Annotated in this window: 53 protein-coding genes (2 of these 53 cut by a window edge); 8 read left to right on the top strand and 45 right to left on the bottom strand. The window is 41.8% G+C overall.

Features of this window, described 5'->3' with window-relative positions; genetic code table 11:
- The 4 genes from ACQCT8_RS02375 to ACQCT8_RS02360 form a co-directional block, all read right to left on the bottom strand.
- Positions 1-1,035, bottom strand: the 5' portion of a protein-coding gene (locus ACQCT8_RS02375) for an extracellular solute-binding protein (RefSeq protein WP_426868096.1). Its footprint begins 273 nt before the window's first position; 1,035 of the gene's 1,308 nt are visible here — the first part of the coding sequence; the start codon lies at positions 1,033-1,035; the stop codon falls past the left edge of the window.
- A 115-nt stretch (positions 1,036-1,150) separates the two neighbouring features.
- Positions 1,151-1,927: a response regulator transcription factor gene (locus ACQCT8_RS02370; protein WP_426868094.1), complete on the bottom strand. Its 777-nt coding sequence runs from the start codon at positions 1,925-1,927 to the stop codon at positions 1,151-1,153.
- An 11-nt stretch (positions 1,928-1,938) separates the two neighbouring features.
- On the bottom strand, positions 1,939-3,672 hold the full coding sequence (locus tag ACQCT8_RS02365) for a cache domain-containing sensor histidine kinase (RefSeq protein ID WP_426868092.1): 1,734 nt from the start codon (positions 3,670-3,672) through the stop codon (positions 1,939-1,941).
- A 296-nt stretch (positions 3,673-3,968) separates the two neighbouring features.
- Entirely contained in the window at positions 3,969-4,442 is a 474-nt protein-coding gene (locus ACQCT8_RS02360) for a hypothetical protein (RefSeq protein WP_426868090.1), read from the bottom strand.
- A 125-nt stretch (positions 4,443-4,567) separates the two neighbouring features.
- On the opposite strand from ACQCT8_RS02360, the gene ACQCT8_RS02355 reads away from it, so the two are divergent.
- Positions 4,568-4,873 carry a hypothetical protein gene (locus ACQCT8_RS02355; protein WP_426868088.1) on the top strand — a complete coding sequence of 102 codons (306 nt, stop codon included), beginning with the start codon at positions 4,568-4,570 and terminating at the stop codon, positions 4,871-4,873.
- Between the two features lie 207 nt (positions 4,874-5,080).
- On the opposite strand, the gene ACQCT8_RS02350 is transcribed toward ACQCT8_RS02355, so the two are convergent.
- The 6 genes from ACQCT8_RS02350 to flaG form a co-directional block, all read right to left on the bottom strand.
- Positions 5,081-5,980 (bottom strand): ABC transporter permease subunit, encoded by a 900-nt coding sequence (locus ACQCT8_RS02350; RefSeq protein ID WP_426868086.1) that lies wholly within the window; start codon positions 5,978-5,980, stop codon positions 5,081-5,083.
- Positions 5,970-6,872: an ABC transporter permease subunit gene (locus ACQCT8_RS02345; RefSeq protein WP_426868085.1), complete on the bottom strand. Its 903-nt coding sequence runs from the start codon at positions 6,870-6,872 to the stop codon at positions 5,970-5,972. Before ACQCT8_RS02345 ends, ACQCT8_RS02350 begins: the two co-directional genes overlap by 11 nt.
- A 264-nt stretch (positions 6,873-7,136) precedes the next feature.
- Positions 7,137-7,484 carry a hypothetical protein gene (locus ACQCT8_RS02340; protein WP_426868083.1) on the bottom strand — a complete coding sequence of 116 codons (348 nt, stop codon included), beginning with the start codon at positions 7,482-7,484 and terminating at the stop codon, positions 7,137-7,139.
- Positions 7,481-7,882 (bottom strand): flagellar export chaperone FliS, encoded by a 402-nt coding sequence (gene fliS / locus ACQCT8_RS02335; RefSeq protein ID WP_426868081.1) that lies wholly within the window; start codon positions 7,880-7,882, stop codon positions 7,481-7,483. Before fliS (ACQCT8_RS02335) ends, ACQCT8_RS02340 begins: the two co-directional genes overlap by 4 nt.
- A gap of 32 nt (positions 7,883-7,914) precedes the next feature.
- Complete coding sequence (locus ACQCT8_RS02330; RefSeq protein ID WP_426868079.1) at positions 7,915-9,390, bottom strand: flagellar hook-associated protein 2; 1,476 nt, start codon at positions 9,388-9,390, stop codon at positions 7,915-7,917.
- A gap of 15 nt (positions 9,391-9,405) precedes the next feature.
- On the bottom strand, positions 9,406-9,783 hold the full coding sequence (gene flaG / locus ACQCT8_RS02325) for a flagellar protein FlaG (RefSeq protein WP_426868077.1): 378 nt from the start codon (positions 9,781-9,783) through the stop codon (positions 9,406-9,408).
- A 228-nt stretch (positions 9,784-10,011) separates the two neighbouring features.
- Between flaG and ACQCT8_RS02320 the strand changes: the two genes are divergently transcribed.
- Positions 10,012-11,799 (top strand): DNA/RNA non-specific endonuclease, encoded by a 1,788-nt coding sequence (locus ACQCT8_RS02320; RefSeq protein WP_426868075.1) that lies wholly within the window; start codon positions 10,012-10,014, stop codon positions 11,797-11,799.
- 2 nt (positions 11,800-11,801) lie between these two features.
- On the top strand, positions 11,802-12,287 hold the full coding sequence (locus ACQCT8_RS02315; protein ID WP_426868074.1) for an antitoxin YezG family protein: 486 nt from the start codon (positions 11,802-11,804) through the stop codon (positions 12,285-12,287).
- Positions 12,288-12,402: 115 nt separating this feature from the next.
- On the opposite strand, the gene ACQCT8_RS02310 is transcribed toward ACQCT8_RS02315, so the two are convergent.
- The 19 genes from ACQCT8_RS02310 to ACQCT8_RS02220 form a co-directional block, all read right to left on the bottom strand.
- Positions 12,403-12,699, bottom strand: a complete 297-nt coding sequence (locus ACQCT8_RS02310) for an RNA polymerase alpha subunit C-terminal domain-containing protein (RefSeq protein ID WP_426868073.1) — start codon at positions 12,697-12,699, stop codon at positions 12,403-12,405.
- A 502-nt stretch (positions 12,700-13,201) separates the two neighbouring features.
- A complete protein-coding gene (locus ACQCT8_RS02305) occupies positions 13,202-14,026 on the bottom strand; it encodes a flagellin (protein WP_426868072.1) in 825 nt (274 codons plus the stop codon).
- 207 nt (positions 14,027-14,233) lie between these two features.
- Entirely contained in the window at positions 14,234-14,452 is a 219-nt protein-coding gene (gene csrA, locus ACQCT8_RS02300; protein ID WP_426868071.1) for a carbon storage regulator CsrA, read from the bottom strand.
- A gap of 6 nt (positions 14,453-14,458) precedes the next feature.
- Positions 14,459-14,902 (bottom strand): flagellar assembly protein FliW, encoded by a 444-nt coding sequence (gene fliW / locus ACQCT8_RS02295; RefSeq protein ID WP_426868070.1) that lies wholly within the window; start codon positions 14,900-14,902, stop codon positions 14,459-14,461.
- Positions 14,903-14,920: 18 nt separating this feature from the next.
- Entirely contained in the window at positions 14,921-15,484 is a 564-nt protein-coding gene (locus ACQCT8_RS02290; protein ID WP_426868069.1) for a DUF6470 family protein, read from the bottom strand.
- 30 nt (positions 15,485-15,514) lie between these two features.
- Complete coding sequence (flgL, locus tag ACQCT8_RS02285; protein ID WP_426868068.1) at positions 15,515-16,399, bottom strand: flagellar hook-associated protein FlgL; 885 nt, start codon at positions 16,397-16,399, stop codon at positions 15,515-15,517.
- Between the two features lie 15 nt (positions 16,400-16,414).
- On the bottom strand, positions 16,415-18,046 hold the full coding sequence (gene flgK / locus ACQCT8_RS02280) for a flagellar hook-associated protein FlgK (protein WP_426868067.1): 1,632 nt from the start codon (positions 18,044-18,046) through the stop codon (positions 16,415-16,417).
- Positions 18,047-18,078: 32 nt separating this feature from the next.
- The gene (locus ACQCT8_RS02275) at positions 18,079-18,552 is read right to left on the bottom strand and encodes a flagellar protein FlgN (RefSeq protein ID WP_426868066.1); all 474 of its coding nucleotides are present in this window, start codon (positions 18,550-18,552) and stop codon (positions 18,079-18,081) included.
- A 96-nt stretch (positions 18,553-18,648) separates the two neighbouring features.
- Entirely contained in the window at positions 18,649-19,086 is a 438-nt protein-coding gene (locus tag ACQCT8_RS02270; protein ID WP_426868065.1) for a YaaR family protein, read from the bottom strand.
- 97 nt (positions 19,087-19,183) lie between these two features.
- On the bottom strand, positions 19,184-20,974 hold the full coding sequence (locus ACQCT8_RS02265) for a flagellin (protein ID WP_426868064.1): 1,791 nt from the start codon (positions 20,972-20,974) through the stop codon (positions 19,184-19,186).
- 4 nt (positions 20,975-20,978) lie between these two features.
- Entirely contained in the window at positions 20,979-21,431 is a 453-nt protein-coding gene (gene fliS, locus ACQCT8_RS02260; RefSeq protein ID WP_426868063.1) for a flagellar export chaperone FliS, read from the bottom strand.
- Between the two features lie 47 nt (positions 21,432-21,478).
- Positions 21,479-21,772: an EscU/YscU/HrcU family type III secretion system export apparatus switch protein gene (locus ACQCT8_RS02255; protein WP_426868062.1), complete on the bottom strand. Its 294-nt coding sequence runs from the start codon at positions 21,770-21,772 to the stop codon at positions 21,479-21,481.
- Positions 21,769-24,093, bottom strand: coding sequence for a hypothetical protein (locus tag ACQCT8_RS02250; RefSeq protein ID WP_426868061.1), 2,325 nt, complete (start codon positions 24,091-24,093; stop codon positions 21,769-21,771). Before ACQCT8_RS02250 ends, ACQCT8_RS02255 begins: the two co-directional genes overlap by 4 nt.
- A gap of 97 nt (positions 24,094-24,190) precedes the next feature.
- Positions 24,191-24,454 (bottom strand): flagellar biosynthesis anti-sigma factor FlgM, encoded by a 264-nt coding sequence (flgM, locus tag ACQCT8_RS02245; RefSeq protein ID WP_426868060.1) that lies wholly within the window; start codon positions 24,452-24,454, stop codon positions 24,191-24,193.
- A 123-nt stretch (positions 24,455-24,577) separates the two neighbouring features.
- The gene (locus tag ACQCT8_RS02240; RefSeq protein WP_426868059.1) at positions 24,578-24,994 is read right to left on the bottom strand and encodes a TIGR03826 family flagellar region protein; all 417 of its coding nucleotides are present in this window, start codon (positions 24,992-24,994) and stop codon (positions 24,578-24,580) included.
- An 85-nt stretch (positions 24,995-25,079) separates the two neighbouring features.
- A complete protein-coding gene (locus ACQCT8_RS02235; RefSeq protein ID WP_426868058.1) occupies positions 25,080-25,769 on the bottom strand; it encodes a phosphoribosyltransferase family protein in 690 nt (229 codons plus the stop codon).
- Complete coding sequence (locus ACQCT8_RS02230) at positions 25,744-26,910, bottom strand: DEAD/DEAH box helicase (protein WP_426868057.1); 1,167 nt, start codon at positions 26,908-26,910, stop codon at positions 25,744-25,746. Before ACQCT8_RS02230 ends, ACQCT8_RS02235 begins: the two co-directional genes overlap by 26 nt.
- A gap of 321 nt (positions 26,911-27,231) precedes the next feature.
- On the bottom strand, positions 27,232-28,077 hold the full coding sequence (locus tag ACQCT8_RS02225; RefSeq protein WP_426868056.1) for a DegV family protein: 846 nt from the start codon (positions 28,075-28,077) through the stop codon (positions 27,232-27,234).
- A 155-nt stretch (positions 28,078-28,232) separates the two neighbouring features.
- A complete protein-coding gene (locus tag ACQCT8_RS02220; protein WP_426868305.1) occupies positions 28,233-28,772 on the bottom strand; it encodes an REP-associated tyrosine transposase in 540 nt (179 codons plus the stop codon).
- Between the two features lie 374 nt (positions 28,773-29,146).
- Here ACQCT8_RS02220 and treP point away from each other — a divergent pair, with 374 nt between their 5' ends.
- Together treP and treC are read left to right on the top strand one after the other, a co-directional pair.
- Positions 29,147-30,589 (top strand): PTS system trehalose-specific EIIBC component, encoded by a 1,443-nt coding sequence (gene treP, locus ACQCT8_RS02215; protein ID WP_426868055.1) that lies wholly within the window; start codon positions 29,147-29,149, stop codon positions 30,587-30,589.
- 154 nt (positions 30,590-30,743) lie between these two features.
- Positions 30,744-32,423, top strand: coding sequence for an alpha,alpha-phosphotrehalase (treC, locus tag ACQCT8_RS02210; RefSeq protein WP_426868054.1), 1,680 nt, complete (start codon positions 30,744-30,746; stop codon positions 32,421-32,423).
- A gap of 396 nt (positions 32,424-32,819) precedes the next feature.
- On the opposite strand, the gene ACQCT8_RS02205 is transcribed toward treC, so the two are convergent.
- Positions 32,820-33,416, bottom strand: coding sequence for a hypothetical protein (locus tag ACQCT8_RS02205; RefSeq protein WP_426868053.1), 597 nt, complete (start codon positions 33,414-33,416; stop codon positions 32,820-32,822).
- A gap of 98 nt (positions 33,417-33,514) precedes the next feature.
- Between ACQCT8_RS02205 and treR the strand changes: the two genes are divergently transcribed.
- Positions 33,515-34,234 (top strand): trehalose operon repressor, encoded by a 720-nt coding sequence (treR, locus tag ACQCT8_RS02200; RefSeq protein ID WP_426868052.1) that lies wholly within the window; start codon positions 33,515-33,517, stop codon positions 34,232-34,234.
- A gap of 178 nt (positions 34,235-34,412) precedes the next feature.
- On the opposite strand, the gene ACQCT8_RS02195 is transcribed toward treR, so the two are convergent.
- Both ACQCT8_RS02195 and ACQCT8_RS02190 read right to left on the bottom strand, forming a co-directional pair.
- Positions 34,413-35,087, bottom strand: coding sequence for a response regulator transcription factor (locus ACQCT8_RS02195; protein ID WP_278240273.1), 675 nt, complete (start codon positions 35,085-35,087; stop codon positions 34,413-34,415).
- Between the two features lie 32 nt (positions 35,088-35,119).
- Entirely contained in the window at positions 35,120-36,256 is a 1,137-nt protein-coding gene (locus ACQCT8_RS02190; RefSeq protein WP_426868051.1) for a sensor histidine kinase, read from the bottom strand.
- Positions 36,257-36,596: 340 nt separating this feature from the next.
- Between ACQCT8_RS02190 and ACQCT8_RS02185 the strand changes: the two genes are divergently transcribed.
- Positions 36,597-37,232 (top strand): YigZ family protein, encoded by a 636-nt coding sequence (locus ACQCT8_RS02185; protein ID WP_426868050.1) that lies wholly within the window; start codon positions 36,597-36,599, stop codon positions 37,230-37,232.
- A gap of 186 nt (positions 37,233-37,418) precedes the next feature.
- Complete coding sequence (locus tag ACQCT8_RS02180; protein ID WP_426868049.1) at positions 37,419-38,489, top strand: LCP family protein; 1,071 nt, start codon at positions 37,419-37,421, stop codon at positions 38,487-38,489.
- 266 nt (positions 38,490-38,755) lie between these two features.
- On the opposite strand, the gene ACQCT8_RS02175 is transcribed toward ACQCT8_RS02180, so the two are convergent.
- The 13 genes from ACQCT8_RS02175 to ACQCT8_RS02115 form a co-directional block, all read right to left on the bottom strand.
- Complete coding sequence (locus tag ACQCT8_RS02175) at positions 38,756-40,147, bottom strand: cell wall-binding repeat-containing protein (protein ID WP_426868048.1); 1,392 nt, start codon at positions 40,145-40,147, stop codon at positions 38,756-38,758.
- Between the two features lie 202 nt (positions 40,148-40,349).
- Complete coding sequence (locus tag ACQCT8_RS02170; protein WP_426868047.1) at positions 40,350-41,393, bottom strand: glycosyltransferase family 4 protein; 1,044 nt, start codon at positions 41,391-41,393, stop codon at positions 40,350-40,352.
- A gap of 166 nt (positions 41,394-41,559) precedes the next feature.
- Complete coding sequence (locus ACQCT8_RS02165; RefSeq protein WP_426868046.1) at positions 41,560-42,660, bottom strand: glycosyltransferase; 1,101 nt, start codon at positions 42,658-42,660, stop codon at positions 41,560-41,562.
- Between the two features lies 1 nt (position 42,661).
- Positions 42,662-43,396, bottom strand: coding sequence for a WecB/TagA/CpsF family glycosyltransferase (locus ACQCT8_RS02160; protein WP_426868045.1), 735 nt, complete (start codon positions 43,394-43,396; stop codon positions 42,662-42,664).
- A 57-nt stretch (positions 43,397-43,453) separates the two neighbouring features.
- Positions 43,454-44,731 carry a nucleotide sugar dehydrogenase gene (locus tag ACQCT8_RS02155; RefSeq protein ID WP_426868044.1) on the bottom strand — a complete coding sequence of 426 codons (1,278 nt, stop codon included), beginning with the start codon at positions 44,729-44,731 and terminating at the stop codon, positions 43,454-43,456.
- Positions 44,732-44,800: 69 nt separating this feature from the next.
- Positions 44,801-45,841 (bottom strand): GNAT family N-acetyltransferase, encoded by a 1,041-nt coding sequence (locus tag ACQCT8_RS02150; protein ID WP_426868043.1) that lies wholly within the window; start codon positions 45,839-45,841, stop codon positions 44,801-44,803.
- 128 nt (positions 45,842-45,969) lie between these two features.
- Entirely contained in the window at positions 45,970-48,405 is a 2,436-nt protein-coding gene (locus ACQCT8_RS02145) for a cell wall-binding repeat-containing protein (RefSeq protein WP_426868042.1), read from the bottom strand.
- 139 nt (positions 48,406-48,544) lie between these two features.
- Positions 48,545-49,999, bottom strand: a complete 1,455-nt coding sequence (locus ACQCT8_RS02140; protein WP_426868041.1) for an O-antigen ligase family protein — start codon at positions 49,997-49,999, stop codon at positions 48,545-48,547.
- Positions 50,000-50,030: 31 nt separating this feature from the next.
- A complete protein-coding gene (locus ACQCT8_RS02135) occupies positions 50,031-50,921 on the bottom strand; it encodes a PIG-L deacetylase family protein (protein ID WP_426868040.1) in 891 nt (296 codons plus the stop codon).
- 2 nt (positions 50,922-50,923) lie between these two features.
- On the bottom strand, positions 50,924-52,444 hold the full coding sequence (gene murJ / locus ACQCT8_RS02130; protein ID WP_426868039.1) for a murein biosynthesis integral membrane protein MurJ: 1,521 nt from the start codon (positions 52,442-52,444) through the stop codon (positions 50,924-50,926).
- Between the two features lie 423 nt (positions 52,445-52,867).
- Positions 52,868-53,563, bottom strand: coding sequence for a hypothetical protein (locus ACQCT8_RS02125; protein WP_426868038.1), 696 nt, complete (start codon positions 53,561-53,563; stop codon positions 52,868-52,870).
- A 21-nt stretch (positions 53,564-53,584) separates the two neighbouring features.
- Positions 53,585-55,819, bottom strand: coding sequence for a cell wall-binding repeat-containing protein (locus ACQCT8_RS02120; protein WP_426868037.1), 2,235 nt, complete (start codon positions 55,817-55,819; stop codon positions 53,585-53,587).
- Positions 55,820-56,085: 266 nt separating this feature from the next.
- Positions 56,086-57,671, bottom strand: partial view of an LTA synthase family protein gene (locus ACQCT8_RS02115; protein ID WP_426868036.1) — the 3' portion only. Its footprint extends 298 nt past the window's final position; 1,586 of the gene's 1,884 nt are visible here — the last part of the coding sequence; its start codon lies beyond the right edge, outside the window — the gene reads right to left on this strand; it ends in the stop codon at positions 56,086-56,088.

Genomic DNA, 57,671 nt, shown 5'->3' with positions numbered 1-57,671 from the left:
TTTCACAAATTCTTTTGCTTCTTCCTGGACCTCTGAGTTCTCAGAAACGAATAACCCAACGCCCGGTCCGCCGACCCAGCTGTTCAAGTCTCCGTTGCCGCCTTCTACTTCAGGGAATTTAAAGAAGCCGATGCTGTCGCGGAATTCCTGCGGTACATCTTCATTCGTTGTGTAGTTTGGCAGCTCCCATGTACCCATCATGTACATCGCAGCATTGCCATTCATAAATTCAGATTTTCCTTCGTCATTTGATAGGCCGTTGAAGCCTCTGTTAAATGCATTGCTGTCGACAAGTGTCTGAATTTCTTCAGCAGCCTGTGTCAAAGCAGGATCTTCAAACGTTCCTTCACGGTTAATCGCCTGCGTCAGTACTTCAGGTCCGCCAATGCGATCCGCCAGATACATATACCATAGAGAACCTGTCCAGCGGTCTTTATTTCCAAGAGCGATCGGTGCTACGCCGTTTTCCTCAAGCGTTTTTACGATTTCCTGGAACTCTTCATACGTTTCAGGCACTTCCAGTCCATATTCTTCAAAAATCGCTTTATTGTAATAAATAGGTGCAATGTTCAACTCTAAAGGAAGACCGTATGTTTCATCATTCATGGCATACGCTTCTGTAGTGCCGGCCACAAATGAATCCTTCAGTCCATCGTTCAGCACATCATCAAGTGGAGCAAAGAGCTCTCCTTCGACAAAAGGTTCAAGATAACCCGCTGCCCAGGTAACACCTACATCCGGCAGATCATTGGATGAAGACAGCACTTTTATTTTATTTTTATATTGTTCATTCTCAAGCACTTCGGTTTCAATTGTGATGCCCGGATTTTCTTTTTCAAACTCCTCAATAATATCCGCGGTAATCATATTGTGCTGCTTCGAGCTTCCGGAAGGCCATAAATGCATAAATTTAATCGTTTTTTCGCCGTCTCCTCCAGCATCCCCACTGGCTTCATTAGACGATGAGCAACCTGCTGTAACAAGCATTAAAGCGGCAAGTCCTGCAGCTGCTAATGTATGCGCTTTCTTTTTCATCTTACGTTTTCCCCCTTTGTTTGTAAGAACTGCTTTCAGTTTAGCACCCTGGCCCTATGCGGGTAAGGGAACGATGATTGGGGAAAATTCCACTATCATTAGATTGAATCTTCTGTTATTTTTTTGATTTCCTGTAGGCACCCGGCGTCATCCCTTCATACTCCTTAAAAAGACGGTTAAAATACTTTGCCGTCTGATAGCCGGATTGCTCTGCAATTTCCGCAATGGGCATGGAAGTCGTCATTAAAAGCTGCTTAGCGTGCTGCAGGCGGGTTCTCGTAATATACTCACTGAAGGTCAACCCTGTCTGCTCTTTAAACAGCACACTGAAATAACTGGAATTTAAATGCACCAGATCGGCCACTTCTTTTAACGAAATCTGCCGGTGAATATGCTCCTCGATAAACTGATAGGCTGTTTTTACAGGATGCTTGACCCCTTCCTGCTCCCTCGAAAGATGAACCAGGGTCGGATCGGCTGATTTCTCTAAAATTCCCGCTCTTTCCTGTGAGGCTTCTTTTTCAAAGGCCGCTTCCACCGCTTCGATTAATTTTGTTTTGGAAACCGGCTTTACTAAATAATTCAAAACGCCGAGAGAAATCGCCTCCTGCGCAAAATGAAATTCAGAGTGTCCGGAAATAATTAAGGTTACTGGCCGCTGATTCAGACTGTGAATTTTTTTAACAAGCTCAAGACCTGTTAAATCCGGCATACAAATATCCGTCACCAGAATATGAATCTTCTTCTTTTCCACGATCGCAAGTGCTTCCTTCGCTGTAGAAGCGGCGATTACTTCATGCTTGCCGTTCGACCAGATCTCAAGTGTTTTGGTCAATCCTTTTCGGGTCGTTTCCTCATCATCAACGATCAAAATGACTTTCATATGATTCATTTTTTTCACTCCTATGGATGTGGCAGTTCGAAGGACACTTTTGTCCCTCTTCCGACTTCACTTTGAATTTCAAGCCCTTTCATGTCATGCCCTTCAAAATGAAGCTTTAGCCGTTTATGAACATTCGCCACCGCAACCCCATTTCCCTTCACTGAAGATATTCCTTCTGTTTCCATCGAGGCACGAATTGCCTGCACTGCGGTTTCCGGCATACCCGGCCCGTCATCTTCGACAGTAAGAATTAGAAAGTCTGAATCAGGTGCCGGTAGGACAGTAATTCTTACATGACCTTTCCCCGCCTTGCTTTCAATGCCATGTAAAATAGCATTTTCAACGATCGGCTGCACGATCAGTTTCGGTATTTTCACATTTTCATAACGAGGTTCAAGCAAGATGCTCCAATCAAGCTTTTCTCCAAACCGCATTTTCATAAGCTGAATATACCGCTCAACATGATCCAGCTCGGTTTTCAGTGTGACCCATTCGTCTTTCTTCGGTCCGCTGATGGTATAGCGGAACAGCTCGGACATCGCCACCACGTGATCGGCCAGTTCTTCTTCCTCTTTTTCCTCCAGCAGCCAGTAAAGCGCATTTAATGTATTAAATAAAAAATGCGGATTAATTTGCGCCTGAAGCGCTTTCAATTCGGCCTGATTTCGAATAAGCTCTTTTTCATACACCATGCGAATCAAATAATTCGTGTGCTCCACCATCTGGTTGTAGGAAAGATTCAACTCATTAATTTCACTTGTGGAAGAACTTGGAGTGATCGTATGGAATTCTCCTTCTCTCGCTTTTTTCATGGTTTTCGTCAGCTTTTGAATCGGGTTGGTAATCATAGTTGAAAAAAAGTACGAGGACACAAAGAAAATCAGAAATCCAAGTGCAGCTGATCCAAAGATGATCGTCCGCAGAACCGATGTACCAGAGGTTAAAGCCTGAACCGGTGTTGCGATCAGGACCGTCCATCCCGTTACATTGGACTGTTCCTGTACGAGAATGTACTCCTCCCCGTTCATTTCGACTGTTTGATCGTGCTGTTCAAGCAGCGGCAGGACATTGAGGCGGTAATTGGACGTAATGACCTGCCTATCATTGCCGAGCAAAATCTTATAATCCTCCGATTCTGCCGATTCCCCATTTTCAGAGAATTGAAAGTAGGAAGGATCAATCCTGATGACAAGATATCCTCCGCTTTGAAAATTCCGGTCGATCAAGCTGATTCTTCTGATCGCAAGGAGAGAGCCCGGAAATTCAGGATCCTGACCGATCCAAACCTGCCTGCCCTTTTCTTCCTCTGCTTTTTCCACCCACTTCCGGTCCACCCGATCAAATAAATTGAGGTCATCTAAGGGGAAAAGCCGCTGATTTTGCGAAGAATAAAGCTCAAAGGATTGAATGCCGTCTGAATACGCCTGGAACGTATTGCCGATGGAAAGCAGGGACTGGCGCTGCTGAAACGTGGCAGTTTCTCCATTTGCAAGCCGGTTTAATAGCTGCTGAATGGATGGATTGGTCGCCACCTGTGTGGTCAGCAAATCGATCTGCTCATATAGCGTATCCATTCTCCCGGATGCCTGAACAGCCGTCTGCTGAAGCTGTCTTTCTGCATTATCTTTAATAACCGTTCCGCCAAAGTGATAGGTCATAATGCCGACAAAGGAGAGCACGATCGTCATGACGACTAAAAAAACAATTAAGATTTGATTTCGCAGTGTGTTGTACTTGTTTAAACGGTCCCGCATCTTCCTCATCCTTATTCAACCATTTTTTTTAACTCTATCAGATCGGTGAAGGTTCGGATAGAGTGAAAAAGCCTGGCACAAATTTGTGTCCCAGGCTCCTAGACCGGCTCACTTCGCTTTAGGAGGACGCTTTCCGCAGGGAGGGAGCTGAGCCTTTTCAGGGCCATGCCCTTCAAAGGCTCAGCTTGCCGTCATTTCCTGCAGGGAGTCGCCACCTTCCGCTCCGCTCTCCTCATACAACAGCACATAGTGTATCGATTTTTCTAAACTTTTTTGTTTATATCGCAACCACAATATTATTCGCTAATCAAAACCATTCTCGTTAATTCGACTGTTTGTTCCGGTGCCTTGGCACCTTTGTGGAAATCAGCCTCGGCAGTAAATTCATACAATCCCGGCTCAAGATCATCCAGGAAGGTAAAGCCGCTTTGGAAGGTAAGCACCTCATCTTTTCGCAGCCGCGTAACGACTTCGTCCTCCCCTGCCTTTTTCGTATCAATTACATCTCCATTTTCTGTTTTTACCGTAAAATCAAACAGGCCGTTATTATGAATGATCATGGATCCCGCTTCCTCGCCTGTATACATAATGTCAGCTGATAGCGTTCTTCCTTCTGAGCTTTCAACAACTTTAACGGCTAAAGAAAAATCATCTACCTTCTTGCTTTTGGCTTTTGTCTCCACCCCATTTTCGCACGAATGCATCATGGAAAATGCGGCAATGACGGCAAATAAAAATGGCTTAATAAGCGTTCCTCCTCTCCAATTCATTAACTGAAATTATCGTACTTACACTATATCAAATGAAACTTGACGGTTTAGCCCTCATACACCTTGCATGAAATTCAACTCACTTTTCGCTATACTGAAGAGACTAATAACAAAGGAGCACAACGATGGGAAATGAAATGGAAGACTTTATTATTCAAAACTATCAAAAAGAAGAGCGAATGATGATCCTCGTTTTTGCGCAGTGGTGTGTGAATCACGACCTTGATCCAAAAGCACTTTACCTTGAAGCGTATCCGGATCAGGCCGAAAACCCTGAGCTTAACGGCGCAATCGATCTGACTGTTTCAAAGGACGAAGCCGGTGAAGTGCCGGATGACACAGTGCTCGGAGTGCTTTCGATGTTTGGAAACGATGACCTTGCTTTTGTCGTGTCGCAGGAAATGGAGAAGCTGAAAAAGAAGAAAAAATAAAGCGATGTTCATAGCAGACCAAAAAATGAGGCTGGCAAATTGTCCAGGCCTCATTTTTTCTTGCGGTACGATCAATAAGAAAGACCATTCAGACGTGTGCGTTTCTGCCAAATGGATAGGAGGATAATAGATCTCAGAGAGAATATTCCACCTCTCTCCGATTCATTTCCTTGCCAGTTCCCCTTTCCTATCTTCAACATTATCCTTCTAAACGATTTTAGCATCTACTTGTCTAATCATGATATTCAGCAATAAGATCAGTAGGACAAAGGCTAGGCTTGGCGCTAGGACAACCCAAGGTGCAGTGACTAAATCCGATATACTTTGCCCTACCATTCCTGCCCATTCACCAGCTTTTGAAAGAGATAGATCCTCATCTGCCCCAATAATGCCTCCTTCTAATTCACCGCCGATAAAAATTTGAAAGACGCCCAGATGTAGCAGCAAGATCAGGGCTGATATCATTTGCTGCAAAAGAACAATCATCAATCGGGGTCTAAGAACGGGAATGATATGCTTTAATACAATATGACTCTTTGAAGCACCTAGCTGAAACGAGGCATGTATATATTCCATTTTTAATATTTCTCCAAATTCCTTTGAAAGAACCATCATCAAAGGCGGAATACCGACCAGCGTTAAAACGAGGAACTGAAAGGACATCAGCGGTACCATTCCATGTGTTTCATTTATCAAGATAAAAGCGAATGACAAAAAGTACACCAAAATAAATGCAGGTATATTGATATACGGCTGCAAAAAGGTTTCAATGAGTTTTCTGACCGGTTTCAACGTAAACGTCAACAGTGCTCCAAGCACAATGCTGAATACGACTCGCAGCAGGCCTACTCCAAACACAAAAATCAACGTATATTTTGCTCCATTTAAAATTCTCAAGCTTAAATCATTGCCATTTCGATCCGTTCCAAGCGGATGATCGAGCGAAGGCGGATACGGAGGCGAGACCATCTCTCCAGCAGCATCCGGTTTCATGTTAACCGGTTCCACCCCCTCTTCAAATCCCCATTCATAGACAAAGCTGGCAGCTAACAAAAGCAGCAGCAGGCCTAAAACCGAATAAAAAAGAGTGTTTGAGTTAGTTTTCATCATTCACTCTCCTTTTATCAATCTGGGAAAAGATCCACTGCAAGAGTGCATAGGGAATTAAAAATAGCATAATCGCAATAGCCAGTATGGAGCTGTCATTTGCGCGGTAAAGAATCATCGTAAAACCTTGGATAACAAATAAATACTCAATCACGATCAGCCCCGAAAGCATCATCCAGTAAATTAAGCCCACATGATTGGTGATCGAAAAAAAGATGTTTCTTAACACATGAATCAAAAAAACGTATTGCCGTGAAAGCCCTTTAGATAGGGCAAAATCTATGTATTCCTTGCTTTGTTCATCATCATGAATCCGTAAAGAAATCTTCAACAAAAGCACAGTCGGCGTAATGCTTAAACATATCACTGGAAGCAAGTAAACATCATTTCCGATCCCGTAAAGCTGAAGCAGCTTAAAACCGGTTTCTTTATATAACAGGATGACGCTTAATTGGAAAATCAAAATCAAGATCACATCAGGGATGCAGTCTAAAAATACCAAAATCCACTTTGCGAGCTTTTTCATGCGATAGGTTAGCAAATGATACAAACACGTGAAAATCAGTACGACCACAAAAGCAATGCCTAATGACATGAGTAAAAGAGACATGGAGTATTGATAGGCTTCCAGCATATAGCCTATATCAATATGAACACCGCGAACGGTCGTTTCTTCCCGATCATAGAAACTGAATAGGCCGATCAGTGCTGCGGCTATTTCCTGCATATAATTAACAGGGAAAAACCCAACAGCAGCTTCTCCCACTTTGCTTGATGTAAGCAGATAAGGCAGCGAGGCAATACTGCAGATGCTGATCACAATCACGATCAATTTTACCAATGAGCTAAATACTATTTTTGCAATGTGCATGGGGTAATTTTTTTCAATCATAAAGAACTCCTTTTGCCTTAAACAGATCAGTCATAGGATTATCGTACGACGAATAAATCTGAAGTCTGCCAGGAATATAGATAATGAGTTAAAATGGTTTCCATTTATTATCATATCAGACTTATAGTTGGAAAAGGATTTCTTTTAATTTTTTTAATAAATCCAGGTTATAAATAAATCGTTAAACAAAAAAAATCGCCTTTGAAAGCACCAAATCTACTCTTTAAAACAGAGTATGATTCAGTGCTCCCAAAGGCAGCTTGATTAATTTCGCTTATCGTAAAAAGTGCCGTCGCGATTAACCTGATCGTATGGATTAATGTATTTTTTCATATTAGTCTTTTTTGATCGCAGATTCGACATTTCATCTTGTAAATCAATATGATTGGTTGCTAACAGCTCCTGTATGCGGCTGTTTAAGCTGACAATCTGGTTGCCCATTTCACGCTCCTCAGGGGAAAAAGGCTCATTGATTTGCGGGAAAAGCTCTTCTCTTTCATCAAAAAGAGCATTCACCTGATCGATCCACTCTTCACGGTTTTCCTTCTTTCCGTTAAGCAGAATGGAATAAATCGCTTTGGTTAAACGAAGGCATTGTTCGACTGCACTCATGCCTGATTTCCTGCACCAAATTGCTTTTGACGCTGCGTCTGGATGACCGTTTTCCATGTATCGCGAAGCTCTGTCACCATGCCTTCCACTTCTTCAAGAATGGCAAGGTCATTGTTGATATTCGCTTCCATCAGGCGGCGGTTCATGTAGTCATACATCACCATCATATTTTGTGACACCGCAATATCCATATTCAGGGTCACCATAAACTCCTGAATGATTTTCTGCGCCTTTTGAATCGATTCATTTCTTTTTTCTATATTCTGATCCTCAATCGCAAGCTTGGCCTGTTGAATAAATTTAATGCAGCCATTGTAGAGCATAAGAGTCAGCTCGCCTGGACTTTTTGTCGTGACAGAATTCTGCTGATAGGCAGCATAGGGGTTATGAATAGCCATTTTGACACTCCTTTTTCCTTTTAACGCTTAACTTACATGCCTCCGCTGAATGACTGCATCAGATAGGAGGATTGCTGGTTGGCTTTTTGAATCGCCACTTCCATCGCTGAAAACTGTTTGTAATAGCGGCTCTCAAGCATCGCCAGTCTGGATTCAAACCGGTCGATCCGGTCATCCATATTCTCAAGATTTCGGCCAATGGCATAGGTATTCCCTACACTCGTATCCCGGCCTGCTTTGGCTATAATATCGTCTCTAGTGGCAGAAATCGTTTCTCTTAATCTTCTCGCTAAACCTTGTTCTTCCTTGACAGTGCTGTCATTTGCAAACACATCATAAATGGCTGTCGGGTTATCAGAAATTGCGGCTCTCAGCTTTGTTTCGTCAATGATGAGCTTGCCGCCTTCGCGATAGTCTGTTGAAGTCGTAATGCCGAATTCAGAAAGGCGGTTTGCCCCGCTGAGTCCTTCAACAGTACTGTATAAATCCTGACGCATTTTGTTTAGAGCGCCATTAAGGGAAGCATCCGCCCTCAGCGTTCCGCTCATCGCTTTTTCATCCCACAGCTCAGCTTCTTTTTCGGTCAATTCAGAGCGTTGTTCATCTGTTAAAGGTGGGAAATCCCGGTACTTAGTTTCAGACGTTTTCGTGCTGATTTCGTCAATAAGTTTATTGTACTCATCAGCAAATTTTACGATTGATTCAAAGATTTTTTCTGTATCAGGCGACGAGTTGAATTGAATGTCCTTGCTGCTGGCTTCATTGATGGTAAATTCAAAGCCATTTAACGTGAACTTATTGGAAAATCGTTCTGTTTCAAGCCCGTTGTAAGTAAACTTGGCATTTTGGCCGGGAACAATATTGGCTTCATCAAGCTTCAGGGTACTCGCAAAAAAGTCTCCTGTCAGCTTAATTTCATCGCCGCCCTTTACTTTTCCGGTTTGTTTGGACGACATAGAAACGGTATCTGTAAATGAATCGTAGAACATATTGACGTTCGCGTTTTTATTAATTTTTTCAATTAACGAATTCATCGATTCTTCAGCTGGATTAAACGTTAAGGTATAGCCTTCAGGATCAAGCTCTCCCTGATCGTTGATTGTTTGAATCGTGATCGTTTGTTCAGGATCTCCTGCAGCGCCAAGCTTGGCAGCAGGATCAAGTCCAATTTCCGGTTCACTTCGAAGAGTCGCCGCACGCGCCACCTGGCTGACATTGATCGTCCCGCCCATATCGCTTGTTGCAGAAAGACTTCTGATGGAAACGTCAGGCGAAGAGCTCGTAACGGTTTTTTGTGAAAAGGTTGAAGGCCGCAGCACCGTATCAAAAATAAGATTGCTGAAATCATTCATTTTCCGGTTCATATCACGGTAATCATCCCGCTGCCATTCTGTGTACTGCTTTTGCTGTGTCAGTTTATCGAGCGGCACCCGATTAGCGTTCATCATCTCTTTCACAATCGAATCAATATCCATGCCGCTTGCAAGTCCGTTAATCCTCATACTCATTTGGTTTCACTTCCCTCAGATCTTTTTATCTACCAGCAATCCTAAAAATTCTGTCATCGATGCGTGCATATCAAGCATTCGCTTTGCCGGGATTTCCCGCACAATTTCTTTTGTCACTTCATCCACCACGGTGACGTAATATTCCTTCAAGCCTTCATGAAATTCAAATTTTATATGTGTAGGCGTTGGAGAGGCCGCTAAAAACTCATTCATGCTTTTCACAATTTTATCTACCTTTGTGGTATCAATGCGTGAAGCAAAACCTGGTCCATGATCTAGCTCCACTATTTCTTTTGCAGAACTTTCTTTTCCTTCGTTTACCTTTGCGGCATTTTGAGGCAATGACTGTGAAGCAATTTCCCTGGTCGTTAAAGATGACATAACCTTCTCCATACTCGGCACCCGCCTTTTAGGGTTCTTTTTGTTTATATCGGCCTATTTGGCAGATCATTAACGATTTTTAGAGAAAAGTAGAGGTTCTTTTTAAAAAAGACGAACGAAGAAGGCCTTCTGTTTGTGACTAATAGCCTATTTTCAAGTCTTTTCCTATTTAAAGTTGAAGCGGATGGATGTTGTTCATTACAATAAAGGAAAATAGTAGAAACTAAAGGAAGTGAAGCGATGACGCAAACAGTCAGATATGACGCAGCCGCTTTAAAAGAAACGATGGAAGAGCGTGTACATCAGTACGTCACCTACCGCGAAAGTCTGGACGTCTTACGGGAAAAAATGAGAGCCGTAACGGATCTTGGCGAAGCGTTTGAAGGAAAAGCAGCCGAAGCCATTAAAGGGTTTTTCACCGCCCAAATCGACGTCGTGGACATGTGGCTGCAGCTGGTGGAGCAGCAAATTGCGTTTATGGAAGATGTCGGAGCAATGGCAGAAGACCGTAAGCTCGGCGGCAGTACGAAGATGGACGTTCCTTTCCTGGAAGACGACCTGAATGCGGCTCACAAACGAACAGCGGACATGATTCAGCAGCAGCACGAGGATCTATCCGCAATCCTCTCGCGCATCCGGGATCTCGTGTCACTGGAAGCCTACTCCCCTGCCCAAATTGAATTGTCGATGCAGGACGCTAAAAACAAGCGGGATGACACAGTTGAGCAAATGGAAGAGCTTGACCAGGTTCTGGTAGACGAGTACGGACTGTCGGTGGAATCTGAAACACTGATTCTTGCTCTTATTGAAGGGTTGCTTCAAGCCACCACGCAAAACGGGACATTCTCGCCCATGTCCTTTAATGTGCACGCGTATGAAAACAGTGAAGCGCATGCTGCCATTGAAGGATCCCAGCAGCGCAGCACCGAATACATTCAGCACAAACAACAGCTGCACGAAGCACGCGAAGCTCAGGCACGGCAAGCCGAACTTGATGCCCGCTCCGGCCTCCAAAAATTTCTGGACGGCACCAAAAATTTCGTTGGCGAGTTTTCCGGCTATTACGATACAGTGAGAGCATCAACCGGCGTCGACCCTGTCACCGGCCGGGAGCTCAGCGCATCTGAACGAACCGCCGCAGCTGCCTGGGCCGCAGCAGGCATTGTCCCGATTCTGGGACCCGCCTCCAAAGTAGCCAAGGGCGGAAAAGCCGTATTCGCAGTCTCCAAAGGATCAAAAGCAGCCACCGCGCCACTGACCGCCTTTAAATCCAACACCCAAGCCTTCACCCGCGTCTCCCACGCAGAAAAAGGCATCTACGGCCTCGTCAGCGCCAACGGCTTATCCGGCTACTTCTTCGGCCAGGACCTCCTTGGCAACGAAGTCACCGCAGAACAAAGAACCGAAACGCTCATGATGGGCTCCATGCTTCCATTTAGCGCTGGGATGAAAATGGTTAAGGGTAATGGGGCAGATGTGTTGGGGGTTGGGGTTAGGGGTAACGGTAAAGATAGTAAATTAACTGAAATAGCAGGCGAGAATTTTGGTACTCATATTGTAAAAGGTAAAAATGGTAGGAAAGAATTGACTCCTAATGTACGCTATGTAACTAAGGAAAATTATAAATATACAACAGATGAACTCGGCAGAATAGCAGATGTAAAAGCTGATAAACTAATATTAGGAAAAGGAAAGAGAAATCCAGCAATGCAGTTAGTAGCAGGGCATGAGCATCGGAAGTTAAATGATGATGGTGGACACTTGATAGGAACTCAATTTCGTGGTTCGGGAGATATTGATAATTTGCTCGCTCAGAATAAGCACATAAATCGCTCAGGTGGAGAGTGGTTTAAGATGGAAACTGAGTGGGCAAATGCTCTTAAAGAGGTTCCACCAAAAAAAGTATCTGTGAAAATTAAACCAGTATTCATCGGAAGTTCACTAAGACCAGATTCATTTAAAGTAACATATGAAATTGAAGGAAAAGGAATATTTAAAAAAACAATTGAAAATAGAATAGGAGATTGAATATGGAAAAAGAGATGGATAGATTATACAAAGAAATTGCTGAAACCGTAAATGAAATGATTCCGGAAGATTGGAAGAAGTTTTATCTTTATGCTCAAATATCAGAAAATGGAGGAGGTACTTACTTTTTTTATAATACACGTGAAAACGACAAGTATATGTATAGTCTAGAAATCCCATCAAAATTTCAAATTGATGAAGATGAATTTGAAAGAAAAGAAGATCTATTGTATAAACTAAGTAAGGATCTTAGACAAGTTTTTAAAGATAATCAACAAGAACTTTGGTATTCTTACACGATGACCCTTGAGAGTAGCGGAGCTTTTAAATTACATTATGATTATACAGATTGGTTTGAAACGGAATATAGTTTTAGCGATCAAATGATTATTTGGAAATATAAATATTTAGATGAAAAACCGAACGATAAAAAAGATAAAGCAATGCTTGATACGTATCTTGCTGATTTCCCTAAAAACACCATTTAACAAATGAATACGAAGTAAAGCACCTGTTTGCCTTTTGTGAGCGACAGGTGCTTTTAGTATTAGTGCCACTTTTTAAGACATTTACCTCAGAACTCCAACCAAAAAATTTGATGATCTACTCACTCCTAAAAGATAACCCCACCCCCTCCAAAGCCAATTTAAGTTTCGGCAGGGATGCGGGACCCATTCCATAAAACTTCAACACTTCTTTTTCACTGTAGGTGGATAAAATCTTTAAAGAAGTCACTCCGTTGTTTTCCAATGCTCTTCTGGCTGGTCCTGCCAGGAGTGAAAGAAAGCAACTTTCCGGTTTTCGATCTCTCTCACAGATTGGACAAGTCGGACAATCGCTGCTTTTATAAAATTGATGTCCATTGTCGCAAATTTTTAATTGACCTTCCTGGGTCATCATAATGCACCGCCCTTTCGTATTTTAAAGCACTACTAAACACGATTGATTACTTCAAATAATGGGACCGCAAGCGAATATTTGAATTGAGTAGCCTATCCAATACATTCTGCATTTTCCCTCAAACTCCTCCATTAAAAAACTCCATAAAGGGTTCAACACCTCCATGGAGTTTCTCTTATAACAGCTAGGCTGCTTTCTGTTTTAGTTCATTTAATTGAAGGTCCAGTTTGAAAAAGTCAGGATGATCGCACTGCACAGGCTGACACCGAAAAATAGTCCGCGTACAGGAATGGCGCTCAACACTTAAAATGCGACTGTTAATGCAAAGACGCATAAAAAAACTAGAAAAGGATGAAACACGTTAATCAAACAAAGAAATGATTAGGCAGTTCCATCATTCCTTCTATCTCTGTCTCCTTTACTTTCTGTAACCTTGAAAGTTGCCCGGCACACATAAAAAAAGACCCCAGCTGAGCTGAAGTCTTTTGGAAAAAACCTAAAATTAACGAAGAAGTTGAAGAACACCTTGTGGCTGCTGGTTAGCTTGAGCAAGCATTGCTTGAGAAGCTTGAGAAAGAATTGAATTCTTTGTCTGCTCCATCATTTCTTTAGCCATGTCAACGTCACGGATACGAGATTCTGCAGCTGTGAGGTTTTCAGAAGAAGTGTTTAAGTTATTAATAGAATGCTCTAAACGATTTTGATACGCACCCATTTGAGAACGTGATGCAGAAACTGATGCAATTGCATCATCTAAAGTATCCATAGCAGTTTGTGCATCAGCTTTAGTTCCTACACTTAATGCACTGATGTCAACAGCATCTTCTCCTAAAGCTGTACTAATTTGAGATTTCCATTCTACTGTTAAAGATTGGCCTGAATTCGAACCAATATTAATATCTAGACTCTGGTCAGTAGCTAAAATATCCTTAGTGTTAAATTGTGTGTTTGTTCCAATTCTATCAATCTCTTCAACTAGTTGAGCAGCCTCTTTTTGCAATTCAGCACGGTCCTCATCGGTATTAGTATCGTTTGAGGATTGAACAGCCAATTCACGCATACGTTGGAGAATATCGTGCGTTTCGTTAAGAGCACCTTCAGCCGTTTGAATTAAAGAAATACCATCTTGAGCATTTTTAGAAGCCTGCTCTAAGCCTCGTACTTGTCCACGCATTTTCTCAGAGATTGCAAGTCCAGCAGCATCGTCACCAGCACGATTAATACGAAGACCTGAAGCCAATTTCTCCATTGAGTTAGACTGCGCATTAGTAGCACTTGAAAGCTGACGGTGAGTGTTAAGAGCTGTGATATTGTGATTGATAATCATTTGTAATTTCCTCCCTGAATGTGTCGCAAACGTCCTTGTTCGCGAGTTGGTTTTTTCGAGCAATCCGATAGCGGCGCCGCTGTCTTTTTGCTTACACTACTTATATCGGACCTTGGTGGGAGTTGTTAATAGTTTTTTTAAAAGTTTTTTTGTTTTTCCGGGACTTTTTTCATCTATAAAAAAAGCTGCACCGGGTTAGGGGGCAGCTTACGGTTTTCGTATGAGGTTGAAGACATCGGCGACGCCTACGGAGGCAGATTGGTTTTCTTCCTGGATGTTCAGGTAGACTTCCTTGCGGTGGATGTCGACGTGCTTGGGGGCGTGAATGCCGAGTTTTACCTGGTCGCCGCTAGAGCTGATGACGGTGATTTCGATGTCGTCGCCAATTTTGATGGCTTCGCCGGTTTTTCTTGTCAATACGAGCATGCGCGGTCACTCCTTTTCTTCAGCGGGGGTCAGAATTCGCTGACGTGTTTGGTAGCCGCTGTCGTTTAAAATGACTTGCTTTGCTTTGCGGTTGGCTGTGTTGAAGATCAGCGGTGCCTGCAGATTAGCGGTCGTCTTTTCAAACGGTTCCTGTACATTTAAAATGACGAGGGCTAGAGCGTCTTCCGGATTTTCAAGACTCAGGGCACTCACTGTTGAGTCATCAAGTTTAAATTGATAATCAGTGGCAAAGGCAAACGGATTGGTGACGACAAATCCGAGCTCCGGCGTTGAAGTGGATTGCAGCACGTGAAACACATCGTTTTCAGGAAACGCAATCAGGGCAAATTCTTTTTCGTCCACAAATCCGGGGATGCCGCTTTCAAAAAACCAGAATTCCTCCTGGTTGGCTTCGATCTGACCATGGTATTTTGTTTCAAGTGTTGTCATGCATCCCATTCCTTTTTGTTAAATTTCCGTATTGACGACACGTATGTGGAGTGATTCACGCTGTCTCATGGAGATCGACACATCTCCTGCCTGATGGTCGATAATAGGCTTTTGAGCGCGTGTCCGGTTGATGACTTTTTGAGGAGAAGCGTCAATATGAGTGCTTCCCTGTTGATACCTTACCTTAACACTAAAAGGCGGCGGGATAAACCCGATATTGAAGGACTGCTCAGGGCCGCTGCTGTTGCGTGCGGCGATGGATTGAATGACGCGGCCGCCTTTTTCAATTTCCATGAGCTGATTGCCTTCACTTGTTCTTCGGCTCATCCCGGCCTGAACTTCCTGCATGCCGTTGTTTGCCGCTTCCCGGATCAGCTGCGTAGTGCGCTTCAGTCCCATCGCCGCCCATGCCTGTGACTGATCAATCGTTAATCTGCCGGGTGTCGTGCGGATCGTCATTTGCGCCTTCGGTGATTCCAGATCAAGCTGGGCGGAAGGCTGCTGAATCGACTGGCTCGCTTTGGTAGAGCTTATACCAATCTTGGCAGTTGTGGTTTGCATTTGTAGCTGCGGAATTTGCATCGCATTCACCTCATGGCGCAGAATCTTATCTTAACGAAGGAAATCCATTAAAGAAGGCTGAACGATTCGTGAACCGATCGACAGTGCAGCCCGGTGAACACTTTCCTGTACTTTAAGGTCTGTGATCACCTTTTCAAAATCAATGTCTTCGTTCTCAGACATGATTTTTGTTGCGGTCACTTCCTGTTCTCCAACACGAATTTCCATTAATTCCACCCGGTTATGGCGGGCTCCTAAGTTTGCTCTTGTATCAGTGACATTTGAAATATGTCCGTCCATTTGATTTAAAAAGCCGCTGATATCCTTGCCCTCTGTATCAGGATCATTCAGTCCGGCAATAAGAGAATCCAAGTCATCAAAAAGGTCAGATGAAAAAACAGCGGTTGGGTCTACATTGACGGAAATATATACGCCTTTTGACAGCTCCAGGTCGACCGATTCAGCGTTTGCAGATACCTTGGCAGGGTCCTGGGACAGATCAATCGGCTTTTCGAGTGTATTGGTTCCATTAAACAAATACTTGTCTCCAAACTTCGTGTTGCCAAGCTCGCCCAAATGTTCTTTCAGCTGGTCGATTTCTTCGCTGATTGATTTTCTTTGTGCAGCGTCATACGTATCATTTCCTGCCTGCACGATTAACTCACGGACACGCTGAAGCGCGGAGCCTGTTTTATCGAGTGCGGCATCTGAATTTTCGGTCCAGTTATACGCTTCAGAATAATTTCGTTTAAACTGCTCCGTTTCGATCATATTGCGACGGTAGGTAATGCCTTTCATCGCGACAACCGGATCGTCTGACGGGCGGTTAATTTTTTTCTGTGTGGCAATCTGATCCTGGAATTTCCCCATTTTTTCAAAACTGGAGGATAAATTCCGCATCATATTCCCTGACAGCATGGATTGAGTCACACGCATGGTTGATCACTCTCCTTATCTTCCGACTAAGCCCATTCCGTTTATAATCTTATCAAGCATTTCATCCACCATCGTGATGCTTCGTGCAGCGGCATTGTAGGCATGCTGGAACTGAATCATATTGCTCATTTCTTCATCAAGTGAAACCGAGGATACGGATAGACGTTTTTCTTCCACCGACTCAGTGAGCACGAGGCTGTTTTGTCCCATCCGATTTGCCTGCATCGCATTCACGCCTAAACGTCCGACCATTCCTTCATAAAAGGCATTTAGGGATCCATTTTCGATCGCGCTTAAACCCGGAAGATCAATCGTTTCGTCTGTTCCTTCAAGCTTCAGGGCGCCGTCTGACAAGATCATGCTTTGAATATTGGCAAGATTAATGGCGTTTTGCCCGTTCCCTGCGTTTACTTCTCCGTCTTCAGATACGGACATGGAAGCTGCGATATCCTGTGGATTGAGGTCAGCCAGCTGGATCCCTTTTGCTGCTCCTTGATAAGAAGCGGGATTTGCGAGTTCGAAAAATGGCTTACCTGGCTCTCCCTGAAGATCAGTTCCTTTTTCATGAACGGCATTAAAGGCGTTCGCGAAGGTAAAAGCGAGCTTATCGAGGTCGCTGAGCATATCCGGATAAAGTCCCTTTTCAACGGTTTCGCCATTGGCGTTTGTATGACTGTAGCTGTAGGATTCGATCATGCCGCGGAGCTTGCCTTGAGCAAATTGAATCGTGCCATTTTCATTGGCAAACGGCAAAGATGTGTTCAGTGCTGTTCCTTCACTTGTGAAAAGCTGAAGATTTGTAACGGTTTCCGGCGTTTGATCCGCCATTCTGCCGTTTGCATCCGCAAATCCAAGCTGGTTGAACCGGTTTCCTGTGACAAGCGGCTGTTCTTTGCCGTTTTCGCTCACAAGCGTGATATTATAAACGCCTTCAGCGATTTTCAGGTCATTTCCGCCTGAAGGTGTTTTCTGTACATTGATTTTTACCATTTGTGAAAGCTCGTCCACTAGTGCGTCCCGCTTGTCGTACAAATCATTGGGCAGGTAGCCGTGCGGTTCAACACCTGCAATCTGGCTGTTTAATCCGCTGATTTGCTCTAGGAGTGAATTGACGCTTTTTAAGCCAATGCCGATTTCACTGCCGATGTCTTTCTGGATGGTTTTAAGTGAATCGCTGGCGTAATGAAACGTGTCCACCACTGCCTGGCCGCGTTCAAGCACGACTCCTCTGGCGCCTGTGTTTTCCGGATTGACGGATAAATCCTGAAGCGACTGCCAAAATTCTCCCATAACGGCTGACAATCCGTTTGTGGTCGGCTCATTCATCACGTCCTCCATTTTACTGAGGGAGGTTGCACGCGCGTCCCAATAGCCCAGTTTATTGGATTCATTACGAAACTGATCGTCGAGAAAGCTCTCGCGGACTCGCTGAATGGAGCCTGCTTCTACGCCCGTTCCCAATTGTCCGGGAATTTGCGGGCGGTTCATGGCAGCCGTCGGGAAGGCCTCAGTCGGCGTAAAATTCACACGCTGTCTTGAGTAGCCGGGTGTATTGGCATTGGCAATATTATGACCTGTTGTGTGCAGAGCGCTTTGCTGAGTATTCAAGGCGCGTCTTGCAACTTCGAGTCCGTGAAAAGTAGACATTCTTCAACCTCCAGTGTAGTCAGATAATCGGGTCAGGCTTGTGAGTCAAAAAGCGGCTTGATCGTTTCATTTGATTGATCGTCGCCTCGATTGCCGTAGGTTTGCCCATCGGCGCTCGGCATCAGCAGGTCCATATTCAGCGAAACAAACTGCATCGACTGCTCCAGCAAAAGCTGATTCAGTGTGTTGGTTTCTTTTAGCGCTGTCAGCACGGCAAGCATTTCTTCCTGCATGCGCAAAAGAGGTTCGTGCTCTTTTTCTTCTATGTGGGGTAGTGCTTCCTGAAGACCTGCACTTTTTTTGCCGGTCAGCTCTGTCATCAGTCCGATGCGTTTTTGCTCGAGTGTGTTAATGGCATGGATATGCTTTTGTTCTTCCTGCATCAAGGCTGTTAAGGAAGTCAGATTTCCTTCCTTAATGACAGCCGTTTTATTTAAGGAAATCTGCTGCAAACTTTTATGCAGCTTCAGCATTTTTTCAAGTAAGTCAATTAGTGATGATCCCATCATTGGGTTCTCCTTTGGTCAAAAAGTGATCATGCTTCTCTTTTGTATATCGGTTCTTTGGAGGATTAGTTAATGCTTTTAAGGCAATTGCCCCAATTACGTGTACACATTAATCAGCATGCCTTGAATCTGGCCGATTTTGCTTAAAATATCAATGCCTTTTTGCTCTTTTTGGAGCACGGAATTGGTCAGGTCAACCAGGCCCTTGTCCACTTCCTTGACGATTTTATATACCTTCGTTCGACCTCTGCGGTTAAAGCCGCGCTGGTCTTCAAGCTGAAGCGCGTTGCCGACGGCCTCTTCCATAAACTGCTTCACGAGTTTTTTATATTTTTTTAAGTCTTCCACGGAACGGGATTCTGCGAGTACTTTTCCCTGATCTTCAATTTCCTTGGACATGGCGGTCATTTTATCAATGAGCGTGCTGCCTCTTTTTTTTGCCATCACTTCTGAAAACGAGGTGGATTCTTTGGCTGTTTCGGCTTTTGCGGAAGCTTTAGCCGGTCCTGTTTTTGAAATGCGCTGAATTTCCATTTTTATCACTCCACTTGTAATCGTTCCCTCTATCATAAGGGCTTACATGAAAAAGGGGAAGAAGCCTATACTCCCATGGCTCTTCCCTCTCAAAGCTTTATTGAAGCAATTGCAAAATCCCCTGCGGAAGCTGATTGGCTTGTGCAAGCATCGCCTGTCCGGCCTGGTTTAAGATGTTATTTTTCGTGAACGTCGACATTTCTTTCGCCATATCTAGGTCACGGATTCGTGATTCAGCAGCCGTCAGGTTTTCATTGGCTGACTGCAGATTCGTAATTGTGTGATCAAGACGGTTCTGCACCGCACCGAGCTTGCTGCGTTCTTCAGAAACGGATTGAATCGCCTGATCAAATAAGGTAATGGCTCTTGAAGCATCCTCCGTTGTCATGACGCTGACGCCCTGAGAAGCATTCACACCTGAAGCAGTTAGGAAGGTGCCGTCCGCTGTGCGTCCAATGCCAAGCTTCGCTGCATCCATTGGATTGACAGTAAGCGTCAGCATTTCAAGCTCATTGGCGCCAATTTGGAAGTCAACGCTCAGCGCTTTTCCTTGATTGGCGACAAAATCGCTGTCTTTAAATTCAATTTCAAGACCATTCGCTGCCCCGTCATCTGTTTTAATCGTTCCGACTGTTAATGTGTTGCCAACAACAGAGAACGTTTCATCAAGTGCCGGTGCTTTTGTCGCAGGATCTGCTATGGCTGAACCAACAACCCCGTCAATTTCCTCTAATACTGAAGCCAGATCCTTGCCTTCAGGGTCAATCGTGACGGATGCTGTTCCGCCTGTATACGGAACGGCCGGCTTGCCAAAATTGATTGTTAAGCCGTCAAGCTTCAGCGAGTCGCCTTCTTTTGGTGTTTCACTGAACGTTAAGCTCACCCGTTCTGAAGAAGCGGCTTCCGGATCCGCTTGAAATGTAGTTGCCGGTCCACCGGTAAATGGATTTGTCCACTCCGCTCCTGTCAGTGCAGGATCTACCTCAACCGAAAGCTCGGCTGCTTCTTTTGGCGACATTGGGTTTAGTGTGGAGAAGGTTAATGCAGCCGGGTTGATATCTCCATCGTCCTCCGCTGCTAAATTAGAAGCAGGACTCTTTGAAACAGTGAAGCTTGGGTCAGCTGTCTGTACAGCTGTTTCTAAAGCGTCTGCCAGATTATTTATATTGGCAGCCTTCTCACTATCCGTGCCTGCTGCTTCATTCCAACCATCAACATTTACAGCAATATTGCCCGAAGCAGTTAAGCCAGCTGTCGCAGATTCTTCATTATCAATTTCATATACTTTTCCATTAATCGTAAAGGTTTTGCCTTCAATTTCTTCATCTGTTAATTCACCCACAGACAAAGGAAAATCAAGCGTTACACTTGCCGGCTCACTTGGTGCTGCTGTTACCGTTCCGCCAAATTCACCAAGACCGTTGTAATCAATTTGTGCGTTTGTCGTTTCAAGAAAAGCTCTTCCTGTATCAGAGCCGTTTAGCAGCTTTTTCTGGTTAAACTGCGTTGTGTCTGCGATACGATCAATCTCTGACGTTAATTCATTGATTTCAGACTGAATTGCTTCACGGTCTGTTTCTTCAAGTGTGCCATTTGCCGCCTGTATCGACAGCTCTCTCATACGCTGAAGAATATCATGAGTGGAAGAAAGGGCGCCTTCTGCAGTTTGCACAAGAGAAATCGCATCAAGGGAATTACGCTCTGCCATATCAAGGCCGCGGATTTGAGAACGCATTTTTTCAGAAATAGCAAGTCCTGCAGCGTCATCTGCTGCTTTGTTGATCCGAAGACCGGAAGAAAGCTTTTCAAGACTTTTCGATGTTGCACCCATGGTCTGATTTAAATTACGGTAGGCATTTAACGCTTGTATATTATGATTAATTCTCATTCTGTTAGTTCCCCGCTTCCATTGGATTCAGATTGCGCTCCTGCACCATGATGTGTTTTTCGTATTGAGAGGTTCCTATTTTACCGGTCGACTTTACGGCTGCTGGCTTTGTTTTTAAAATTTCAGTCCACGCTGCAGAAAGCTCTTCAAGAATAGCGAGCATGTCTTTTGCCCCCTGCGCATCCTTTTTTATGTTTGCTTCAATGGTTTTTTGCGCTATGTAGTTATACACCGCATCCAGCTGATCGGCTATGATGCCGGAGTCATAATTTAGTCCTGCTCCGAGACGGCGCATAATGTCATTTACTTTTTGCATTCGTTTATTGGCTTCCAGAAACTGCTTGCGCTCAATTAACTGGATCGCATCCTTTAATTGAGTGATCGCTGCTTCATAAAGATACGAAGTCAGTTCCTGTGAAGATTTTTGGTAAAGTAATTCTTTTGTTAGAAAGTTCATCTCTTCTCCTCCTGCCTATCTTGTATATCGGCTGGAGAATCGGTTGTTTAATAGTTTTTTTCCATTTCCTCGATTAAAATCAGCATCTCTGCAATAACAGAATACAGCTGAGGAGGAATGCTGTCGCCAAGATCAATATCGAGCAAATTGGCGAGCAAACTTTCATCTTCCTCTAAATGAACATCGTGCTGCTGAGCAAGCTCGATAATCCGCTGCGCAAGTGCACCGCTCCCCTGCGCCACAACACTTGGTGCTCCGCTATTTTCATCATAGCGAATCACAGCAGCAGAAGGACCGCTCGCTTTTTTTCTGGCAATCTGATTAAAATAATGCGGCATCATATACTGAAATCAAACCCTTTCTCGGTCATAGCCGGAATAGCAGATCGCTCTTTTCCTTGCTCGGAGGAAGCAGAGACCGTTTCTTTCAGCAGTTTGGTAAATTGAATGCTGCCAATCTCATAGCCGATGTCTTCAAGACGGGCTTTGGCGAGTGACGTGAGAGGCTTCATTTTTTCTTCAAAGCCAGGCAGATCATTTTTCACTTTAATTGATAGCATCCGGTCGTTGGCAGTCAGCGCAATGCCCACTTCTCCAAGCTTTTTCGTTTCAAACAGAAAATACAGACTGCAGTTTTCCCAGTCCACCTTCTGCTCCCCGCTTTTTGATTGAAGAAATACTTTAAATTCCTCCACTTTGTTTTCGAGAAGATACGGAAGCGTCATCACCATGCTTTGAAGGCCGTTTGCATCTGTTTTGCTCAGCAATTGCTGGCCGGTAATTTGAGTGAGCATAGAATCACTCTTTACACCGGACTTCTCACCATCTTCATGTGCCATTTTTAACAGCAGGCTTTTCAACGACGCACTTAATTCTTCCTGAGGCTTCCCTTTGGTTAAAAGAGCGTGCGACTGTTCGTGCTCATGCGTTAACCCCATTCCTCTTACATGCTCAAAAAGCTGGCGTCCGGTTGGCTCCTGATGCAGCATGTTCATGGAATGACTGACTGTCGTTGCCGCCTGCTTTGAAAGGGACGGGGGATCAAGCTGAAGAAGCTCGGTTGACACCATATGCTGAACCCGCACATCTGCCGGCTTAAAATTGATTTTTTCCATCATTAATTTAACCTCAGACACTGCTTTGGCTGCCTCTGCTGTTTGACCTTTTGACACAAGTCTCGCTGCTTCTGCAAGCTGGGAGCTTCCTTTTAGCAGCTTTTTCTCCGTATCCATATCGGTATAAAGCATAAAGTCGCTTTTTAAAATTGCCTGATCGAGCATTTTTATGGTCGATTCAAGCATCGGCTTAACGTGCGTCACCGCTCTTTTTTGCTGTAAAAGCAGCTGCTGATCGATATGCTGGAGATTTCTCGTAATGTCCCTTTTGATCTGTTTAAAATCAATCGCCGCCTGCGACAGTTTTTCAGAGATTCTTGTTACAATAAAATCCTTTGACTGGGCAGGAAGAGTGGCAGCGAGCTGTTCAGAAAGCTGGTAGCCTTCGTCTCCTGAAGCGCTCTGCGGTTTCAGCTGCATATGCGCGGGCTGAAGTGCCTGCATCACTTCCTGCCTAGCTGCTAGCTCACGTCCCTGCTCAAGTGAGGCTAACGCTTTTTCCACAGCCTTGTGAATCGATTGTGACAGCGAGGCGGGCAGATGCTCAGAAGCGAGTACCGTCTGCTGGATTTCTTTTAACACTCCAGTCATATCAGGGTTTTTCTGAACATTCCTGATCGCTTTTTGCAGTAAGTTAACTAGATCATCAAGTGCCGGGTCGGATGGGGGCTCAAGGGAAGAAGATGGCTGGTTTAAGGATAAGGCCGCCATTTTAGAAACCATTAGCGCTTCAAGCTTTACTGCGTCAGAGACTTTTTTAGATAAATCGGGAGTCAGCTCAGCTGAAAATCCGGTCTGCAATGCGGAAGCAATCTGCCTGAGACTGGCGCCGCTTTTCAGCTCCTGAGTCAGCTGTTTAAGCACAGGATCATTCGGGAATTTTTTGGACAACGTCAGCAAAACCTCTGCCAATTTGACTGCTCCGGCATCGTAAAGCTGCTTTGGTGCGTTGGAAAGCCTGGACTGAAGCGCAGGATCAAGTCCTTCACTTTGCAGCAGCTTCCCCACTTCTTCCCCGACTGTTTTGCCGTGAAGGGCAGCGTGAACGAGATGCAGCTGCTTTGCAGACAGATCGAGCTGTTTTTGAGCTGCGGCGGTTACACTGTATAGCTTGTCATCCAGATTTCCGCTGCTGTTTTTCATAAAAGAAGTGAGTTCCTGAAGTGCTTGTTTTGTCACAGGAATGCCTTTATCATTCAAAATCTGTACTGCCGCTTTTACATCAGAAGACACCGGCTTTCCTCCATTTAAGGAGGTGAGCTGCTGATCTGCGGAAGGTTTCACCGCTTGCTTTGCAGGAGGCTCTGCAGGCTTGACCACAGGCAAACCATCCTTTGTGCCGGTCACTTCAACGAAAGCTTTTCCTGATGAAGGCAGATCCCCCTCCGTTTTCACTTTCATTTCACGGCCGCGAAGATCTACGGTAGCTTCTCCGTTCGCATGCTTTTCTTTTATTCTTACTTGAAAAATATCGCCTTTTTGAACGGCAGCCGGGACCTCTGACTTTGAAAAATTTGAAACAGCGGGATCTATGTTGACCTGCATCATTCCTGCACCTCCTGTACGGGATAGAAAATAAGCGTTTAAATATGAGCGTTGGCAGAAGAAAAGCCCCTGTTCTCACAAGGGCTGTTCAAAAATGCTGTTAGCTGCGGAAATGTTTCAGCAAATCCGCTGCCGTTTGTTTAGGATCGGCCTGATACGTGCCGTTTTCAATCGTGAGCTTCAGCTGATCAAGCTTTTCCTGTCTTTGTGCCTGAATGGAGCTGCTTTCCTGCATTTCCTTTGCCTGTGACGAAATCTCCAGCTTGTCTGCTTTTTGAAGCTTTTGAGCATCACTCTGGTCTACTTTTGCCTGCTGGCGTGCGTAGGGGTTAAGATTTGCACTATTGATCGAATTTATCTTCAAGACAAGTCACCTGCTTTCCTTTTTTACTAAAGGTTGTTTGTTACCTATTATATCGGCAGGCTTCGAAAAATTTAAAGGCGCACGGGAAAATTAGAAATAAAGTCCCATGCGCCTTTTTCATATTTACGTTTGTTTTCTTGATGAAAGATACGTTTTTTGCTGATTGCTTTTGGAAGCTTCCTGAAACAGACGGTTCGATTCCTCAAGTTTTAAATCACTTTTTATTGAGTCTGTGCACGTTCTGCAGAGCTTTGCCTGTGTAATTAAGGTGCCGCACTGATCGCACGGGTAGCCGAGTCCCGGAAATTGAGCCGGCTGAAGCCTGCGCTTGCGAACCCACTTGTACAGCTGTTTTTCCTCTGCTCCGGTTACTTCAACAATCCGTTCCACTGTTGCTGCGCGATTTTCTCTCTTGCGTAAAAACTGATAAACCTGTTGAAATAAATCCTCTTCTGCCTGATGGCATGGTAAGCACACATCACGAAGTCCATTAAAATTAAAGATCGCATTGCATACAGGACAATTTCTTAATTCCGCCATGATAAAGTCCCCTTATTCGGTTTTTCTTCATTATATAACATAACCTTTATAAGTAGGTAGTATTAATTAGGAATTTAATACTATTTTAGCGGCCAATCGTGATCGAAGAGACTTTTTCAGCTCCTGCTTCCTTTAAAATATGGGCTGCATGACGGATCGTCGTTCCTGTTGTATATAGATCGTCAATCAAAATAATCGACTCGTTATGAAAGGTTTCTGCAGTACAAAAAGGATTGGAAGCAGCGTGGCGGTCCTGCTTTCCTTTTTTCGCTTGGGAAACGGCAGGATTATCCATCCGGGAAAGGCTTGTCCGGTAAGGAAGATTCGCACTTTCAAGCAGCGCTTCTGTTTGATTGAAAGTGCGGTCGATTTTTTTGCTTTCGTGAAGAGGAATGGGAAGAAGGCAGTCGTAGGGCATCATGCTTTTTACCACTTCAGCTAGAGGGGCACCGAAGCAGCCTGCGATGGCATAGTCCCGATCGTATTTAAATCGTTTGATCAGCTCTTTTAATCCCTCATTATAAATGTAAAGCGATCGATTTTGATGTAGGACACTGCTGTAAACAGGGTGTTCTGCCCATTTGAGGCAGTCTTTACAGGAGAAGGTTTGTTCCGCAAGGGGTCTTGAGCAAATGGTACAGATCGAGTCATGACGGATCACCTGAAGCAGGCTCATGCATTCGCTGCATAAAGAAGTCTGCTTGCGAGGTGTAAAAAGATCACTCCAGGATATTTCCATTAAAATGGGTTCATGACAGCTTAAACAGCGGTTCATGTTTCCCCTCCTTAAGCAGTCCGTCTTTTTCGGCCTGACGATTCATTCGAATGATGTGCTTTTGCGCCTTGACGATTGCTTCTGTGTGACCAAAATGGAAAAAGGCGACGATGCCGCTCGGATAGCGGAAGTCACGTCCTGCTCTTCCCGCAATCTGCACAAGCGCACTTTCTGTGAATATTGCCTTTTCAGCCCCAAGCACGGCTACGTCAATATTCGAAAATGTGACGCCTCTTTCTAAAATGGTGGTGGTCAGCAGGATATCAAGCTCATTCTTTCGCATCCTGTCAATCTTGGGACCCCTTTTGGCATCCTTGGCATGGACCGACTCCAGGTTCGGTGTATAGTCCTGCAGCAGCTTTTCCACCGCGAGCATTGTTGGAATATCTGGCATAAACAGCATCATGCGTTTGTTTACGGCGAGTCTGCTTTCAATCCATTTTTTAAAACTGTACGGCAGCTGCTTCTTAGCAATCGATTTTTTCCAGTTTCCAAGCCATCTGGTTTCCGGAACGGGCAATGGATAGCCGTGGTATCTGGCGGGGATCACAATGGCCTGCAGCCTGCCTTTTTTTACTTCCTGCAGGAGTGGCGCAGCAGGTGTGGCGGTAAGATAGATAAGGGTTGATTCAGATTTTCTCGCGTTTTGCGCTGCCCTTTGCAGCGTGACGTCTCCGTTATAAGGAAAGGCGTCCACTTCGTCAATCACCATCACGTCAAATGCGTGCTGGAACCGGTAAAGCTGATGTGTGGTGGCGATGGTCAGACGGGCAAAATCGTTTTTATGCTCACTTCCCCCAAAAAGGGCTTGAATAGGTGTTGTAGGGAATGCTTGCTGAAAGCGCGGAAACAATTCCTGAACAACGTCCCTTCTTGGCGTTGCGATACAAACCTGCTGTCCCTTTTCAAGCGCATGGGCTGCAGCTTGAAACAAAATTTCTGTTTTTCCGGCTCCGCACACAGCATGAACGAGCGTTGACCTCTTCTCTTCAACTGAACGGACAAGCTGATCCGAGGCTTTTTGCTGAGGAATGGACAGTGTTCCCTCCCATTGCAAGATGGGCTGCTGAAGCGGCTTCAGGGTCTCATCTTCCGGTCCAGACCACTTGACAATAGGATTGCAAAAAGACGCTTTGCCCATGTTAATACAGTTTCTGCAATAGGTGCACGGAGCGTTGCATCTGGCGCATGGCTGTTCGTAAAAAAGATGGGACTGCTCATTAAAGCAGCGCATACAGCGGTAAGTGTACTTTTTCTTTTGGATAGATGGAGTGAAGAAAATGTGGTTTGATTGAAGATGTTGCTCTACTTCCTGAGGAGTAACTAAACGGAGAACCTCGTCTTTTAAAAGCTGCCTGCCGGAGAGGACCGTGCGAAGGTGAGGTGGTACATGACATGTATTCAGATAAATAACCTCCTTTTAGGGCAAAAGTGGAGAACGACTCCCGCCGCTCTCCCGGTTTTACTCTTTTTTCATCCAGCCAAGACCCATAGAGCCTTCGCCTAAATGAGTGCCGATTACCGGTCCGAAATGTGAGATTCGAAACATGACATTCGGCAGCTGCTGTTCAAGCTCTTGCTTCCATTCATGCGCTTCATTTTCACGATTGGCCTGAATAATGACCGCCTGAAGATAATCATATTTTTTTGCATCCTCAGCCAATAGGTCAACCATCCGTTTCATCGCTTTTTTGCGTGTACGGATTTTTTCAAATGGTTCAATCTTTTTATCGACAAAATGCAGCAGCGGCTTCACCTGTAGCAGACTGCCAATCATCGCCTGTGCATTCGATAAACGCCCGCCGCGCTGAAGGTGGCTGAGATTATCCACCATAAAATAGGCACGAGTCGTTTCCTTCAGTTCATCTAGATACGCCACAATCGTTTCCGCTGAGCAGCCGCGCTTGGCCATTTGAGCTGCTTCTAACACAAACATCCCCTGCACCATGCAGGAAATCTCTGAATCATACGGATACACGCGAATGTTCTCCACCATATCCCCCGCCTGAACAGCACCGGAAAACGTTCCGCTGATCTCACTTGATAAATGGACGGAAACCACTTCGTCATACTCCGCTGAAAGCTCCTCAAAAAGAGCCGCAAACTGACCAACTGCCGGCTGCGAGGTTGTAGGAAGATCCTTCTCCACACGCACCGAGTCGTAAAATTCCTCAGTCGTCAGATCAACCTCCTCCTGATACATTTTCCCAGCCATAATCACACTCAATGGAATCATATGAATCGAAAGCTCATCCCGAATTTGTTTTGGTATATACGCCGTACTATCCGTCACGATCGCCGTCTTCATTCCACCATTCCTATCCCTGCAATAAAATTTCAATGACCCTAAACTTGTCCGCAGACCCTATCCTCCTATTCTAGCCCAAGAACTCGGTGAATGCATCAGTTTTGGAGGAAGAATTTTGCTTTAAAGGACTAAAGGGGTCTGGCCCCCTTAGTCCTTTAAAGCAGTCCATCGTCATAAGTAAATCTTTTTTCGGTGAATTTTTGAAAGTGATAAATGCTTGGTGAAGGAAAGCATTTGAGGATGTGATGGGTGACTATGTTGTTGGGGTTGTGTGCGGTGATATAAGAAGGGTAACTATTCCAAGGATAGTTTGAAGGATGATCTGCCAGCTGAGCTTTTACAGGATTATTGTGGATGTAGCGGCAAACATCCAGCAGATAGGTGGAGCCTGTTACAAGTTTCTCATTAAATCGGGACTGAAAAACATGCCCCACCTCTTTTCTCCTAAGATTAAAATAGATTGCATACTCTCCGTTAATTAATTTCATAATGTCCGAAAGTGAGTCCTCCTTCGGCTGAATTAGCAGATGAACATGATTAGGCATTAAGCAATAAGCCAGCAAATCAAACGAATAACGCTTGTGTGCCTTCCTGATTAGCGATAAATAAGTTCTGTAGTCCCTGGCATCGTAAAACAGCTGCATCCTCCTGTTCCCCCTGCAAATCACATGATAATTGCCATAATGCAAAAACACTCTTCGCTTCCTTGCCACTTTCCAACTCCTCCTCTCAAAATAAGTGCCCTCTCTCCTTCGACTTACTATCAATAATCTCCTTCTTTTTAGCACAGTAAGGCATTGAAGGGGCCAGGCCCCTTCAATGCCTTACTGCACTAAATTCTCTACCTGTTTCTCATCCAACTGAATAGTATCTTTTAAGCCAAGCCTCCAATTCTTATCAAATCTTTTACAACACTTAATCATTGACAACTTGTATATACACGTATATGATAAGTTTGTAAATGTAAGCGCTGTTTCTGACTAATTTGGACTATCTTTTGTCCAATAGGGAATAGATGAATGGACGGAATAATGTCACGGAAATGAAAACGGTTACGGGAGGGTTATTGATGAGTGATGTGAATAGAGAGGAAGTCCGCCAGATTGTAGAAGCGATTGGCGGGAAAGAAAATATCGACTCTGCCACTCATTGTGTTACACGGCTGCGGTTCGTGCTGCATGATGACAGCAAGGTGGATAAGAAAAAGCTTGAGTCCATTGATGTTGTAAAAGGATCTTTTGCGAACAGCGGACAGTATCAGGTGGTCATTGGACAGGGTCTTGTAGATAAGGTCTATAAGGTGCTGGCAGAGGAAACGGGCATTCAGGAAGTTTCCAAGGATGATGTAAAAAATGCTGCGGCGAAGAAAATGAATCCTCTGCAGCGTACGATTAAATTGCTTGCAGACATTTTTATTCCGATTTTACCTGCAATCGTGACAGCCGGTTTATTGCTGGGACTGAACAATGTTCTGACAGTCGAAGATTTGTTTGGCGAAGAATCACTTGTTGCCATGTATCCTCAATGGGCGGATTTAGCCACTGTCATCAGTATTATAGCCAGTGCCGCGTTTAACTTTTTACCCGCTTTAATCGGGTGGTCAGCAGTTAAACGCTTTGGAGGAAATCCGCTGATGGGGATTGTCCTCGGACTTGTGCTTGTACATCCCGGTTTACTCAGCGCCTATGATTATCCAGACGCAGTGAGAGAAGGCACGGTTCCAACGTGGAATTTATTCGGATTGACCGTTGAATCCATTGGTTATCAGGGACAAGTACTGCCTGTTCTCTTTGCAGCTTATTTATATGCTTTAATTGAAAAGTTCCTGAATCGGAAAGTACATGATTCCATTAAGCTTCTCGTTGTAGCTCCAGTTTCTCTTTTGATTACAGCACTTGCTGCATTTATCGCAATCGGACCTTTAACATTTGCTGCCGGAACAGCTATTGCAGATGGCGTGATCTGGATCTTTAACAACTTTGGATGGCTCGGCGGTTTAGTTTACGGCGCGACATATGGAGTGCTTGTTATTACAGGAATGCACCATACATTCCTTCCTGTAGATCTTCAGCTGATTTCAAGTAATATTAACGGAACGTTCCTGTGGCCTATTCTTGCTTTATCGAATATTGCACAAGGCTCAGCAGCGTTTGCGATTTTCGCATTGACATTCTTTACGAAAAAACAGGATGAAAAACTGAAAGGTCTAGCGAGTTCCTCAGGTATATCAGCTTGGCTTGGGGTAACGGAACCTGCCCTGTTCGGTGTAAACCTCCGCTACCGTTTTCCGTTTATCTTTGCACTGACTGGATCGGGTATCGCAGGGCTTCTGCTCGGCGCTAACTTTGTTCTGGCCAACTCGATCGGTGTCGGCGGTGTACCTGGAATTATCTCCATTCAAAAAGAATTCTGGCTGATCTTCAGCATTGGGATGGCGATCGCAATTGTTGTGCCATTTGTCCTAACCCTTCTTTATGGCCTATTCATTAAAAAAGGAAAACTCGAAGACTAACAACCAAAAGCGTTCGCAGCAATTTCAGCGGACGCTTTGTTTGTAATAAAAGCTTTATCTAAGTAAAGGGGCCAGGCCCCTTTACTTGACTAAAGAATATCCAATATAAAATTAAGTTCAATTGTTAAATTCATTTTCAAGGAGTGATTCACGTATGGAATGGTGGAAAAAAGCGGTTGTGTATCAAATTTATCCGAAGAGTTTTAATGATACGACAGGAAATGGCGTCGGGGATTTAAACGGAATTACAGAGAAGCTGGATTATTTAAAGAAACTTGGGGTGGATGTGCTTTGGCTGACTCCGCCTTATAAGTCTCCGCAAAATGATAATGGCTATGACATCAGTGACTATTTCAGCATTCACGAAGAATACGGAACAATGGATGATTTTGACCGGATGCTCTCTGAAGCGCATGATCGAGGAATTAAAATTATAATGGACATTGTCATTAATCACACGTCTACGGAGCATGAGTGGTTTGTTGAGTCCCGCAAGTCTAAAGACAATGAATACCGTGATTTTTATATTTGGAAGGACGCGCAAGAGAACGGAAACCCTCCAACCAACTGGGTGTCTAAATTCGGAGGCAATGCCTGGAAGCAGGACGAAAAGACAGGCCAGTATTATTTGCATTTATTTGATGTTACGCAGGCCGATCTGAACTGGGAAAACGAAGCTGTTCGTGAAAAGCTGTATGACATGATGAATTACTGGGCGGAAAAAGGCGTCGATGGCTTCCGTCTCGACGTAATCAACTTAATTTCTAAGGATCAGTCATTCCCTGATGAGGATGGCGATGGAGATGGCCGTAAATTTTACACTGACGGACCTAAAGTACACGAATATATGCATGAAATGAACCGTGAAGTATTTTCAAAGCATGATCTGCTGACAGTAGGCGAAATGTCTTCCACTACGATCGATCACTGCATCAAGTACTCTAATCCTGAACGCGAAGAGCTGAGTATGACGTTCAATTTCCATCATTTAAAAGTGGATTATCCAAATGGAGAAAAATGGACTGTTGCTGATTTTGATTTTGTTAAGCTGAAGGATATTTTATCCACCTGGCAAGTCGGCATGAATGAAGGCGGCGGCTGGAATGCCCTTTTCTGGTGCAACCATGACCAGCCGAGAATCGTTTCCCGCTACGGAAATGACGGAAAGTATCGTACAGAATCAGCTAAAATGCTGGCAACAACCATTCATATGATGCAGGGAACGCCTTATATTTATCAGGGTGAAGAGTTCGGCATGACCAACCCTCACTTTAAAACTATTAAAGACTATCGCGATGTCGAGTCTTTGAATATTTATAAACAGCTGATTGAGACCGAGCATTCAAACGAAGAAATCTTAGCCATTCTTAATCAGAAATCACGGGACAATTCACGTACGCCGGTTCAATGGAATGCAGAAGAAAACGGCGGATTCACGACTGGCACACCTTGGATTCCCGTGGCTAATAATTACAAAGACATTAATGCAGAAGCAGCGGTCGCAGATTCTCAGTCCGTTTTTTACCATTATCAAAAGCTGAATGCGCTGCGCAAAGAGTATGACATCATTACAAATGGAAATTATGAATTGCTTCTAGCGGATGATCCGGCTGTTTTTGCTTATACGCGAAATACAGAGGAAGAATCACTACTTGTAGTGAATAATTTTTATGAAAGCCCTGTACAATTTAAGCTGCCTTCTGAGACAGCCCAGAGATTAAGCCATTTTTCTGACCGCTCTGTTCTGATCGGCAACTATGACAACGTCAATGGCTCTGCGGATTCCTATGAACTTCGCCCGTACGAATCCATTGTCTTTCGGCTTAAAAAATAGCATATGGTAACATAAAAAAGCGTTCAGTCCTGTGTGGATTGAACGTTTTTTTGTATAATTTTTTGAATCAAGGCTCCAGCCCACCCCCCTTTCGCTTTCTGATCATTAACTAAAAGAAAGTACCCAATGAGGATGGATGACCATGGCGAAAAGCAATCGAGGAAAAATTTTAAAAAAACGAGCTCTTAAGAGTGGAGAACCCTATCGCGGCACCTGCCCGAAATGCAAGAAAACCGGCATTAAATTGCTGCATTCTCATGTCAGTCCGTCTAAGGACGTTCTAAAAGTCTGTAAAAATTGCAGGAATAAATAGCCGTTGGAAATGAAGCTAAGATTTATAACGATAAAATCAAAAAAGCCGGCCCTTAAACGTTTAAGGGCCGGCTTTTATTATGTTTATTCAGGATCTGCCATAAAATGAACAGACGCGATTTTCCATTTATCCTCCACTAAATGAAAAACGGTGATCTGACGACCGGTTCTGGTCACCTCTGTACCACTTTCGGAATCTGTAGTGGTTAGGCTCAAATTGGCAAACACATGTGCTTCTTCTTCCTTATATTCGTTGATCGTTTTCAATTTCACTTCACGCTCAACGTCAAAAGATTCAAACACTTCCTCAAGAGCAGCACGTTCTTCCTCTTCGTTAAAGTAGCCATCCCCTGTTCGCAGCAGTTGGAGGTATCCCTCAATATCTTTTTCATTAAAAGTACTGATGTATTTATCGAAAAGGGATAGAATTTCCTCTTCTTCCTCTGGTGGAACATCTTCTGCTTTTTCCACCTCTCCCTCGCTGTTCATTTCAAAACCGATTTCTGAATCTCCTTCTGCTGCTTCAGGCACTTCAGACTGCGTATGTGTATCAAGTCCCTCACCGCTTTGACCATCGTTAATGGAACCTGTATTATCGTTCGTTTCATCACCGCTGCAGGCAGCCAGAAGTAAAGCAAGCAAGCCGGCTCCTAGTGCAGTCCTCATTTTTTTGTGTGTCATAGGCTGGATCGTCCCTTCTCTATAGTCGTTTCACGGATGTATTGTGGGTTGTACCCTGCTTCCTTCCATTATGATACAATAAAACAGGGTGATCTTATATGGCAACAACCAATAAATATATGAACATTTTTCAAGAATTATCAGGAGAAATTAAGCAGGGAATCTATGAACCTAACTCGCTTCTTCCTTCAGAACATGAGCTTTGCGAGCGCTTTGATACTTCCCGTGAAACCATTCGTAAAGCGCTTACTTTGTTATCTCAAAATGGATTTATACAAAAGATGCAGGGCAAGGGCTCTTTAGTACTGGATGTCAGCAAAATGACCTTTCCAGTCTCGGGTCTAGTAAGTTTCAAGGAGCTTCAGCAGTCCCTTGGCAGAAATATCACTACGACCGTCCATAAGCTTGAATTAACAGAAGCAGAAGACTGGCTCTCGCCGCAATTGGAATGTGAGAAAGAGTCGCTGGTTTGGGAAATTGTGCGCGCACGTACCATTGACGGCGAACGCGTTATTCTCGATAAAGATTGGCTTTTACAGTCAAGCGTTCCCTCTCTTACTGAAGAGATCTGCAGTGATTCTATTTATGCCCATTTGGAGAATCATTTAGGCCTGAAGATCTCCTATGCAAAAAAAGAAATTACAGTGGAACTGGCTACAGATGAAGATCGTGCGCTTCTTGACCTTGATGGCTACAGCCATATTGTACTCGTACGAAACTATGTGCATTTGGAAGATACGACTATTTTCCAATATACAGAATCGAGGCACCGTCTGGATAAGTTTAAGTTTGTCGACTTTGCGCGAAGAAGAAAATGACGTGTTAAATTAAATGCTTGTGCTGGAATAATCAGTCTGATTAACTGAAACACCCAGCATTCTATCCAATAAACCGACATTTCCCAGGCAATATTCGCCCGCCTTCGTCATTCCATTGGTGTTTATGCTCTAACAAAAAAGGATTGCCTGATTGGAGGCAATCCTTCTTTTTTAATAATTACCGCACTTCCACCCAGCCGTTTTTTATGGCGGTTACAACGGCTTGAGTCCGGTCGTTTACATTCATTTTTTGAAGAATATTGCTTACATGGTTTTTGACTGTTTTTTCGGAAATGTATAAGCCTTCGCCAATGCCGCGGTTGCTCTTGCCGTCTGCAAGCATTTGAAGCACTTCACATTCACGTTTCGTTAACAGATGCAGCGGGCGGCGTACTTCCACCTGCTGAAAATTACCTGTAAATTCAGCATCGGCAAGTCTGCGGAACTCGTTGACAAGATTAACGGTTACTTTAGGATGCAGGTAAGATCCCCCATCAGTTACCGTTTTAATTGCATCAATGAGCGCATCCGCGTCCATTTCCTTCAGCATATAGCCCAAAGCTCCTGACTTCAGGGCATGAGAAACATAGTTTTCGTCGTCATGAATCGATAAGATGATGACTTTCGCCTCAGGGAAATTTTCAATGAGCGTTTTTGTAGCTTCAACCCCATTAACTTCCGGCATATTTATATCCATCAGGACAACATCCGGCTGATGCGTGTCATATAAATCAATTGCTTGAGAACCATCGTCCCCTTCAGCCACTACTTCAAAGGATTTTTCAAAATCCAAGATTCGTTTTACGCCTTCACGAAAAAGTTGATGATCATCAATGATTAGTATTCTTGTCATATATATTTTCCTCCTTGATCATATAAAATCCTTTAAAGCGGTACTTGAATCATAATAAGGGTGCCGGATCCCGGTTTAGAATTGACTGTAATTTCTCCTGCAAGCAATTCTACCCGTTCTCTCATGCCTATTAAACCAAAAGACCCCTGTTTTTTTTGAGAAGGATCAAATCCTTTTCCGTTATCTTTAATAACGACTGTGATCCGGTCCTGCCGGATTTCCACTTTAACGGAAATTTCAGTAGCCTGTGCATGCTTCAGGGCATTTTGAACTGACTCTTGGACAAGACGAAACAAGGATACTTCGTACTTGGGATGTAATCGTGACTCTTCGCCTATTTGGTGAAACAATAATTTCGTACCGTTGCTGTACTCTTCAATTGAACTAAGGTATTTTCTTAACGTTGGCACAAGTCCGAGGTCATCAAGAGCCATTGGTCTGAGATCATAAATAATACGCCGCACTTCTGAAAGCGCAGAGCGAACCATTTTCTTTAAACTCTTAATCTCAAGGAAGGCTTCCTGCGCTCCTTTGTCCCTATAGACCCGTTCAATTAAATCAGAACGCATCAGGACATTTGCCATGAGCTGAGCCGGTCCATCATGTATTTCCCGGGAAAGCCTTTTTCGTTCTTCTTCTTGAGCTTCAATAATTTGGATGCCAAATTCCTGTTTTTGTTTTGCATCCTGCAGGGCTGCACCCATTTGTTTTAAATCACTGTTTAAATAGGTAAGAACTGCAGATATCTGTGTTACCAGGTTCTCCGCTCTTTCAATCGTGTCCAGCATGCTTTGCAGCCTTCGTTCCAGCTCGTCTCTGCGGCTGCGAAGCTGTTTTTCTTCCTGTCTGTTTACCGAAAGCTGTATCTGGAGATCATGAGCCGTTTCGTACGCTTGGCGGACTTGCTCTTCAGAGAAATTTTTAAAATGGTGACTGACTTCAGCCAGCCGCTTACGGGCAAATCGTGATCGCCTTTCAAGGTCATCACCCTCATAAATTACAGTGGTAATTTTCTCCCTGATTTGACTAAGCTCTTTTACTAGCCCTTCATAATCATTCCGCGTTTGCTCCCCAATTTCAAAAATATCTGATTTGCTTTGGTCCACTGTATCGATCATTTTACCCAAAATGATGTCAAGCATTTGGGAATCCAAACTAGTTGCGGACACAATTCAGACTCCTTCCTATTTACATAGTGTCTTTGTAAAAAATTATACTGTTTATCCAGGAAAAAAGAAAGTGTTCCTCAGTATATGTTTTTGACGCAGTAAATGTCGGAATTCATCGGTGTATTTACTTTCTTAGAATAATAATTTCCTAAGCATCTACACAAACCTGAACCTAGTCTATTATACCACCATTAGAATGTCGCGATATTAAAGTATCATTACAATTGACGCATATGACATTTCACCTTCTTTTCAAATTACGGTGTTATGACGAAAATCATCGTTTATTGTTATAATGGTGTAATATAACTACGAAAAATGATAAAGGAGTGCCATATATATGCTCAATAAATATCGTACAATCGCAAGAAAAGGGGAAAATGAAATTATTATTGAAAAATCCAGATTTATAACAACCGTTCAAAGAGTTGAAACAGAGGAAGACGCGCTTGCCTTTATTCAGGAAATCAAACGGAAGCATCCTTCAGCAAATCATAATTGTTCGGCATACATGATCGGCGAACATAATCTTATACAAAAAGCGAATGATGACGGAGAGCCATCCGGCACAGCAGGAGTCCCTATGCTGGAAGTGTTAAAAAAACGGGATCTAAAAGACACGGCTGTCGTCGTGACCCGCTACTTCGGGGGAATTAAGCTGGGAGGCGGAGGCCTCATCAGAGCATACGGACGTTCTGTGACAGAAGGAATTAATGCAGCTGGTATCGTAGAGCGCACACTTCATTCTCTTGTCAGCACCACCATTGACTATACGTGGCTTGGCAAATTAGAAAATGAAATCCGCTCCTCTTCTTACCTCCTCCATGACATCCATTACTTAGAAGAAGTTGTTATAGAAACGCATGTAGCAGAAGATGCGATTGAGGACTTTGAAGAATGGATGACGAATCTTACAAACGGCCAATCAAAGATAGAAGTTGGACACCAATTGTATGTGGAGGAAAACATTACCTGAAGTTAAAAACGCAATTAAACTGTAACGAAAGTTTCATTTTACTGAAAAGCGGAAAAAGAGTAGAATAGAGGTTGGGCTGTTAAAAGCAAATCTCTTGACTAGTAGTGATCCTAACAATAATAGATCGTATTGCGCTGCCCTTCGGTTTAAACAATAAATTAACCATTAAAGGAGCCATTACACACAATGGATAGAAAAACGTATAAAAAGAAAAGAAAATTGAGGAAACGTGTCATCATGATTCTTCTGCCGATTATGCTTTTGGCTGTTTCAGCAATTGGCTATAGCGGATATTTATATTTTAAAGCAAAAAATGCTGCTGACGGTTCATATCAGGAACTTGAAGGCCGCGCCCAATCTGACATGAGGGAAGAAATGGTCGACCCTGCCACTGATAATGTGTCCATCTTATTCCTGGGCATTGATGAAAGTGAAAAAAGATCAGGAACAGCCGGATTTGAAGGCGGCAACACCCGAACAGATGCAATGATCCTGGCCACTCTCAATAATAAAGACAAAACGGTCAAACTCGTAAGCATCCCGCGTGACACGCTTACGTATATACCTGAAACACAGCAGGAGGATAAAATTAATCATGCGCATGCATACGGAGGTCCTAATGCCTCAATGGAATCAGTAGAAGGTTTGCTTGACGTTCCAGTAGACTATTACGTTCGAATGAATTTCTATGCTTTTATCGACATTGTGGAGGCACTGGACGGCGTGGAAGTGGACGTGCCATTTGATATCTCAGAAATGGATTCTGAGGACAGTTACAATGCTATTGAATTGAAAGAAGGACGTCAGGTATTGAACGGTGAAGAAGCTTTGGCATTTTCACGTACACGCTCTTATGACAGTGATGTGGCTCGAGGCGGAAGACAACTGGAGGTTATGGAAGCGATATTGGACAAAACCACTTCCATTGGATCGATAAATAAATATGCCAATGTTATTGAAGCAATCGGGGATAATATGAAGACGAATATGCGCTTTGAAGAAATGAAATCGTTTATAGCTTATGCTTCAAATTCTAACCTTGATGTGGATATGAAAACTCTTCAAGGAGAAGGCGTAATGTATAGTGGTGTTTATTATTACCAACCTTATGAAGAGGATTTAGAGAGTATAAAGGCTGAGTTGAGGGAGCATTTAGATATGCCGCTTCTTGCTTCCAATAATCCAAATAGCGAAGATTCCTATGAATCAGATGATGAACAGGAAGACAGCGAAGTAGATTCAAATTCAAGCTGGTAATAAAATAAAAAGTTCATACCAGATAAATTAAATACCTAATGTTTTTAAGTCGCCAGTCCTTCCTCTATCTTTGAGAGGACTAGCGGCTTTTCACTTTTTATGAATATAGAAAATTTATTACACGTCATACATCTCCATTTTGTATAATAGAAAATTTATAAAAAAGAGGATAGTATAAATAATAGTAAACTCCCCTCTTATTCATTCACCTTATACACTAGCAATATATGAAAAAAGAATGCCAGCATCGGCTGGCATTCTTCTTTTTAACGGTTGATCGTCATAAGTTCTTCTTCCACTTCTTTACTAATAGCAAGCGTGCCACCGTATAATGTGTAATAGTATGGAGTACGATCTTTAAAAAGTTTTTTCACTGATGCTGGAAGGCTGTTCTTTTTGGTTAAAAGAACCGGCTCTCCGTATTGAGCTGAAAGAACAGAACCTGTAAGTGCATCTGCAAAGTTTTCTCCAGTTGCAAGACTTACATAGCTTGCATCCATTTTAAGTTGTTTTACAATTTGAACTGATGTAGCATATCGGTCTTTACCTGCCACACGCTTGGCTTTTGGCAATTCACCCATTACTTCATTACTGATTGCAAGTGTACCTCCAACAGCCCAGCTATCATTGAATCCTTCTAAAGCAGATTCTGTTACTTCAGGAAGAACATCTGCTCTTGTTAGCAGAATCGGACTTTCCATAGAAGCAGCGTATGGAGCAATGGAAAGAGCATCAGGATAGTTACTTCCATTTACCACGTAGGCCGTTTCATCACCTGGCAGTTCAGCTGCAATCATTGCTGCCGTTTCATAGCGATTCTCACCTGAAATTCGATCTGTATCTATTTCCATTGTTTCTTCTAGGTATGTTTGTACATCATATGAGACAGCTTTGCTTCCCCCAATAATCGTAATATGTTCTGGATCAAAATAGCTGATCGCTTCTTTTACGACGTCAGGAATTGTGTCCTTTTTAGTTAATAGAATTGGAGCTCCGTAAGAATAAGCGAGTGGTGAAGCTGCAAGTGCGTCAGGAAAATCCATTCCTGTTGCTAAAATCAATTCAGAAGTATCCCCTTCATACCATCCTGCTTTTGCAATTTCAACTGCTGTTTCATAACGGTCAGAACCCGAAATGCGGTCGATAGTTGGTTCGTCTGTAATAAAGCTGGAAAATAACAGGTATTCTTCTTCATCGGTTACATTATTTTCATCAGAAACAGCCAAATAGTAAGTTCCAGGCTCTAACTCAACCCCAAATTCAAAGAGTTCTCCATCTTCGCCATACTCTTCATCTACTGTTACGGCATCACGTTCTTCATTAAATAATTCTACTTTAAGATCCATTTCAGTAGTCTCATTGACTGCTGCTGCTCCACCGAAAAAATAAACAGATTCACTGCTGTCAACTTCGAACGTAAAATAATCACGATCGTCTTTTACAAGAGTTCCCGATACAATATCGTCTACCGTAATATGATTAGATTGGTCGAAGGAATTATTAGGCTCGGTTTCTGTGGAAAAACCTTCTTCCGCCTTATTCATCCTCAAATCTCCACTGTTCTTCACCGGTGATTCTCCCGTTGCTAAAGCAGATTGACTTACTAGTAGACTTCCAACCAAAGCCATCGATGAAACCATTCCCCACTTGCTTTTCATTTTTTCACTTCTCCCCGCTCATAAAGTATAGTGTAATCGACATATTACGATAGGATTACACTAAGAGTATATAGTAGTAATAGAAATATATCTATATATTTAGAATATAATGTATATAAAATAAAATCTTTACAAAAAAACTGGATAAAAACCATAATGGTCTTTATCCAGTGTAGAAAATTGAATCTCTTAATCTAAATATTTATTTGCCCCTTGACCTTACAAAGTTAATAAATGGTTTCTGATCTTTTCCTAAAAGGCCGACACTTTCCACAATTAATCCAAGTGCCGCCAGGACTACTGCAATGACTAGCAGCGCTCCCCATAAAGTGGACTGTGAAAAAATAAAGGCTGACATACTAAACATAATTGCTATACCGTATATAACAAGTACTGTTTCTTTATGCGAAAAACCGGCATTCAGCAAACAATGGTGCAAGTGGGACTTGTCCGGTGCTGAAATTGGCTGCTTGTTTACAATTCTTCTGATGATGGCAAAGAAGGTATCAGAAATCGGCACACCTAAGATCAGTATTGGAATTAACAATGAAATTACCGTAATATTTTTAAAGCCAAGAAGAGCCAAGACCGAAATCATAAAGCCTAAAAATAGTGATCCGGTGTCTCCCATAAAAATTTTAGCTGGATGGAAATTATAAAATAAAAATCCGATAGTACTGGCGGCTAATATTGATCCGAATATCATGACATAAGCATCACCCATAATCATGGCCATAATTGAAATAGTCAGCAGTGCAATGGAAGAAACACCTGCTGCTAACCCGTCCAGACCATCAATCAAGTTTATTGCGTTCGTGATGCCGATAATCCAAAGGAGTGTTAATGGAATGGAAAAGTAGCCAAACTCCAGCCTTCCACCAAATGGAAGATTAATGAATTCTACCTGTACGCCTCCCCATAAAATAACGATCAAGGCTGCGATCAGTTGACCAAGAACTTTCATCTTAGGGGGCAGCTGGAAAAGATCGTCTAACGCTCCAGTGAGGATGATAATTCCTGCGCCAGCTAAAATTGGCCATGTGTATGGACCTTCCGGCATTGTAAAAATCAATGCAATGCTAAAGCTTAAAAATATGGCTAATCCTCCCATACGAGGCATAATCTTTTTGTGAACTTTTCTAGCGTCTGGTGTATCGGTAGCTCCAATAGCAACTGCAAATTTCTTAACTAATGGAGTTAAAAGTATTGATAGTGCAAAAGCTAATGCCACAGCAACGTATAACATGCCTTACCTCCTTTACTGCCTGTTTACTTCATTTATCAATTCTAGAGTCTGCACACTGTAATTTATTATACCATTATCCAAAGTAAATAAAACCCGCATAAATGGTTGGATTTTGTTAATATAAACCACTTTCATATAAGTTAGACGTATATAAACAGAAGAAGTTTCATGTTATAAGAATTTTTCTATATTCTTTTTCCACTGATTCCTGCAGCTGCTCTACCGAAAAATTGCTTTCAGCATGAGCTCTTAGTTTCTTTCCTTTTGCTTCAAGCTGACTGTTTTGCTTGAGTTGATACGCCTCCACAAGTGCATTTGCCAATGCTGACTCATCTTCAATGGGGATTACCCAGCCATACGATTCATCAGGGATCAGTGATCTAACCCCGCCAACATCAGTTGTAATAACCGTTGTTTCTTCTCTTGCTGATTCCAGTAGGACAAGAGGAAAACTTTCACTTTTTGACGTTAACAGGGAGACATCCGAAATCGAAAAAATCTGATCAATATCTTTGCGAAAGCCGAGAAATTTAAGTTTCTCTTCTATACCGAGCTGTTTTGCCTGTTCAAGTAAGATCTTTTTGCGCTCTCCTTCTCCAACAATCAGAACGGTCAAATTTATTTTCTCTTTGATCGATGCAATTGCTTTAAAAAGAGTGGAATGTCCCTTTACAGGATGGAGACGGGCGACAATCGCTGCGACAAAATCTTCTTCTTTCAAATTCATGGATTTACGGCTGCCATTTACCTTTTTACGATCAAATGAAATTCCATTATAAATAGAAACGATTTTCTTATCATCAATCCCGTAATTTATGAGCATTGTTTTGAAACGGTCTGAAACTGCAAAAATTCGGTCTGTCTTCGCGAGAGACCATTTATTCAATGCAGAAAAGAGTCTGCTCATTTTCTTGTTATGCATAAAATCCAAATCCGGATCGCTGTGAACGGTAACGGCCCATTTCGCAGAAAGTCCGTTTTTAATAATACGGATAAACAGATTAGCCCTTGCTCCATGACTGTGAATAATATCGATCTCATTGGTTTGAATAAATGTTTTTAAATTTTTAAATAGGGACAAATCATATCTGCTTCTCTGTTCTAATAAATGAACATCTATCCCCATTTCCACTGCTTCCTCATAAAGTTTTCCTTTTTGAAAAACCAGTAGCTTTTTAGGATGATCTGACTCTCCTCCGAAAAGAGACAACACATGGTTCTTCGATCCACCCGTTTCTCCGCCGCTTATAACATGTAAAATTTTCATATTAATTTTTCCCTTTTCTGAGTTTTTCTTTAAGGGTTAATAGAAGAAACTGTGGTAAGGCGAGCTGTCGTTTAAAGCGGGATGGCTGACTTAAAAGGCGGTAAAGCCATTCAAGTCCAAATTTCCTGAATATATACGGTGCTCTTTTTACATTACCACTGAAAACATCAAAGCTGCCTCCAACCCCCTGAAAAATAGTGGCCGAGAGGGCAGGCATATGTGTATCAATAAAAATTTCCTGTCTGGGACTTCCAAGAGCGACAAACACAATGTCGGGTTTTGCTTGATTGATTTTATCTTTAATGACATTACTGTCTTTTTCATATCCATTTACATACCCTGCCACTTGGATGGCCGGGTATGTTTGTTTAATGTTTTCAATTGCTTTTACTACGGTCTGCTCTTTTGCTCCATAAAAGAAGACTTTATATTGCTTTTGATTTGCGAGGGCAAGTAGGTTTTCCATCATGCCTACACCCGTTATTCGCCACTTTATTGAACCTTTTAACAATTTTGATGCAATGGATACCCCTACACCATCCGGGATTTGATAAGCGGACTGGTTCAGCAGAGCAGCCAGCTTTTCATCCTTTTGGGCCATCATAATTTTCTCTGGATTGATCGCAACAATTCTGCCCTGCTCTTTCGTTTGAATCCGCCGCTCAATATCACGGAGCAGTTCATTTACAGGGAGAGCGGTTACGTTTACTCCTAAAATATTCTCTTTCGCATTCATATTTATGTCCTGCCTCTCCTGGTATTCAATGTTCGTTCAACTAACAGCATGCAGGAACTAAATATTTTTTGAATCACCAAGCTTAAATACGTTAAAACCGCTTTGCTCCCATTTTGATCGTTCAATACAATTTTTTGTATCAAACACCATTGGAGTTTTTACAAGCTCAGCTGTCTGATTTGCATTCAGATCTTTAAAGACCTGGTGATCGGTTAATATCAGCAAAAGATCAGCTCCGCTTACCGCTTCATCAAATGAGTCCGTCTGCTCTTCAAATTCCAGTGTGCTGGCATGCGGATCATAGGCAGTAAACTTCACATTTTGTTTTCGAAGATGCTTAACAACTTCCATTGAAGGGCTTTCCCGCATATCATCAATATTTGCTTTAAAAGCCAGGCCAAGTACTGTAACCTTTCCATTTTCTATACCATTTTCTTCAAGAATCTGCTTTGAGCGTTCTGCGGTATAAGCAGGCATTGAGTCATTCGTGTTCCTTGCCAAATGAATCATCTGTGCAAGCTCTGGCTGTTTTTCCACCAGGAACCATGGATCAACGGCAATACAATGCCCGCCCACACCAGGTCCTGGCAAGTGAATGTTTACCCGTGGGTGGAAGTTTGCAAAATTAATGGCTTCCCAAACATTGACGCCAATTTGATCACTAATCTTCGCCAGTTCATTAGCAAATGCGATATTAATATCGCGGTACGTATTCTCTATTACTTTAACCATTTCTGCAGTTGTGGCATCTGTTATATGAATTTTCCCTTTTACAAAGGTTTTATAAAGTTCTACGGTCATATCAGATGAAACCGAGTTAATTCCGCCAACAATACGATCATTTTCAACCAGTTCAGTAAAGACTTTCCCCGGAATCACACGTTCAGGTGAATGGGATACAAATAGATCATCGCCAATGGACAATCCAGATTCCTTTAAGATTGGAAGAACGACATCTTCAACTGTACGAGGCGGCACTGTAGATTCTAAAATAACCAAATTCCCTTTGGAAATATAAGGAATAATTGATTTTGTAGCTTCTTCTACGTAGCGAAGATTAGCTGTCTTATCTTCATTAATTGGAGAAGGAACTGCGATAATGTAAATATCTGCTTCTGCGGCCTCTTTCGAAACAGTAAATGTCTCTTTTTCTATGGCTGAGTGAAGAAGGTCCTTAAGGCCCGGCTCTATTATGTGAACTTCTCCTTTTGAAAGTGAGTTAACTACTGCATCATTCACATCTACTCCGTGAACCTGAAAACCATTATTTGCAAACATCACAGAAGTTGGAAGACCGATATAACCTAAACCTATTACACAAATTTTCTTCATCATAAATCTCCTTATCACATTCGTATAAACCTTTATGAATTATACAGAAATTAGTTATTTTTTCAAACTTAGTTAATATGAATCAACGTCTCCCTGGCTTACAAACCATTGAGATGAATCATACGGATCTAAAGGAGAAGTTTCTTCAAACAGCATTTTTCCTACAAGAGGCATAGGATTTCCTATATGGAGAAACCGTCCTTTCTTTTTAAGAGCCTTGTATTGTTCAGTGTGCAGCAGTGACCAGGTAGAGACAATATCTGCATGTCCGGCAACGGAATTTAAAGCTTTAACCATTTCCAAGCTGTCATAGCTGTTATTTAAACAAAATAAGTCTGTCACATGAAGCATGTTTAAGGAATAGTTATTTTTTTTAATTATTTCATCTCTTATAGCAATATATCCGATTGCTTCATCTCCCCTAAAAACCATATAAAGCCGATAGTCCCGATTTGGATGTTCCTTATATCGCCAACTGAGGTATTCTGAGCTTCTTTTTATAAGCATAGAGTAGTCGCTGCTGATTCTGTTCCACAATAAATCAAAACGCTCATCGATTACATTAATTTCTTCAACTTTTATCTCACGGGAAACTTTACTGCGCATTTTAAAGGCTCTGTCCAGCCAGGAAAATAGAAAATGTACTTTTCTAAGAGGTTTTACTCGTGAAAGCAGCAGTTTGCCCGGAGACAAAATCGATAATAATCTGGGGACATATGTTATTTCTTTCCCATTCATATACCGAATAAACAGCTCTTTTGCTTTTGGAGCAGGGTATCCGTAAACAAAGTGTATTTCTTTTTCTTTACATTGATCGATTAAAAATGTGATAAGCTGTTGATATATCCCTTTTCCCCTGTAGTCAGGGTGAACCATTACATCTATACGCTCACCAAATAAAGCGTCATTGCTTCCTGTTTTCCCCTCAAACACAAGTACTGCTGCATGGCCAAGTATACTGCCATTTTCTTCGTATATCGCAATAATTGGATCATGCTTAAGAGAATTTGAAAATTTCCACTGCCATTCTTCAATAGATCTTTTCTTATTGAAGACAGTTAAGAACAATTCATTTATTTTTTGCTCATCGTTTTCTTGATATAATCTCAGCACTGCTTTGCACTCACCTTCTTAAATTGTCACCCATCATTATAATATAGATATGTAAATTCATGTCGAACTTTATATTATGTTTTAATTACAAAAAATCCGGATGAAGAGCATCCGGATTTTACTTTGGTCTATTTTAACATAATTTTCTCTAGCTTTTCACGTACTTCAGGAATAATAACTGAGTCTGAACCGAGATAAAAAAGTGTGGGTGATGCATTTACATTCCCGAGCCAAGTTGACACAGGGTCAGGAACACTTGTATTTCTGGTCAAAATCATTGGTGAGCGGTACTTAGCTGCTAAAGCAGAACCGGACAGCGCATCTACGATAATATCCCCTCTGGCAAAAAATACATTTGTTAAGTTATCATTTTGCGGAAAATATTTTTTGGCAATGGCGACGCTTGTTTCATAACGATCAGAGCCGCTGACCCTCTCCACTGATACCTTAAGATCCTTCAATTGTTTCTCAACAGCTGCAGAAACTGCGATGGTACCTCCCACAATGGTCACTTTTTTTACTTTTTTGTTCTTGATAAAGTTTGTAACTTCACTGCTCAATGCATTAGAAGAAGTAAGCAAAATTGGTATAGATTTTGAACCAGCATATGATGCTATGGAAAGAGCATCCGGTGATTTTTCGTCTCCTGTTGTTACAAATATTTCATTTACAGAAGAACCGGAATACGCATTGGCCACTGAAACTGCTGTTTCGTATCGATTTTTTCCAGTTACACGAATTACATTTACTTTCATTTCTGCGAGTATATTAGCTACATCAACAGAAATTGCAAGTTCTCCTCCCAGAATGTACACATTTTTCGGATTTAAACGTTCAATCTCTTTCATTACAGATTCCTGCAAGGTTCTGGAGGTAGTTAGAAGGAGTGGTGCATTTTTGTCCGCAGCCAGCACACTTCCGGTTAGCGAATCTATTGGTAGATCTCCTCTCCCAAGCACTACTGAATCAGGGTACTGTTTATTCCATCCAAAGTTTGAAATACTTACTCCTGTATCATAGCGGGTTTGCCCGGCCAAAGAATGGGAAAGGGGATTTAAATAGCTGGATGCAACGTAGCCGACTCTTCCCGTTTCCGTTCTTACCGGAATAAATGTATAGTGTGACGTTACGCTATTTGGATACTGCGGTTTATGGTCGAGTACAGTCACTCTTGTTCCTTCCGACAGAGCAGGAGTGCTCACTTGATTTACATTGGACAAGCTGCGGATATTCACTCCATCAAAATTAATGTAAGCTGCATCACCCGCTGTTAATTGGGACTTAGATATAGTCAAAGGATTAGGAGTCATATAATGATTTTTCTCAAAACGCAGGATAGAGCTTCCGGAATTATAGTACGTTTTAAGCTGTTTAACCGGGAAGGGCGTTACTTCAATGAGCCCCATTGAATTAATTTTGTTGTAAATTTCCTGCTGATACGGAATTCTCGCATTGTTGGCAGTTGGATCATTTCTTAAAAGCATTCCATTATAAGCCAACGCGGCAAAATACCAGTTGTCCAGTACTTTTCTGTCTTTGTCATTAACAGCAGGCACAAATGGTTTTCCATCCGAAAAAAGAGAACTGGAGTAACGCCATTTTTGCTCAAGGATTTTGAGACCTTCTGAAATATTAAAGCGTATATCGTTTTTCAGGCGGTCTACGTAAGCATCTCTTGTTTTCTTGTCTTCAATGTAGCGCCAGTCAGAAACCTGCATAATCCCGATGCCGATACAATCAGAACCCAGCATAACACTGCCGTCCCAGGCTAGAACCCCTGGATTTTTATTTGCTTTTTCTACTGTACAGTTGTTTTGATAATACGAAGCAGAAACTAATCGCGGATTCCAAGCATGGCTCCACCATGATTCCTGATAGGCAATTGCTTTGACTATTTCAGGCGGCATGTCTCTTTTAACGGCTTCTTCAGTCAGAATCTGATTAATTTGCGCAGGAGTCGCATCCTGTCCGATTATCGATTGATTTGGTAAAGATTGTGCAGAGAAGTCAGGTGTATGAGAATCAATTTTTTCTTCAGAGATAGCTGATTCAAACCCTTTCCCAAATGTATATTGATCTGTAATTATAAGGCCTGGTGAGAAACTTTTTTCTTTTTCAATAGAAGGATATGTAATTTGCAGATTATCGCCTGCTAATTCGTAGGTTGCGCGATCATAAAAAGGAGATTCATAGATTTTATTCAGGTGATCGCCTTCTATTTTCAGCACTTCAAACTGCAGGTAGTTTGAAGAACCAGCTAGACGGCTTACAACTGTAAGATAGCCAACTCCGCTCTTCTCCGTCGAAATGACCGCTTCGATCATTCCAAATTCGATTGTCTTTGAAAATATCTTTTTATCACCCGACTGAATGATAATTGTAGAATGTTCACTATTCTCGACTTGAACTGAGAATGAGCCCATCTCCGAAATTGTTTCACCTTGAGGGTATATAGTCATTTTTTCATTGGCACTTGCAGGGGCAGCAGCATAAAACATAATTAAAAGTACAATAATTCCCTGTATGATTCGAGAAAAATCATATTTATTCTTCTTAACTTCCATCTAACACACTCCTTCTATAACTTTTGAACTAAAAAAAGAAGAGGCATGAGCTCATGCCTCTTCTATAATTTTACTGTCATTCAATTATTTAATCTATAATTTTTCTCTTATAAGTCTAAAACAGTTCTTTATAACTAGTTTAAATTTCTGACCATTGTTTTTGTATGTTTTTAGTCTTATGGAAGGCAACTCCCAGCATGCTGAAGAAGATTAATCCCCAGATATCTGACTCCCAAAGATTATAAACCAGTCCCATGAAGTAGCCTGAAAGAAGGATGCCTATCATATAAATGTAGTATCTCGATTCTTTTCTTCTATTCCATAAATCTTTGAGCATGCCGAGCAGAAAGACTGCAAATAGAAGGACTCCAATGACACCAGTTTGAACAATAATCTGGATATACTGATTATCTGAATAAAATTCTGGTCGTACATTGTATTTTTCATAGATAGGTGAACCGTTGCTTAGTGTCGATGAATCTCCATAAGTTGCAAACCCCGTTCCAATAATCGGGTTATTCTGGAAGATTTCAAATCCTTTTTCGACAATATACAAGCGGCCTGATCCTCGGCTTCCACTGATTGTATCGTCACTGAAAGTACTTCCCATTCTGTCAGAGAAGCTCGATTCTCCACCTTCATCAAACTGCTGGATATTACCTACTTTCTGACTTCCTGATTCCGTTTTTTCAATATAATCGGTTAATAAATTTATCGGAAGTACAACTAATATGCCTGAAATGACAGTAATTTTCACTACCGTCAGAATGAGTCTCCAGTTTCTTGTTCCTAGAATGTAGATGACAAAAGCAATTCCAAAAGCAATCCATGTTCCTCTCGAATACGTTAGAATAAGAAGACCGGCTGTCAGTGCCAGCATAATATTTAAACCCCATACTGCCTTTCCTTGTACAAAACGGCGAATGTAAAGAAACAGTGCAAATGCAAAAGACAAGAATATGCCAAACACATTTGGATTTCCAAGCATTCCATAAATACGTATGCGGTTTTTAGCTGATAAAGGAAGCTGTTCCCAAGCCAATGGAAGAAACGCACTTCGTACTGACAGTTTTTCAACTATCCCCTGAATGATTAAGATTATGGAAATAAAAACCAGAGACCATGCCAGCCGCACAATATCCTCTTTTTTAATACTGAGACGCCTTACCACATAATAGACGAGGTAGAAAGAAACGAAGGATCTTAATTGGAAAACAATCGCAACAAGTGAAACCCCGGTAAGATAGGCGGATACCGCGCCAACTAAAAGAAAAGCAAAAAAAGCATATTCCCAAACTTTAAAATCAACTAGATCTTTTGGAGATTTCCGTCCATTCCAAAGTACTTTAATCATTAATACGAAAATGATAAGATCTGCAATTGCTCTCATTGCAGGATTATATTCAATTAAAAAGGGTCTGATCGGTAAATATATAAATAGAAGTGTTACCCCGTATACCGGTCTCAGAAAAGCAAGAATTCCAAATACTAAAGTAATAATCCAACCAACAATAGAATATGAAAAAAACATGCCTGCAAATAATAAAATAATTGCAGATAATATAAAAATGAGATCATTTTTTTTTAAAGCCAACAATATTCACCTTCCGTTCGATAAATAAAACCTATTTCATCCTGCCTTCTGAATAGATTCTTTTTTTTGCATCATAATTTTTGTAAATAGCCCAAAGAAGTGTAACAGTTCTATTTGCCTGTTTAAATAAAGAGGAGTAAGTGTAATTCTTTTCTTTAAGTTTTTCCGTTTGAGCTATAAACTCATTCTTCGAAAGCTGAATAAACGTTTCTACATAGCTAATCGATGAAGCAGTGACCAGATTGCTCTTAACTCGTGACAAAAGCAAAAAACCATCAAAAGCAATAACTTGCGATTTAAAAGCCTCAGTAGCCTTCTTTTTTAAATCAAAACTATCAGTAATGTCCATGACACAATTGATTTCATCCGGCGGCACTGGACAGTTAATTTCATATTGTCTGATCACAGGCTCAGCTGCAGAATGTTTTAGTACGTTACTTAGAAGCTGGGCAGTGGCAACATGGTCAGGGTGCGCATCTATATTTCCTGTCGTATAAATAACCTCAGGTCCTATTTCAAGAATCAATGTTGTCAGCTCATTATAAGCTGTTTCATTATCTTTAACCTGGCCATCCGGTATGTCTAGATAATAAACGTAATCCATGCCAAGAAGTTCCTGTACTTGGCTAATCTCTTTTTTTCTTGCCTCAGAAACCTGTTCTCTCTCCAGGGTTCCATTACTGCCTGCTCCGTCAGTGACGAATACGCAGTGGACTTTAGTTCCCTGTTTCTTATAATTGACAATCGTTCCGCCAAGACCAATTGTTTCATCGTCCATATGAGGAGCAATGATGAGCACTTGTGTGGACTGCTCCAGCGGGTGGATTTCTTTTTGCCGAGAGTAGTGTTTTTTTAATACAAGCTGTGTCACTGGATTAATGACCGGTTCAGCAGCTCGCATAATTAATTTCTTACTGATCATAATTACGATGCTCCTTTATTTCTGCGCAAACTTGAAAGCAGGAAATTAAATGAAGAAACTTTTAGCAAATACACTGTTGCGCCGTATACTGCAGCTCCTAATAAAGCAACAACTGCAATTTCTGCAATTCCCGGAAGAGTACTGGTCAGATCGCGGACAGTGTACAGGATAAGCAGCATGGCAGCTGCCGCAAACAATATTTTAATAATATCTTTCATCAGCTGGGAGTCTGCACTGCGCCCTATTAATTTCATAAATACCACATAACTCACCGCGAAATACAACAGAGCCATTAAAGAGGATGCAAGCGGAATTCCTATATAGCTTTCAAGAACACGAGTTAATACAAAGTTTAATAAAGCATTCAGCCCAACAGATACCGCCCCGATCGTAAGAATATAATGGCCTTTTTGCAAAGCATAAAAGCCCTTATTTAATACCGTCTGCATACTGAAAAACAGAACAGATCCCACATAAAAGTAAGCGACCGTCGTTGTAGCAGCTGCTGCATTTTCATCAAATTCCCCTCTTAAAAGAATTACTTCGATAACTGTGGGCATAAGCCACATCATTCCTGCAATTGCAGGAAACAATACAAGACACATAGCTGAAAGACCTCTTTGTATACCTTTTTTAAAAAGATCTGAATCATTCTGCGACTGAGCCTTGGAAAGAAGCGGAAAAATGATCGTACCAATCGTAACCCCGATGATTGCCTGGGGGAAATGAACAATATTCTTAGCATTATTAATATAAACAATCGCTTCTTCCTGAAACGCCCCTGCAAATATTTGATCCACTGTCAGATTAATCTGCCCTATCATAACAGTTATGGCAACAGGAATAAATATCAGGTAAAAAGTTTTAATTTCCAGCCAGTCAAACTTTCCTCTAAAAGAGAATGAGTTTTTGGGTAAAAAAAACATTTGTTTAATAACCAAGGATAAAATCGTGCCTGCTCCATAGCCGGCAGCCAAGGAATAAACACCTATAACGTCTGCAAATAAAATAGCTGATATAATGGAACTAAGGATTACGATAATTTGTGACACCACTGATATGGCAAATCGGTTTTCTGCATCAAAGTAAGCTTCGAATACTGAATTCATCCCAACAACTATAACTGACATAAAAAAGATGATAGCCACCGTGATCGCCGTTTGTTCAGCGAGATCCGTAATATCCGGATAAAATAAGGGGATATAAATGGGGGCCAGCGAAGCTCCTGCGATAGACAATATCGCACTTATCACTATCGTCCCTTTTAAAACCTGAGACAAGTGATACTTTCCATTCCCTTGTTCAGCTGCCCGGATATAACTAGGCACAAGAGCATTCTTCATCCCTGTATTTAAAAATAAAATAACAGTATTGGCAATCGTGAAAGCAGCTATATAAGCACCAGCTTCAACACTATCCCCAAAATAAAAGGCAAGAACCATATCTCTTAGCAGTCCTGACACTTTTAAAAATATTGAAGCAATGATAAATAATAAACTGGCAATTCCTAATTTCGATTTCATTTAATCCCTCTTCCGCTTTCCATTAACATGCACTCCTCTATTTATACCAAACAATTCACCATAATCCAAAACAGTTTTTATAAATATTAAGTGATTTTTATTTCAATCCGGTGACAGAAAAATGTCTAAATGATACTGATATAAACTCAAAAAAAAAAAACAAGAGCCTAAGACATAAGTGTCTCAAGCTCTTCGACCGGTTCGCTGCGTTTCAGGTGGACGCTCCCCAAGGATAGGACTGAGACTTCTTAGGCATTGCCCTATGAAGTCTCAATCAGCCATCATCTTCTGCTGAAGTCGTCACCTTCCGCTCCACTATCCTCAAACATTGATAAATTACCCTCATTTTAAAAATTCTGAGTTGTCCAATCCTCTTCCTGGCATAGAAATATTTATACTAACCTTTAATTAAATTCTCAAAGATTACTTTGTAATGCTTTCCAGCTCAGTCACAATTGTATAGCCATTTTCACCGTCAATTTCAGTTACTTCTTTAATTAATCCCATTTCAGAAGCAAAGTAACGGCTCGTTATTGTCTTTTGTCCTGTTGTCTCAGATGTGATGGTTTTTTTCATTAGAATTACACCTTTAAAACTTCCATAAGGAACGGTTACTTCTTCATTAGAGGCAACCATTTCCCATTCCAAATTTCCGCCTTCTCCTTTATTGGAGATCGAAACGATTTCTTTAGGTGACTCTACTGTCTCAAACTCTTCTATAAGACTTTCCTGACTTTGTGGATTTTCCTCGCTATATACTAAAGAATAGCCTCGTTCGTTCCACTCATAAATGCTTAACGTACTTACATCACCAAATTTAACAAGTTCCTGAACATAGTCTCCGTTTTGATCGGTTATTTCATGAGTAATCGTAAATTCATCTTGTGAAAATGTTTTAACTGTTTTTACAGGAGAACGATACTGGTTAAAATCCACATTGTCTACTTCTTTTTCAGTACCAGTTTCTTCTGCCGGGATTTCGGTTTCACTTTCTTTTACTTGCTCATTAACGGTTTCCTCGGATGATTCTCCATTGGCAGACCCTTCTGAAACGGTTCCTGTACCGCAGCCCGCTAACGCAAGTGAAAAGATTAATAGTAATAAAATATTTTTATTCATTCTATTCACACCTTTATTTTCTTATTTTGAAAGCTGCACAATTCGCTCAAGCGGTGTTTTTCCCACTACACCGCCTACCGTGATTACCCGTTCCACTACATGCTCTTTTCCATAGGACGTCATATAAGTTTCAAGCGCCGGATGTAGGCGATCACCGACAAGAATAAGCGGTGATGAATATTTCTTTGATAGGGATGAGGCTGTCAATGCATCCGGGAAGTTGGTACCAGTGGAAACTAGCACACTTCCAGAATGAAGATCACGTTTAAAATGCGTCAACACAGCCGCAAGTGTTTCATACCTGCTTTTTCCCGAAAGTCTCACTACACGATCTCCGCCAATATCGGTTTTTAATGAATCTTCAATCGTTTCTGATACAACCAAAGTCCCTCCAACTATCGTGACCGTTTTGTTCTGGAGGTATGCAGCTGTCTCTTCTCTTAGCTTGGTTTCTTGAGCAAGTACAATTGAAGAATTGTTGTTAACTGCTACTGGTGTCGCGCCAAGTGCATCTGGATAATTGGTGCCAGATACAAGAATTGAAGATTTTACATTTTTCAATTTAGCATTAATCTGTAAATTCGTTTCGTATCTGTTTGAACCAGAGACTCTTTCAACTGTATAGCCCATGTTCTTAATCTGGTTCAATACACCGTTGCTTACTGCACCTGTTCCTCCAATAATCACTACTTTTTCCGTCTTCAACCGCTTCAATTCATTTTTCAGCTCTGCAGATACGCTGTCTGTTCTTGTCAGCAGAATAGGGGCATTATCCAACTGTGCTGCATAAGGTCCTGCTGTTAAAGCATCAGCAAAATCAAAAGCAGTTGCCAGTACCACTGTTTTTTGTGATTTGTTTGAACTAAAACCATTTGGGTATAGTTCTTTAGAAACGCTAATCGCCGTCAGCATCCGGTCGGCTGCGGATACCTTGTCTGTTTTAAATGAATATGAATAAGATGGGTCTGCATTTTGGTAGATAATCTTACCATTGCTTTTGTTCTTTACTTTTGTGTTTTTCCATAATTTTGAATAAGTAACAGCTTCCTGTTCATTATAAAAGCTCGTCAAAAGACCTTTAGAGTCATGCAGAACTTCATAATTCTTTGACATATAGTTTGACCATACAACAGATTTTGTTTTCTGATTCACAACATTTGTATTCCTTAATTTTTTTGCTTCAGTAATAGCAGTTTTTTCATCATATTCCCTGCTTATGACCCCTTTTGACGAATGGATCACATGAAAATCAGGTGTCAGATAATTTGACCAGAGTATTCTTGATCTTTCATTATCTATTACTCTTGTATTTTTCCATTTTTCAGCAAATGCTATGGCCTCATTTTCATTCGTGAAATATTGCTTAAACGTTGTTAAAGAGGCATGATAAACCCCGTATGGATAAGATATATTCGAAAAAATTTCCTGATTCGATTTTATATGAACAACGCGGACATTTTTTCTTGCCTTTGCATAATTCAATGCACTTTCTTTTGACGAAGAAGAATAAATAGCATTGCCATTATGGTCATAAACAGTATACGTATCGAAATAATTGTCAACGCCATTCGCTACTCCAACTGCTACTTTTTGTTGAAATCCTGATTCTTTAATTAGTTTTTCTTCTGTTGGATTTGACATATACCCTACTTCTAGCAGTACTGATGGCATTTGTGCATTCCTTGTCACATAGAAATCCATAGGCACCATTCCGCGCCCTTCTGGAATCGGTGCATTAGCCAATGTGCTCGTATGTATAGCCCTGGCCATTTTTTTACTTTCAGGAGAATAATGAATCTGCATTGGATCCGGTGGATAATTTGGATCAATACCTGTGTCTATGTCAAAATAGTATGTTTCATAACCACGATAGCTTGGAGTGCCTGTTGCATTGTGGTGAACGGAAATAAAAACTGCTTGGTCGTTTTTCCCTTTTACATAATTATTTGCAAATGACATTCTTGCTCTCAGATCTGCACTTGAACTTGATGAAGACAAGTGACGGTCTGTTTCCCTTGTCATTACCACTTCATACCCACGTTTTAAAAGTTCGGCTTTTAACTTTAACGAAACTTCCAAATTAGCATGTTTTTCAAAGTAGCCTGTTGAAGCACCTGAATATCCTTTTGTACCTGAATACATCCCGCCGTGACCTGGATCAATAACAACAATATTCTTTGCTGTTTCTGCTTGTCCTGAAAATGAAAAACACGAAAAAAGCAGAATACTAACAAGCAAGACTTTTAACTTTTGCATGTCAACCTCCTAAATTCAACCTCTAGAACCATTATAATTTACAACCTTAACAAAATTATCCTGCTAAATACCCAAAAAAATGTTAGGTTCTTTCTATCTATTATCCAGCAGTTTTTGAAAGATAAATTTAGTAATTCGGAAGAGGCAGTTATTATTTTTATCGGCAGGAATACAAATTTCTTTATATGTAAAAAATGAAATAAAAAAATTCTTACAATAAAAGTTAAATAAACTTTTATTATAAGAATTTTAATAAGTATTAATAATTACGGTGAAAGCAGATGATTTACGTATTCATCCGAAGCCTTCATTAATCGCAGCACATTTTCTTTATCTTCTTTATAGTCAACGTTCAGGAGTTTTTCTCTTTCGTCAGCAGTATAGGCATTAGATGTGGTCAATTCGTACATCCTGTCTGCGCGCTTTGCCGATCTTTCTGAAAACATAACCTCATTATTGATAAAAGAACCTAATGGAAGATAATATCGCATACCGAGCAGGTTTTTTTCATATTCAAGTAGATTGTGACCAAATACCCTCATTTCATTTGGAACAATTCCCAATAAATTTAGTATTGTGGGCATCATATCAATCTGACCGCCTGTATGGTTAATTTTCTGACCTTCTATTACCCCTGGCACCGTCACAATAAAAGGAACATTGAATCGGTCCACAAGTGAATATCCCCTTCCAAAATAGGATCTAAGCAGATCTGCATCTTTTTCCGTAAGTAGAGTGCCATGTACACCCGAGTGATCACCAAATAACGTAATAAGAGATTGATTCCATAATCCTTTTTCCTTCAGCCCATCTGCAAAGTTTTTAAGCTGTTGATCCGTATAGTGAATAGATTGAAGGTAGTTTCCAATCAGTGTCCCCTCAAATTCCTCAGGCAGGTTAAGCCCTTGCAATTCTTCAGGCAGTTCAAACGGTGTATGGCTGGTTACAGTAATCACGTTAGAATACATTTTTTCATTTTCTTTTACAATATTATCAAAAGCTTCTAAAGACTTTTCAAACAGTATTTTATCTGAAGGCCATATACCAATTAAGTCTTCTTCACCGAAATAAGAAATGTCATAGTATTGATCAAATCCCAGAGCAGGGTATAAATTATTTCTATTCCAATAGGTTACATCGTCTGCGTGATAAGTACTGGTATGATAGCCGTGCTTTGACAATAGATTTGGCAATGAGGGGATACTTTGTGTACGTTTAATATCGTTCACTGTTGGTTCCAATCCCGACGGATATACTGACATATTAAATAATACTTCGGTATCAGAGGTGTTTCCCGCCCCAATTTGCTGATATACTTCATCAAAATACAAACTTTCCTCTACTAACTCATTTAAAAAAGGTGTAATAACCTGCCCATTTAATTCCATATTAATTACAAAGTCTTGCAGTGACTCCACTTGAATGGCAATCAAATGACGATCTTTAGCAGCGCCGAAGTACGCGTGATCTTCTGCCGGTATAAATTCATTTCCTTTCATGGATAGGATCTCCTCATCAGAAAGAGATGGCTCATAGTCGGCCATGGCTGTTATATGAGCAGATCGATGAAACGCTTGAATAATTTGTGAGTTTACGAGTCCATTCTCTTTCGCAAAAATTCCAGAGTCCATAAACGGTTCGTCTTTTTTATAGTATATTGTGAATGCTGATAGAAGAATGAAGGCAGAGAGTAAAGCCGCAACTATTTTTCTATTTGCTGTAAAGCTTTTAGTTTTCCCTTTTCTTTTAAATAATACAAGGCTTAAAGCAATCAAAAGAAAATCCGCAAAAAATAGGACATCAACTGGTGAAAGTAATTTTAATGCTGTTCCGGATACAGAACCAGCCTGAC

This window comes from Jeotgalibacillus proteolyticus (assembly GCF_050107735.1).
Classification (GTDB): domain Bacteria; phylum Bacillota; class Bacilli; order Bacillales; family Jeotgalibacillaceae; genus Jeotgalibacillus; species Jeotgalibacillus proteolyticus_A.
Note: the sequence above shows the minus strand (reverse complement) of the source record. Positions and strands in the feature narration are given on the sequence as shown.

What these genes read in the sequence shown, in the direction of transcription:
- ACQCT8_RS02175 (WP_426868048.1), bottom strand. Translation starts at nt 40,147, where the DNA reads ATGAAAAGCAAGTGGGGAATGGTTTCATCGATGGCTTTGGTTGGAAGT.
- treR (WP_426868052.1), top strand. Translation starts at nt 33,515, where the DNA reads ATGGCAACAACCAATAAATATATGAACATTTTTCAAGAATTATCAGGA.
- ACQCT8_RS02135 (WP_426868040.1), bottom strand. Translation starts at nt 50,921, where the DNA reads ATGATCAGTAAGAAATTAATTATGCGAGCTGCTGAACCGGTCATTAAT.
- ACQCT8_RS02265 (WP_426868064.1), bottom strand. Translation starts at nt 20,974, where the DNA reads ATGAGAATTAATCATAATATACAAGCGTTAAATGCCTACCGTAATTTA.
- ACQCT8_RS02235 (WP_426868058.1), bottom strand. Translation starts at nt 25,769, where the DNA reads ATGAACCGCTGTTTAAGCTGTCATGAACCCATTTTAATGGAAATATCC.
- fliW (WP_426868070.1), bottom strand. Translation starts at nt 14,902, where the DNA reads ATGACAACACTTGAAACAAAATACCATGGTCAGATCGAAGCCAACCAG.
- ACQCT8_RS02125 (WP_426868038.1), bottom strand. Translation starts at nt 53,563, where the DNA reads ATGAATAAAAATATTTTATTACTATTAATCTTTTCACTTGCGTTAGCG.
- ACQCT8_RS02180 (WP_426868049.1), top strand. Translation starts at nt 37,419, where the DNA reads ATGGATAGAAAAACGTATAAAAAGAAAAGAAAATTGAGGAAACGTGTC.
- ACQCT8_RS02340 (WP_426868083.1), bottom strand. Translation starts at nt 7,484, where the DNA reads ATGAGTGCAGTCGAACAATGCCTTCGTTTAACCAAAGCGATTTATTCC.
- ACQCT8_RS02250 (WP_426868061.1), bottom strand. Translation starts at nt 24,093, where the DNA reads ATGATGCAGGTCAACATAGATCCCGCTGTTTCAAATTTTTCAAAGTCA.
- ACQCT8_RS02320 (WP_426868075.1), top strand. Translation starts at nt 10,012, where the DNA reads ATGACGCAAACAGTCAGATATGACGCAGCCGCTTTAAAAGAAACGATG.
- flgL (WP_426868068.1), bottom strand. Translation starts at nt 16,399, where the DNA reads ATGCGTGTGACTCAATCCATGCTGTCAGGGAATATGATGCGGAATTTA.
- murJ (WP_426868039.1), bottom strand. Translation starts at nt 52,444, where the DNA reads ATGAAATCGAAATTAGGAATTGCCAGTTTATTATTTATCATTGCTTCA.
- ACQCT8_RS02370 (WP_426868094.1), bottom strand. Translation starts at nt 1,927, where the DNA reads ATGAATCATATGAAAGTCATTTTGATCGTTGATGATGAGGAAACGACC.
- ACQCT8_RS02350 (WP_426868086.1), bottom strand. Translation starts at nt 5,980, where the DNA reads ATGAAAACTAACTCAAACACTCTTTTTTATTCGGTTTTAGGCCTGCTG.
- flaG (WP_426868077.1), bottom strand. Translation starts at nt 9,783, where the DNA reads ATGGAGAAGGTTATGTCATCTTTAACGACCAGGGAAATTGCTTCACAG.
- ACQCT8_RS02330 (WP_426868079.1), bottom strand. Translation starts at nt 9,390, where the DNA reads ATGAGTATGAGGATTAACGGACTTGCAAGCGGCATGGATATTGATTCG.
- ACQCT8_RS02165 (WP_426868046.1), bottom strand. Translation starts at nt 42,660, where the DNA reads ATGAAAATTTTACATGTTATAAGCGGCGGAGAAACGGGTGGATCGAAG.
- ACQCT8_RS02310 (WP_426868073.1), bottom strand. Translation starts at nt 12,699, where the DNA reads ATGATGACCCAGGAAGGTCAATTAAAAATTTGCGACAATGGACATCAA.
- treC (WP_426868054.1), top strand. Translation starts at nt 30,744, where the DNA reads ATGGAATGGTGGAAAAAAGCGGTTGTGTATCAAATTTATCCGAAGAGT.
- fliS (WP_426868081.1), bottom strand. Translation starts at nt 7,882, where the DNA reads ATGGCTATTCATAACCCCTATGCTGCCTATCAGCAGAATTCTGTCACG.
- flgK (WP_426868067.1), bottom strand. Translation starts at nt 18,046, where the DNA reads ATGTCTACTTTTCACGGACTCGAAGTTGCAAGACGCGCCTTGAATACT.
- ACQCT8_RS02155 (WP_426868044.1), bottom strand. Translation starts at nt 44,731, where the DNA reads ATGATGAAGAAAATTTGTGTAATAGGTTTAGGTTATATCGGTCTTCCA.
- ACQCT8_RS02355 (WP_426868088.1), top strand. Translation starts at nt 4,568, where the DNA reads ATGGGAAATGAAATGGAAGACTTTATTATTCAAAACTATCAAAAAGAA.
- ACQCT8_RS02365 (WP_426868092.1), bottom strand. Translation starts at nt 3,672, where the DNA reads ATGCGGGACCGTTTAAACAAGTACAACACACTGCGAAATCAAATCTTA.
- ACQCT8_RS02315 (WP_426868074.1), top strand. Translation starts at nt 11,802, where the DNA reads ATGGAAAAAGAGATGGATAGATTATACAAAGAAATTGCTGAAACCGTA.
- ACQCT8_RS02305 (WP_426868072.1), bottom strand. Translation starts at nt 14,026, where the DNA reads ATGATTATCAATCACAATATCACAGCTCTTAACACTCACCGTCAGCTT.
- ACQCT8_RS02170 (WP_426868047.1), bottom strand. Translation starts at nt 41,393, where the DNA reads ATGTTATACGTTGCTGTGGCATTAGCTTTTGCACTATCAATACTTTTA.
- ACQCT8_RS02275 (WP_426868066.1), bottom strand. Translation starts at nt 18,552, where the DNA reads ATGGGATCATCACTAATTGACTTACTTGAAAAAATGCTGAAGCTGCAT.
- treP (WP_426868055.1), top strand. Translation starts at nt 29,147, where the DNA reads ATGAGTGATGTGAATAGAGAGGAAGTCCGCCAGATTGTAGAAGCGATT.
- ACQCT8_RS02255 (WP_426868062.1), bottom strand. Translation starts at nt 21,772, where the DNA reads ATGATGCCGCATTATTTTAATCAGATTGCCAGAAAAAAAGCGAGCGGT.
- ACQCT8_RS02270 (WP_426868065.1), bottom strand. Translation starts at nt 19,086, where the DNA reads ATGGAAATTCAGCGCATTTCAAAAACAGGACCGGCTAAAGCTTCCGCA.
- ACQCT8_RS02145 (WP_426868042.1), bottom strand. Translation starts at nt 48,405, where the DNA reads ATGGAAGTTAAGAAGAATAAATATGATTTTTCTCGAATCATACAGGGA.
- ACQCT8_RS02230 (WP_426868057.1), bottom strand. Translation starts at nt 26,910, where the DNA reads ATGGGCAAAGCGTCTTTTTGCAATCCTATTGTCAAGTGGTCTGGACCG.
- ACQCT8_RS02120 (WP_426868037.1), bottom strand. Translation starts at nt 55,819, where the DNA reads ATGCAAAAGTTAAAAGTCTTGCTTGTTAGTATTCTGCTTTTTTCGTGT.
- ACQCT8_RS02290 (WP_426868069.1), bottom strand. Translation starts at nt 15,484, where the DNA reads ATGCAAATTCCGCAGCTACAAATGCAAACCACAACTGCCAAGATTGGT.
- fliS (WP_426868063.1), bottom strand. Translation starts at nt 21,431, where the DNA reads ATGAACTTTCTAACAAAAGAATTACTTTACCAAAAATCTTCACAGGAA.
- ACQCT8_RS02205 (WP_426868053.1), bottom strand. Translation starts at nt 33,416, where the DNA reads ATGACACACAAAAAAATGAGGACTGCACTAGGAGCCGGCTTGCTTGCT.
- csrA (WP_426868071.1), bottom strand. Translation starts at nt 14,452, where the DNA reads ATGCTCGTATTGACAAGAAAAACCGGCGAAGCCATCAAAATTGGCGAC.
- ACQCT8_RS02185 (WP_426868050.1), top strand. Translation starts at nt 36,597, where the DNA reads ATGCTCAATAAATATCGTACAATCGCAAGAAAAGGGGAAAATGAAATT.
- ACQCT8_RS02160 (WP_426868045.1), bottom strand. Translation starts at nt 43,396, where the DNA reads ATGAATGCGAAAGAGAATATTTTAGGAGTAAACGTAACCGCTCTCCCT.
- ACQCT8_RS02195 (WP_278240273.1), bottom strand. Translation starts at nt 35,087, where the DNA reads ATGACAAGAATACTAATCATTGATGATCATCAACTTTTTCGTGAAGGC.
- ACQCT8_RS02225 (WP_426868056.1), bottom strand. Translation starts at nt 28,077, where the DNA reads ATGAAGACGGCGATCGTGACGGATAGTACGGCGTATATACCAAAACAA.
- ACQCT8_RS02360 (WP_426868090.1), bottom strand. Translation starts at nt 4,442, where the DNA reads ATGAATTGGAGAGGAGGAACGCTTATTAAGCCATTTTTATTTGCCGTC.
- ACQCT8_RS02345 (WP_426868085.1), bottom strand. Translation starts at nt 6,872, where the DNA reads ATGATTGAAAAAAATTACCCCATGCACATTGCAAAAATAGTATTTAGC.
- ACQCT8_RS02240 (WP_426868059.1), bottom strand. Translation starts at nt 24,994, where the DNA reads ATGGCGGAATTAAGAAATTGTCCTGTATGCAATGCGATCTTTAATTTT.